This window comes from Salmonella sp. SAL04196 (genome assembly GCF_046550835.1).
In the GTDB taxonomy this organism is placed as follows: domain Bacteria; phylum Pseudomonadota; class Gammaproteobacteria; order Enterobacterales; family Enterobacteriaceae; genus Salmonella; species Salmonella enterica.
In genome coordinates, this window is sequence record NZ_JBGDXE010000001.1 from 860,674 (window position 1) to 918,344 (window position 57,671).

Sequence of the window (57,671 nt, forward strand, 5' to 3'; positions counted from 1 at the left end):
ATTCTGGTTTACACAGCATACCAACAAGAGTATATGACCATTAAAACTTTAGCCGCAGGTGCTAATGGCTATGTTTTAAAAAGCAGTAGTCAGCAAGTTCTGTTAGCGGCATTGCAAACAGTCGCAGTAAACAAGCGTTACATTGACCCGACGTTGAATCGGGAAGCTATCCTGGCTGAATTAAACGCTGACACGACCAATCATCAACTGCTTACTTTGCGCGAACGTCAGGTTCTTAAACTTATTGACGAGGGGTATACCAATCATGGGATCAGCGAAAAGCTACATATCAGTATAAAAACCGTCGAAACACACCGGATGAATATGATGAGAAAGCTACAGGTTCATAAAGTGACAGAGTTACTTAACTGCGCCCGAAGAATGAGGTTAATAGAGTATTAACCAGGGGCATCCGATGGTATTAAGCATTGGTCATATTTTGATGAGCCTTACGCCACGCAGTATTGCTCATCATCGACAAAATCCATACGGATGCCCTGGTATGCCGCACCATTTATCACTACCTTAGTCTTCATTTAATCATGATATAGTAGAATCCCCTTATTTAACGGGCTTTACCATGTCGTATTCTATCGGCGAATTTGCCAGACTATGCGGTATCAATGCCGCCACGCTAAGGGCATGGCAGCGACGCTATGGTTTATTGAAACCGCAGCGTACTGATGGCGGACATCGCTTATACAGCGATGACGATATTCGACAAGCGCTTAGCATCCTCGACTGGGTGAGAAAAGGCGTACCGATAAGCCAGGTCAAACCCTTACTGTCGCGTCCGGTCATTCGCCTGGGCGATAACTGGATAACGATCCAGGAGACGATGCTTCAACATCTCCACGAAGGGCGAATTGACGCGCTGCGGCAGTTGATTTATGACTGTGGCCGGGAATATCCCCGCGCAGAACTGGTGACCCATTTATTGCGTCCGTTGCGCAGCAAAGTGTCAGCGCATCTTCCCGCCGTGATGACGCTGCGCGAAATACTGGATGGCATCATTATTGCCTACACCTCTTTTTGCCTTGAAGGCGACAGAAAAGCGCCTGGCAACAATGCCTTTATTAGCGGATGGCATCTCTCGGATCACTGTGAAATCTGGCTGGAAGCGTTGACTCGTACCGGACAAGAGCTGCGACTCAATGTGCTTCCCTCTCCACCAGCCGTTCTGGCGCCCGAACTGTTCGCCCAGAGAAAATGGTTCCTGGTGACCACCGGAAAGCTCACTACCGGGCAGAAAAAACAGCTTGCCCAGTGGCGCAACGTGGTCGCTTCGCTGGAGGTTATCACACTATAAGCGCTGAAATAGATTTCTTCCCCTCATTCTATCTTATTGATATTTAACTACGTCAAAAAAATTCCCGCGAAAACTTAGACAAAAAAACAAAGTTGTGTAAGTTTTAAATCAGCGTGAGATAACATTTTGCGCCATTGGCGTCAGTCGTCGTACTTTCAATAAGGGGGAATCATGAATAACAAACCCGTAGTCGGCATTAGCGGATGTCTGACTGGCGCCGCGGTACGCTTTGATGGCGGACATAAGCGTATGGATTTTGTCATGAACTCTCTGGCACCGTGGGTGGACTACAAACCGATCTGCCCGGAGGTGGCGATCGGCCTGCCCGTGCCTCGCCCTGCGCTGCGTCTTATCCAGACGACCTGTGGCGACATTCGGATGCGTTATAGCCATGCCCCGCACGATGACGTTACCGAGCGAATGAATGCCTTTACCGATCGGTTTCTGCCAACAATAGGCGAACTGGCGGGGTTTATTGTGTGTGCAAAATCGCCCAGTTGCGGAATGGAGCGCGTTCGCCTGTATGATGAAAAGGGTAACAGGGGCCGCAAAGCTGGCACGGGGCTGTTTACCGCCGCGATGATGGACAAATATCCCTGGCTGCCGATAGAGGAAGATGGTCGCCTGCACGATCCGGTACTACGCGAGAATTTCATCGCACGTATCTTCGCGCTACATGAATTAAATGCGCTACGCGCGCAGGGCTTGAGTCGTCATAGTTTGCTCGCGTTTCATAGCCGATACAAACTTCAGCTTCTCGCCCACCACCAGGCCGGCTACCGCGAAATTGGCCCTTTCGTCGCGCGTCTGCATGAGTGGGACGATCTGGATGCCTTCTTTGTCCGATACAGAGAAAAACTGATGGCTATCCTGCGCCATCCCGCTTCACGTAAAAATCACACCAATGTGCTGATGCATATCCAGGGCTATTTTCACCGTGCGTTGAACAGCAGGCAACGCGCGGAATTACGCGAGGTGATTCTCGGCTACCGGGCGGGCCGACTACCTATCCTGGCACCGTTAACGCTGCTGAAGCACTATCTGGCGGAACATCCGGATGACTATCTACGCAGCCAGAATTATTTTGAGCCGTACCCTGATACATTAGGGCTGCGCTTAGCCATCACCTGATAACCCTGCGCATCGCTAACGGCGGGTAACCAGCCCGCCATAGTGACAATCGCGACAATTCAAAGGCGATTTCGTTATTGCCACCCTGATAGCGGCTATGACCGCGCCAGAGCGTTAATCACGGTTTCCATAGCCTGTTTTTCTAACGCGCTACGTTGGATGCGTTGATTCGCCAGCGCGGTTCTTAGCACGCCCGCAATAACAATATATTTAGGCTCCTGCCCCAAATCGCGCATTTCCAGCACGACCTTGCCCACCACCCGGCACATCTCGCGGTACAGCTCGTCATCTTTTGTCGGTTTTGTCATACGTTTTACTCGTCGCCAGATCAAACCAACAGAATATAACAGTCTTCTCTATTAAACAAAATTTGACGCAAATCAAAGAAATAACGCAGTTTATTATTCATGGTTCATACGTTGTTCGTATTCTGGTCTCTGGCGAGGCCATTTTTTCGAAACGCCTAATCAGTTCCGCCAGGCTACCGGCCTGCATTTTTTCCATGACTCTGGCGCGGTGCACCTCTACGGTACGCACCGCGATATTCATCGCTTCCGCAATTTCACGGTTCATAAATCCTTTTGCCACCAGGCTGGCCAGCTCACGCTCTTTCGGCGTCAACTGCTGGTAACAAAGTATAATCTCACGGCGCGCCACCGCTGCCGATGAAACCGTCAGCGCACGCTCCAGCGCCGCCTGTAGCGGTTTTACCGATACCGGTTTTTGCAGAAAATCGACGGCACCGCGTTTCATCTGCTCCACGGCCATCGGTACATCGCCATGCCCGGTAAGAAAAACAACCGCCAGGGTACTTCCGCACTGGCGCAACGCATCATGAACGCCCTGCCCATCCAGTACCGGCATTCGCATATCCAGTAATACGACTCCGACCTGATACAGACTGGCCTGCGCCAAAAAATCCGCCCCCTGCGTCCAGCATTTTACGTCATATCCCAGGCTTTCCAGTAAAAACGCGCACGCGTTAGTGACCGCCGTATCATCATCCAGTAGATGAATTGTCGCCATCCCTGCCCCCATGTTCATGTAAGAAATGTATCGTGACCACCGTTCCCGACAGACCATCCGGCGCGGTCTGGTTCCTGATGCTGATATCGCCCCGCCCATACCGCACCAGCCGCTGGCAAATCGCCAGCCCTAAGCCCATCCCCTCTTTGCGGGTGGTCATAAACGGCTGAAACGCCTGACGTAATAGCGCCTCGTCGATTCCCCCGGCGTTATCCTGTAAAACGATACTGATGCCGTTTTCAGTACGTTCAGCAACGACCCATAAATGGGTGGCGCCCGCCTGAGCCGCATTAAGAATGATATTCGCCAGCACCTGTTCCAGCAGCATTGATGGCAGCGTTACGCGCAGCGCAGCGCTAACCTCGGTATGCAGAGTCACTGTCGGAAACTGTTGCGCCATACGCAACAATTGCCAGACATGATCAATCGCCTCGCGAATGGCTATGGCCTTCCACGCTTCGGTTAGCACCGGGTTGCCCTGCGCCTGGCTAACCCAGTGACGCAGGTTACGCAGAGTATCCGCACCGCGTTGCGCCTGCTGGTCAATCTGCTCCAGCGCCGGCAGCAAGGGATGCTGTTCATCTGCAACGCGCAGTCGAATCAGGCACCCCTGGGCATAATGTCGAATCGCGGAAAGCGGCTGATTAAGCTCATGGGCAAACCCGGAGGTCATTTCACCCAACACGCTCATTTGCCGGGCGGTTTCCAGCGCCCGCTCATGCTGATGAAGGACTACGCTATTACGTTCCAGTTGCTTTCCACGTCGACGCACCAGCAGCATGACCCAAATATAATTGAGCGTGAGCAACAGGAACGCCAGAATCACGCCGCCGACCATTAGCTGGTGCTGGATTAACCAACTTTTGACATCCAGCCACAGTCGACGCTGCTGAGGGTGCTGACGAACATCGCGCAGCAACGCTTCCACCTGACTGGTGGACGCAGGCGCGCCCCAGTGAAATGGCGCGGCGGCGGGCGCGTTGAATAGCGCTCGCGTTACGCGATCCGCCAACGCATCGCTTACCGCAGGTAGCGCCGCGAACGACCAGTCAGGATATAACGGCGTACTGGTTAAGCAAGGTAGGGGCGTCGGTCGGGAAAGCAGCGCGATAAAGTCCTTTTTATTAATCAATCCTTCCTGATCCATATTTTCTAACAGGCACACTGGCACAATTGCCGCCTGCACCGCTTTTTCGCGCAGCATATAGACTAAGGCATCGCCAGGAAATCCGGTAAAACGAAGATGAAAATCGCGCTCCGGGCGTAAGCCCGCGTCGCTGAGCGCTTTATAGCCTAATAAATAGCCGCCAAACGCCTGAGCATCAATCGCGCCGACTGTCTTACCGATGAGATCATGCGCCGTGGTGATGCCGCTATCGCGCCGGGTCAAAATCACGCTGCCAATAACATTACTCACCGCTTTCCCATCGCGCGTGGAGCGCAGGGAAGCTAACCAGCGCAGCGGCGCATGGCTGTTCAGTTGGACAAATTGTGCCGGGTTGGTTATCACAAACTGCACGGTTCCCTGGTTAACGGCCTCCTGCATTTGATGCAGATCCAGCGGCTGGATGTGAAAGGTTTCGCCTGGAAGCTGTTGGCTTAATGTCTTTGCCAACGGTTGCCAGTGGCTACGCGTAGACGCCTCGCCGCGCATGGCCAAAATACCGATATTCCACGTCCCTGCCCACGCGCCATGACAAAGTAGCCCTACTGCCGCCAACACCGCCAGGCGCCTTACGGTTTTACCTCTCACCCCAATATCCCTGTCAATTATGTTGTTTTAGATCAACAACAAGCCGGGTATGTGGTTAACCACAATAGAGTGCACCCCGTCTCGATTTTTACACTGTAAATCATCAACATTTTTTATTCATTACACATGAACCAACATCGTGACAAATGTTTCATTGTTGGCAATGTGGACGGGAGTCAATATGGACAGCAGTAAACGGCAATTTCTCCAGCAGCTCGGCGTCCTGACCGCTGGCGCCTCGCTGGTTCCGCTGGCTGAAGCGAAATTTCCTTTTTCGCCGGAGCGGCATGAAGGCTCTCCCCGACACCGTTACGCCATGCTTATCGACCTGCGGCGTTGTATCGGCTGTCAGTCCTGTACCGTAAGTTGCACTATTGAAAACCAAACGCCGCAGGGCGCGTTTCGTACGACCGTGAACCAATACCAGGTCCAGCGTGAAGGTAGTCAGGAAGTCACGAATGTGCTGTTGCCGCGTCTGTGCAACCATTGCGATAACCCCCCCTGTGTGCCGGTCTGCCCGGTACAAGCCACCTTTCAGCGGGAAGACGGCATTGTGGTGGTGGATAACAAACGCTGCGTCGGCTGCGCCTATTGTGTCCAGGCGTGTCCTTACGACGCTCGATTTATCAATCATGAAACGCAAACTGCCGATAAATGCACGTTTTGCGTCCATCGTCTGGAAGCCGGGCTGTTACCCGCTTGCGTAGAGTCCTGCGTCGGCGGCGCGCGTATTATTGGCGATATCAAAGATCCCCATAGCCGCATCGCCACCATGCTTCATCAACATCGCGACGCTATCAAGGTATTAAAGCCGGAAAACGGCACGTCGCCCCATGTTTTCTACCTGGGTCTGGACGACGCCTTTGTCACCCCATTAATGGGCCGTGCGCAGCCCGCGCTTTGGCAGGAGGTCTGAATGACGCATTCACTCATCATTGAAGAAGTGCTGGCTCACCCGCAGGACATTAGCTGGCTGCCGTGGGCGGTACAATATTTCTTTTTTATTGGCATTGCCGCCTGCGCCGCACTGTTTGCCTGTTATCTTCACTGGCGGAAAAAAGACGCCGCAACAGAAGAAAATCGGGCATTACTGATTGCCATTACCTGTGCGATTACCGCACCGCTGGCGTTGACGGCGGATCTGCACCAGACCGCCCGCGTCTGGCATTTCTATGCCTGGCCGACGCCCTGGTCGTGGATGCCCTGGGGAGCGTTGTTCCTGCCGCTGTTTACCGGATTTCTCGCTCTGTGGTTCCTGGCGCAGCAGATAAAACGATTATTCAATAAAAGTTACAACGTCACTAAATGGTTGGCGTTAGCCAGCGCGCTTTGCGCGGTGGGCCTGTTGATTTATACCGGCCGCGAAGTCTCCGTTGTGCTGGCGCGCCCAATCTGGTTTAGCTACGCCTTCCCCGTGGCGATGTTTCTTAGCGCCTTACAGGCGTTCTTCGCGCTGATGATTGTCGCCGCCCGACGCGACTCGGTAAGGCTGCAAAAAATACTGTGGGGACAACTCTGGACGCTGGCGGCGCTGGGGCTGGTCGTGGCCATGTGGGTCAGCGGCGATACGCTTTCCGGCACGGCAATCCGTCAGTGGATTTCCGTCGCCCTGTCAGCCAAATATTACGCTGTCGGCTGGCTAGCGCTGTGGGTATTCACGCTGCTGTTCTGTAGCCTGGCGCTACGTCATCCGTTATCGCAGCTAAGACGCGTTCTGCTGGCTCTGAGCGCGCTGGCGCTATGTTGGCTGATGCGCTGGACATTGTTGATTCAGGTACAAACCGTCCCCAAGTTCAACGCGCAATTTAACCCTTACTCGTTACCAGGCGGAACGGATGGCTGGCTGGCTATTCTCGGCACCTTCGGCCTGTGGATAGCGCTACTGATTATTATTCGTGAAACGCTGAACGGACTCACCAGGAGATTACAACATGGCTAATTTAACCCGTCGTCAGTGGCTAAAAGTCGGTCTCGCCGTCGGTGGGATGGTCACTTTTGGTCTGAGCTACCGTGATGTGGCGAAACGCGCAATTGATGGCCTGTTAAACGGGACGTCCGGCAAGGTAACGCGCGACCGCATCTTTGGCAATGCGTTAATTCCGGAGGCGCAGGCGCAAACGCACTGGCAGCAAAATCCACAACAAACCATCGCCATGACGCAATGCTTCGGCTGTTGGACACAGTGCGGTATCCGCGCCCGGGTTAATGCCGATGGCAAAGTGATACGCATCGCCGGCAATCCCTATCACCCCTTGTCGCAGGAACACCCGATTGACTCGTCCGTCCCTTTTAGCGAAGCCATGGAGCAACTGGCGGGAGAAAGCGGTCTTGACGCCCGCTCAACCGCCTGCGCGCGCGGCGCCACGCTGCTGGAAAGCCTGTACAGTCCGCTGCGACTGCTTGAACCGATGAAACGCGTGGGTAAACGCGGCGAAGGGAAATGGCAGCGCATCAGCTTTGAGCAGCTTATTGAAGAAGTCGTGGAAGGCGGCGATCTGTTTGGTGAAGGTCATGTGGACGGACTGCGCGCGATTCATGCGCCGGATACGCCAATTGACGCAAAGCACCCCAGTTTCGGGCCCAAAACCAATCAGTTACTGGTCACGAATACCAGCGACGAAGGCCGCGATGCGTTTCTGCGTCGTTTTGCGCTAAATAGCTTCGGCAGCAAGAATTTCGGCGCGCATGGCGCCTACTGTGGACTGGCTTACCGGGCCGGCTCCGGGGCGCTGATGGGCGATCTGGATAAAAACCCGCATGTCAAACCCGACTGGGAAAACGTGGAGTTTGCGCTCTTTATGGGCACCTCCCCGGCACAGTCCGGCAATCCGTTTAAACGCCAGGCGCGTCAGTTGGCGAGCGCCCGGCTGCGTGAGAATTTTCAATACGTCGTGGTCGCCCCCGCCCTCCCCTTATCAACGGTGCTCGCCGATCCTCGCGGTCGCTGGCAACCGGTCATGCCCGGCAGCGATTCGGCGCTGGCAATGGGGATGATCCGCTGGATCATGGATAATCAACGTTATAATGCTGATTATCTGGCGATTCCCGGCGTACAAGCGATGCAGCAGGCCGGCGAGCAAAGTTGGACCAACGCCACGCACTTGGTCATTGCGGATGAACTGCCGACGCTTGCCGGACAACACCTGACGCTGCGCCATCTTACGCCCGATGGCGAAGAGACCCCTGTCGTGCTGAATACCGACGGCGAGTTGGTCGATGCGTCCACTTGCCGACAGGCACGGCTTTTCGTGACGCAATACGTTACGCTCGCCGACGGCCAACGGGTCACGGTGAAGAGCGGGTTGCAACGCCTGAAAGAGGCGGCAGAAAAGCTCTCGTTGGCGCAATACAGCGAACAGTGCGGCGTACCGGAAGCGCAAATTATCGCGCTGGCGGAAACCTTTACCAGTCACGGACGTAAAGCTGCGGTCATCAGTCACGGCGGCATGATGGCCGGCAATGGGTTTTATAACGCCTGGTCGGTCATGATGCTTAACGCGCTGATCGGCAACCTCAGCTTGTCCGGCGGCGTCTTTGTCGGCGGCGGCAAATTCAACGGCGTTAGCGACGGCCCCCGCTACAACATGAACAGTTTTGCCGGAAAAGTGAAACCGTCCGGGTTGAGTATTGCCCGTAGCAAAACCGCTTATGAAGCATCGGAAGAATACCGCGACAAAATTGCCGGCGGGCAATCCCCTTATCCAGCCAAAGCGCCGTGGTATCCCTTTGTGGCAGGCCAGCTTACCGAACTGTTGACCTCCGCGCTCGAAGGCTATCCTTATCCGCTTAAAGCCTGGATTTCCAATATGAGCAACCCGTTTTACGGTGTTCCCGGTCTACGCGCCGTGGCGGAAGAAAAGCTAAAAGACCCTCGCCGATTGCCGCTCTTTATCGCGATTGACGCCTTTATGAATGAAACGACGGCGCTGGCGGATTACATTGTGCCGGATACGCACAATTTTGAGAGCTGGGGCTTTACGGCACCCTGGGGCGGCGTAGCCAGTAAAGCCACTACCGCCCGCTGGCCGGTTGTCGCCCCCGCCACTCACCGAACGGCGGACGGGCAACCTGTCTCAATGGAAGCATTTTGTATTGCGGTAGCAAAACGGCTCCATCTGCCCGGCTTCGGCGACCGGGCGATAACCGATCCGCAGGGCAATACTTTTCCACTGAACCGGGCGGAAGATTTCTATCTGCGCGTAGCCGCTAATATCGCCTTTATGGGCAAGACGCCGGTCGCGCCGGCAAATCAGGAAGATATTTCGCTTACCGGCGTCAGCCGCATTCTGCCAGCAATTCAGCACACGCTTAAAGCTGATGAGGTCGATCGCGTGGCGTTTATCTACTCGCGTGGCGGCCGGTTTGCGCCCGAGGATAGCGGCTATACGGAGCAACGGTTAGGTAACGCGTGGAAAAAACCCTTACAGATCTGGAATGCAGATGTCGCCGCCCACCGTCACGCCATCACCGGGGAGCGTTTCAGCGGTTGCCCGGTCTGGTATCCGGCGCGTTTGTCAGATGGTCGTGCGATTGACGACCAGTTTCCCATTGGACAGTGGCCGCTGAAACTGATTTCATTTAAATCAAACACCATGTCCAGCTCAACAGCCGTCATCCCGCGCTTACACCATGTGAAGCCAGCAAACCTGGTGGCGCTGAATCCGCAAGACGGCGAACGTTATGGACTGCAACATGGCGATCGGGTACGGATCATTACGCCGGGCGGTCAGGTCGTGGCGCAAATCAGTTTGTTAAATGGCGTGATGCCAGGCGTCATCGCCATCGAACACGGATATGGTCACCGCGAGATGGGCGCAACGCAGCACTCTCTGGATGGCGTGCCTATGCCGTATGATCCACAAATCAGGGCAGGCATAAATCTTAACGATCTGGGCTTTGCCGATCCGACAAGAACCATTACCAATACCTGGCTCGACTGGGTTTCTGGCGCGGCAGTACGTCAGGGGCTGCCGGCAAAAATCGAGCGTATATAACCCCAGGGCCGGAGAGCGATATCGTCTTATTTCGTCGAGGGTAGCGACTGATAAGCGAACGCTGTCCGGCTGCATATACTCACTGAATCGTGCAAGCCCAACTATTTTACGTTCACCCCGTCATATTACATAGAAAATATATGACAACACTCACAAAACTATTTTCCCCTTCTGTAAGCAATTAATATTTAACACATTGGCTGCGCTTCTGATTATTGACATTCATTTGGGGTTACTTCCGGTTGACCGCATAATCTGTGATTGAATTCACCGCATGACAACATTGCCATAAATACAATTCAACTCACTACCCGGAGGCAATATGTTTAAAGAAGAAAGACGTCATGCCATCATTAATTTACTGATAAAGGATAATAGTGTTAGCGTCAGTAAACTTTCAGACCTTTATAAGGTTAGCCAGGAGACTATTCGTTCCGATCTACGCTATTTCCAGAAATCAGGTATGCTTCAGCGTTGCTATGGCGGAGGGATTTTAAACCGTGACGCGCTGAGTAAGCTTATCACTGAAAATAAGATTGATATCTCCAGCACTATCGCCACGCCAATCCATCAGGATGCAAAACTGCGCCGGGAAAACACAAAAAAAGCAGGCAAGGTGTGTGTTTTAGGCTCATTCAATATTGATGTTTCAGCAACCGTGCCGTGGTTTCCACAAAGCGGAGAATCCATTCTGGCCAGTCAATTTGGATTCTATCCTGGCGGTAAAGGAGCCAACCAGGCTTTAGCGGCAAACAATGCCGGCGCTGCGGCGCATTTTATTTTTAAAGTGGGCAAAGATCAGTTCAGCGCATTTGCTATGAATCATATTATTCAATCAGGCATCACCTCATACAGCGCGTATCAAACAGATAAAGCGCCCACCGGTAGCGCATTGATCTATGTCTCCGCCGTGGATGGCGATAATATTATCGCCATCTACCCTGGCGCCAATATGATGCTCACCACGCAAGAGATTAACGAGCAACACCGTTATATCGCCGAGTCTGACGTTATGCTAATGCAGCTCGAAACGAACATTGAAGCGTTGACTGAATTTATTCGCATGGGAAAACAAGAAAATAAAATGATCATGCTGAATCCTGCCCCCTATACGAAACAGGTGACGCATTTATTATCTGATATTGACATAATCACGCCGAATGAAACTGAAGCCTCTTTTTTATCCGGCGTAACCATTACTGATATTAATGATGCGAAAAAAGCCGGAAATATTATTCTGCAATCCGGGGTGAAAAAAGTCATCATTACCCTTGGCGCCCGTGGTTCTCTGCTCTGTGAGCACGCCCGCACGTTGTATATTCCTGCGTGGAGCGCCGTGGTAAAAGATGCCGCCGGGGCCGGTGACGCTTTTAATGGCGCCTTAGCCGCCGCGCTGGCGCGACAAGCAGACATGGTCGCAGCCATTCAATATGCCTCCGCTTTCGCTTCTCTGGCGGTGGAACAAGTCGGTGCGTCGAGTATGCCTCAGCACTTGCAGGTTTTACATCGAATGCGTACCCAATCTAATAAAGTCATTAACATTAATTAACAGGTGACATAATGAAAATTTTATTTATTGGCGAATCCTGGCACATTCATATGATTCACTCTAAAGGTTTTGATAGCTTTACATCGAGCAAATATGAAGAAGGCGCAGACTATTTATTATCCTGCTTACGCCAGGGTAATATCGATGTGGACTACATGCCTGCCCATATTGTGCAAACTCGTTTTCCACAAACCGCCGAAGCATTAGCCTGCTATGATGCGATCGTCATCAGTGATATCGGTAGCAATACGTTCCTGCTACAAAACAGAACGTTTTATAATATGGATATTATTCCTGATGCATTACAACTTATCGCGGATTATGTTGCTGAGGGCGGCGGTCTGTTGATGATCGGCGGGTATTTATCCTTTACGGGAATAGAAGCAAAAGCCAATTATAAAAATACGGTTCTGGCGGAGGTATTGCCGGTTGATATGCTGGATGTAGATGACCGCGTAGAACTACCGCAAGGATGTAAAGCAGTAAATACTGCGGTAGAGCATGTTATTACCCAGCCATTTAGCGAATGGCCGCCGCTGTTGGGCTATAACAAGCTTATCGCCAAAGAAAATAGTCAGGTCCTTGCTGAAATTAATGGCGATCCACTGTTAGTTATGGGTACTTACCATAAAGGGAAAGTATGTTGCTTTGCCAGTGATTGTTCGCCGCACTGGGGAAGTCCGCAGTTTCTGCAATGGGAACATTACGCCACCTTCTGGTGTAATGTTTTACACACAATAAAAAAATAATATTATCCAAGCGAATATAAATTTCGCCTGCCCTGCCACACACTGAGTCATTAAGAATATGAATGATACTTATCTCTATGGCGAAATGTTTTCTGAAAACATATTGACAAGCTATCGGATTTATGGAGACAGAAAATCATTACTCACGCCGCTCATTATCCTTCACGGCGGCCCTTCTGGCGGCTTTGATTATTTATTAAATTATCGCCGTCTGGCTGATGACGGGCGCATGGTAATATTTTACGATCAATATGGCTGCGGTCGTTCAACGCATTTTCCTCATGCCGACGCGTCTTTCTGGACTATTGCGCGTTATCTCCGTCAATTAACCCAATTAATTCATCACCTGGGTATTGGGCACGGGTATTCGATACTGGGACATTCCTGGGGCGGAATGCTTGCAGCAGAGCACGCCTGCTTACAGCCTGCCGGGCTTCGCGGGACGATACTGGCCAGTTCGCCGGCCAGTATCGCCCTGTGGCAACAGGAAGCCACACGGCTCTTTAACGCTCTGACGCCAATGTCCGATGACGATATCAAAAACGTCATTATGCCCGCCGTCATTTATCAAAACCCACCGGAACAGCTGGTCGCTTATTATGCCAGGCACGTTTATACCCTCGCGGAAGAAGCCGTTCATGTTCAGCGATCTAATGCGCAGTTCGCCGCCGACCCTACGGGTTATCACATTTTATGGGGAACCAATGAACTGGCGGCAAATGGCAAACTTGCCGACTGGGATATTACGCCCCATTTGTGCCAGATACGCTGTCCTGTTCTGGTACTGCGCGGCGAAAACGATCAGGCAACCGAGCGCGTCGTCTCTCCGCTGCTCTCTCACATTTCAGACTGCCGCGCGGTCACTATTCCCGGCAGCAGCCATAACCCACATGAAGAAAATATCGCGCCCTGCCTCGCAGCGGTAAGCGCGTTTTTACGCGATCTGGCATAAAAAGCCATTAAGGTATTTATCATGAAAAAAGTCAAAAAATTGTCTCTTACCGATTTAGTGCTTTATGGTCTGGTGTTTATGGTGCCTATCGCGCCAGTCTCTCTTTATGGCGTCGTTTATAATCTTTCGCACGGTATGGTTGCGCTGGTTTATATTATTGGCGCGATCGCGATGTTTTTTACCGCGTACAGCTACTCTACCTTATCGCAACATATCTCCTCGTCGGGTTCGGCCTATGCGTATGCTGGCGTATGCATTAATCCCGCCGTAGGGTTTCTGACCGGATGGATATTACTGTTGGATTATCTTTTGTTCCCTACGCTCGTGGCAGTGCTGGGCGGCGTCGCGGTCCACGCTATTTTACCGCAAATCCCGGTCTGGGTCTGGCCGTTGATTTATGTGGCTATTGGCACCGGAGTCAACTATCTCGGGATACAGCAAACGGCGAAATTTGATAAGTTACTGGTCTTCATTCAACTCGGTATTCTGGCGATTTTCGTTCTGCTCATTGTCCGTCTGTTGATGCTGGACAGTAGTCAGATAACGCTTTCCTTCCGGCCTTTTTTCGATTCACAGTGGTTCACCCCAGGGCTCATCGCGACGGCGATTTCGGTGGCTGCGCTGAACTTTCTCGGCTTTGACGCTATCAGTACATTAAGTGAAGAAAGCGAAGGCGGGGGACGCGCCGTCAGTAAAGCAACGCTGTTGGCGTTAGTTTTGGCGACGGTACTGTTTATTATCGTTGTGGCGTTTGCGGCGTTCGCCACCGGTAATGTCGACCGCTTCGCAGAAGGTAATGCGACGAATGAAGCATTTTTCACCATTGCCGGCAACGTTGGCGGTATCTGGCTCAAAGTGGCGTTTTCCATCATTGTGGCGTTTGTGTGCGCCGTCGGCAACATTATTACCGCGCAAACGGCGGTGTCCAGAGTGCTATTTTCAATGGGGCGCGACCGAATGTTGCCCGCCTTCCTCGCTCACGTCCATACCACGCGTAAAACGCCGGATTATGCCATTCTGTTTACCGGCGGCGTCACCCTGCTGCTCAGCTACCTGTTTTCCGGCAAGATTGAATCTATCTCCACGCTGGTGAACTTTGGCGCGCTTTTCGCTTTTTTTGTCGTGAACCTGTGTGTGTTTATTCTGTTCAATTTCCGGATGAAAGCCCAGCGGCGCATTTTCGCCCGTGTCATTTCGCCGATCATGGGGATGATCGTCATCGGCTACGTCTGTTTAAACATGAACATTCACGCTCTGATACTCGGAATTAGCTGGGCGGCGATCGGGATAGCGATTCTGTGCTATCGAAAAGCACACAACCAAAACATCGCCATCGACCTGGAAGGCAAAAAGTTGCTCGATTGACATTATGCGCAACAACACCCATTGTTGCGCAACGCCGCCCCTGTTCGGGCGGCGTCATCGCCAGCGACATCGTAAACAGCGTAATAACAAACCGTTGTGGATCTGCACAGATGTCTTTTGAAACAGGGTTTTCATTTTCCTTTTTTGTAAATTTCAGCGTATAATGCGCGCCAATTGTCTCTTGAATGGTTTCAGCGCATTGGACTGTAAAACTCAACGACTAAAATTATCCCCTTCCCGTTGGGCTGAAACGCGAGCACACATTCCTCTGCACGCTCTTTCGATGTCACCTATCCTTAGAGCGAGGCATCATCACTTTAGCAACACAGGCTTAGCTTCCGGGCCGTGCGCGCCCGAAGCCAGATTTCCATATCCTCCTCAACTTAAAGACTAAGACTGTCATGAAAAAGACGAAAATTGTTTGTACTATCGGTCCGAAAACCGAATCCGAAGAGATGTTAAGCAAAATGCTGGACGCGGGCATGAACGTGATGCGTCTGAACTTCTCTCATGGCGATTATGCAGAACACGGTCAGCGTATCCAGAACTTGCGCAACGTGATGAGCAAAACTGGTAAAAAAGCCGCTATTCTGCTTGATACTAAAGGACCAGAAATCCGCACCATTAAACTGGAAGGCGGTAACGACGTTTCGCTGAAAGCGGGTCAAACCTTCACTTTTACCACCGACAAATCCGTGGTCGGTAATAATGAAATCGTTGCCGTCACCTATGAAGGCTTCACCAGCGACCTGAGCGTTGGCAACACCGTCCTGGTTGACGATGGTCTGATCGGTATGGAAGTGACCGCCATCGAAGGCAATAAAGTAATTTGTAAGGTGCTGAACAACGGCGATCTGGGCGAGAACAAAGGCGTTAACCTGCCGGGCGTTTCTATTGCTCTGCCGGCGCTGGCTGAAAAAGACAAACAGGACCTGATCTTCGGTTGCGAACAGGGCGTTGACTTTGTTGCGGCGTCCTTTATCCGTAAACGTTCTGACGTTGTCGAAATTCGCGAGCATCTGAAAGCCCACGGCGGCGAAAACATCCAGATTATCTCTAAGATCGAAAACCAGGAAGGCCTGAACAACTTCGATGAAATTCTCGAAGCTTCCGACGGCATCATGGTTGCGCGTGGCGACCTGGGCGTAGAAATCCCGGTTGAAGAAGTGATTTTTGCGCAGAAAATGATGATCGAAAAATGTATCCGCGCACGTAAAGTCGTGATCACCGCGACTCAGATGCTGGATTCTATGATCAAAAACCCGCGTCCGACCCGCGCAGAAGCAGGCGACGTTGCGAACGCCATCCTCGACGGTACGGATGCGGTTATGCTGTCCGGCGAATCCGCAAAAGGGAAATACCCGCTGGAAGCCGTTTCTATCATGGCGACCATCTGCGAACGTACCGACCGTGTCATGAACAGCCGTCTGGACTACAACAACGACAGCCGTAAACTGCGCATTACGGAAGCGGTATGCCGCGGTGCGGTAGAAACTGCCGAAAAACTGGAAGCGCCGCTGATCGTGGTAGCGACCCAGGGCGGTAAATCCGCTCGCGCCGTGCGTAAATACTTCCCGGACGCCACCATCCTGGCATTGACCACCAATGAAGTGACCGCCCGTCAGTTAGTACTGAGCAAAGGCGTGGTATCGCAGCTGGTGAAAGAAATCAATTCTACTGATGATTTCTACCGTCTGGGCAAAGATGTCGCCCTGCAAAGCGGCCTCGCCCAGAAAGGCGACGTCGTAGTGATGGTCTCCGGCGCGCTGGTTCCAAGCGGCACCACTAACACCGCCTCTGTTCACGTACTGTAATAATTGTTGTGTGAATTAATTTGTTTAAAAAAGCGCCCTTCCGGCGCTTTTTTTATTTAATCGATAGCCACTATTAATAAAAAAATCAAATCGGATTTTACTATCTAATTGCGGATTATCTAAGAAGAATCCGATGGAAGCCCCCTGTTTTCTTTCGGTTTTTTAGGGACTTTCATGCATTTCGATGCTTCTTTGAGCGAACGATCAAAAATAAGTGCATTCCCATCAAAAAAATATTCTCAACATAAAAAAGTTTGTGTAATACTTGTAACGCTACATGGAGATTAACTCAATCTAGAGGGTATTAATAATGAATCGTACTAAACTGGTACTGGGCGCGGTAATCCTGGGTTCTACTCTGCTGGCTGGTTGCTCCAGCAACGCTAAAATCGATCAGCTGTCTTCTGACGTTCAGACTCTGAACGCTAAAGTTGACCAGCTGAGCAACGACGTGAACGCAATGCGTTCCGACGTTCAGGCTGCTAAAGACGACGCAGCTCGCGCTAACCAGCGTCTGGACAACCAGGCTACTAAATACCGTAAGTAATAGTACCTGCGTAATAAAAATGGCGCACATCGTGCGCCATTTTTTTGTCCGTCGTTTGCTGCGAAGGCTACTGCGTCGCGCGCGTTTGCCCCTCTTCCCCGACAAAACCGTTCTGAGCGGATTCGACTGCGGTCGTATTTACCGCTGGCGTCTGCCCGGCGCTCACACTGACAGGATACCCGGCTCGCCGGTATAGCGCCTTATCGACCAGGCGACTATCCACCCCTTGCGCGTTTCTGAACGCGGTAAATTCCGCAGGCAACACGTAGGGCATCGTCTGCACGTTTTGCTCTTCTTCCGGCGATAGCGGCCTGTGTACCTCTACATAACGAATGCCATTCGGCTCGACAGAGAATTTCACCGGCTGGTTAATCACTTTTACCGGCGTCCCCGTTCTGACCTGCGCAAATAACGCCTTGATGTCCGGCGCGTTCATGCGAATGCAACCGGAACTCACGCGTAGACCCACGCTATCCGGCGCGCTGGTGCCATGAATGAGATATTCCCCATTACCGTGCGCCAGACGCAGCGCATAGCGTCCCAGCGGGTTATTTGGCCCGGCAGGGATCACCGGCGGCAGCGTGATCCCCCGCTCAAGCGAACGTTGGCGTATGCCCGCCGTCGGCGTCCACGTCGGGTTGGGGATCTTTTGCCCTATCCGGGTGTCCATGACGGGAGTTTCCAGTCCCTGCAAACCGATGCCGATGGGGTACACCTGAACGCGGTTTTCTCCCGGCGGGTAATAATACAGCCGTAGCTCCGCGAGGTTGACGATAACGCCTTCCCTGGGCGCATCCGGCAATAGCATCTGCGAGGGAATGGTAATTAGCGTACCGGGCTTAGGCACCGGCGCAATCGTATTGTTCGCCTCAAGAATGAGCATCGCCGCCGTATCAAAACGCCGGGCGATAGCCTGCAGGTTTTTATCACCTTCCTGTACGGTATAGGTTTGATTCTGACCAATAAGACGGCTGCCTTCGGGCGGTAATGGATAATCAACCGCCCAGGCTGCCTGTAGCGCGCTATACGCGCCGATAATAGCTAGAGTAATGAAAGACGCACGTTTCATACCAAACCTCCTGTATTCCTGGTGATGTCCTCTGCGACGGCTGATAGCGCTTCGCTTATCAGAACAACAAAATATACGCTCTATCCACTCTGGATAAAGCGACGTCGCCGTCCGACAAAGGATTTGACATCAGGTAGAACGCTGTCTGTACAGTTTAGCTAAGAGTGGCGGCCTTAGCGCGAATTGCGCGAATCATTGCTTCCAGCCCCTGAGAACGAGAAGGCGTGAGGTGCTGCGTAAGCGCCATTTTTTCGAACCATGGCCGGACATCAAAATGCACAATATCCTGCGCCGTCATTTGGTGGTACAAAATAAATACCACCGCCATAAGGCCTTTAACGATCGCCGCGTCGCTGTCGCCCTGCAATTCGATAATGCCGTTGGCGTTTCGCCGCATCACTATCCACACCTGGCTCTGACAGCCATGAATCGTATTTTGCGGATTGCGATCCTGCGGATTTAACTCCGCCAGGCGCTGCCCCAACTCAATAATATATAAATATTTCTCTTCCCAATTAGCGCAACGCGTAAAGTTACGCAGCAATTTTTCTTTATCCGGTAGCGCAGCCATAAAACCTCACTGTTATCCCAATAAGCGGTGGATACGCGTTAATCCTGCCACCAGTCGGTCCACTTCTTCATGGGTGTTATACATCGCCAGCGAAGCCCGGCACATTGCCGGCACGCCATACCAGGCCATGAGCGGCATCGCGCAGTGATGCCCCGTTCGTACCGCGATACCGTAATTATCAAGAAAGCTGCCGACGTCGTAAGCATGGTGTTTACCCAGATTAAACGCGATGACGCCCAACCGCTGTGCCGGACCATACAGCGTGATATCAGGCACCTGCGCCAGTTGCTCCAGCGCATAGCGCATCAGCATCTGCTCATAATCGCCAATCTTATCCAGTCCCAGCGACGTCACATAGTCAATTGCCGCGCCCAGACCGATGATGCCGCCAGTATTCGGCGTTCCCGCCTCAAAACGCCAGGGCGCTTTCGCCCATGTCGTTCCCTGCGTCAGGCTGACGGTCGAGATCATCGACCCGCCCCCTTCCCACGGCGGCATTTCTTGCAGCAACGCCTCTTTAACATACAGAATGCCGATGCCGGTCGGCCCGTAAAGTTTATGGCCGGAGAAAACGTAAAAATCGCAGTCCAGCGCCTGGACGTCAACTGCATGGTGCATCACGGCCTGGGCGCCATCCACCAGCACTTTCGCCCCATGCTGGCGCGCCAGCGCAATCATGTCCGGCAGCGGGTTTTCCGTCCCCAGCACATTGGAAACGTGGGTAATGGCCAGCAGTCGGGTCCGGTCATCGAACAGCGCAGCTAAGGTCTCCAGCCGCAGCGTACCGTCAGGATGCAATGGGATCACGCGCAGTTCAGCGCCTTTGCGCTCACACAGCATCTGCCAGGGAACGATGTTAGCGTGATGCTCCATCTCGCTGATGATAATGTTATCCCCGGCGCGAATATTTTCCGTTCCCCAACTGTTGGCGACAAGGTTAATGCCCTCCGTCGTACCGCGCACGAACACCAGTTCTTCTGCGGAGCGGGCGTTAATAAACCGCGACGCCTGCTTACGCACATTCTCCATGCTTTCGGTCGCCTGTGCGCTTAACGTATGGATACCTCGATGTACCGCAGCATAGCCGTGACGGTAGAAGGCAGATTCAGCGTCAATCACCTGATTGGGTTTTTGAGCGCTGGCTGCACTGTCCAGGTAAGCCAGCGGCAGGCCGTTAACTTCACGCTGCAGTATGGGAAAATCCGCCCGTACTTTTTCTACAGGAAATGTCATACCAGGCCTCCGGGCAGTCGCTGGCCGATTCGCGCCAGCACCTGCTGTTTAAGGGCGCTATCATGGATAGCTTCCGTTAACTCTGCGGCAAACGCGTAAAGAATCATGTGCCGCGCCTCCTGCTGCCTGATGCCGCGTGATTGCAGATAAAACATCTGCTCATCGTCAATACGCCCGATCGTCGCGCCGTGGCTGCACTTCACGTCATCGGCATAGATCTCCAATTGCGGTTTGGTATCGACTTCAGCCAGTTTCCCCAACAACAGGTTATTATTGGTCATCTGGCCGTCGGTTTTAATGGCGTGTTGCGCCACGTTGATCAGGCCATTAAAGACCGCGCGTCCTTTGTCGCTGACGATGGTCTTGTGCAACTGGCGGCTGTTACAGTAACCTTTGTTATGTTCCAGCCATGTCCGCGTATCGCAGACTTCATTTTTCACCGGCATCGCCAGACTATTCAGTCGAAGCGTCGCGTTTTCACCATTCAGTTGTGAGCTGCTGTGGTGACGTAGTACTGCGGCGCCCAGCAGAAAACTGTGGCTAAACGCCGAGGCGTCTGTCGCCAGCAGAAGATCGTTATGCGCAAAGTGATAGCTGGACGCATTTTCAAACGCCAGTTTGATATGGCACAGTTGCGCATTGTCTGCAACGTTCATCGTCAGACGCGCGCCGGTAAAATGTTTTGCCGCTGTAAGGCTGACATAATGCTCAATAACCGTCGCTTCCGCGCCTTCCGCCAGCGCCAGATGGTGGCGATAATGCGCGGTATTCAGCTCGTCGCCATCCACACCCTGCGTGATATGCATTAACAGTAACGGCCTGGTCGGACGCTGATTTCGCCGTACCTGTATATACGTGACACATTGCGCCAGGCTTTCCGTCAGATGCAGAAAAACCTCGGGATGTACCGGCGCGGCAAGCGTCTGGCGTTCATCCCTGACGCTAACGTCAAATCCGCTGTTTTGCGTGCTATCACTAAGCTCTGGCATAAACCGACCGTCGACAAACACCAGCCGCACGGCATCGATTTGCAGCGCCAGCGCATCACGCTGTGCGGCGCTGATAGTCGCACACTGCTGGATAAACTGGCTATGGGTTAAGCCCTCCAGCGGCGTGTATTTCCAGTCTTCATGTTTACGCGTCGGCAATCCCAGACGTAACATCTGTTGTAAATGTTGTCTTGCCTGCTCAGTTCGACTTACTCCTTTTTCTTCAAAGAGATGCTGCCATTGCTGTAGCGCTTTACTGCTGTTCGGTAAGCCAGCCATAACCCTGCTCCTCCAGTTGTTTGACCAGAGTAAAATCGCCGGATCGGACAATTCGCCCCTGGTAGAGGACATGGACGTAATCAGGCTTGATGTAGTCCAGTATGCGCTGATAGTGGGTCACGATAATAAAAGCGCGTTTATCGTCGCGTAACGCGTTGACGCCTTCCGCCACAATTTTCAACGCATCGATATCCAGTCCGGAGTCCGACTCATCAAGGATGCACAGTTCCGGCTCCAGCACCGCCATTTGCAAAATATCATTGCGCTTTTTCTCCCCGCCGGAAAAACCGACGTTTACCGAACGGGTCAGCAAATCTTCCGGCATTTTCAGCAATGCGATCTTTTCTTCCATCAGATCCTGAAAATCAAAGCGATCCAACGACGTCTGCCCGCGGTAGGCGCGCACGGCATTCAGCGCGGTTTGCAGGAAAAACTGGTTACTGACGCCGGGGATTTCTACCGGGTACTGGAAGGCCATAAAAATCCCTTCACCCGCCCGTTCCTCCGGCGACAGATCAAGCAGATCTTTACCTTTGAACGTAACCGAGCCGCCAGTGACCTCGTAATCTTCACGTCCCGCCAGGGTGGCGGAGAGCGTGCTTTTCCCGGAACCGTTCGGCCCCATAATGGCGTGAACTTCGCCAGGGCGAATCTCCAGATTCAGGCCACGCAAAATCGCTTTTTCTTCCACACTGACCTGTAAATCTTTAATGCTTAACATGGGTTTTCCTTCATCATTAACCGACGCTGTGCTCAAGGCTAATCGCCAGCAGTTTTTGCGCTTCAACGGCAAACTCCAGCGGCAGTTCCGAGAAAACGTCTTTACAGAAACCGTTGACGATCATCGAAATAGCGTCTTCTTCGCTGATGCCGCGTTGCAGACAATAGAAAAGCTGATCTTCACCGATGCGTGATGTTGTCGCCTCGTGCTCCAGCTGCGCGCTGTTATTGCGGCATTCAACATACGGGAACGTATGCGCGCCGCAGTCCGCGCCAATCAACATGGAGTCGCATTGGGTGAAATTTCGGGCGTTGGTCGCCGTCGGCATAATTTTTACCAACCCACGGTAGCTGTTCTGGCTGTGGCCGGCGGAAATGCCTTTTGAGATAATGGTTGAGCGCGTGTTTTTACCGATATGGATCATTTTGGTACCGGTGTCAGCCTGCTGATGTCCACTGGTCAGCGCAACGGAATAGAACTCGCCGATAGAATTATCACCGCGCAGGATACAGCTCGGGTATTTCCAGGTAATCGCCGAACCGGTTTCCGACTGGGTCCACGACATCTTGCTGTTTTCCCCTTCGCACAACGCCCGCTTAGTCACAAAGTTCAGAATGCCGCCCGTGTTGTTGTCGCCCGGGAACCAGTTTTGTACGGTGGAATATTTTACTTCAGCATCTTTATGGATGATGACTTCCACTACCGCGGCGTGGAGCTGATAACTGTCGCGTACGGGCGCGGAGCAGCCTTCGATATAACTCACATAGCTGCCTTCATCCGCCACCAGAATCGTGCGCTCAAACTGACCGGTTTTCTCAGCGTTAATGCGAAAATAGGTGGATAACTCCATCGGGCAACGCACGCCTTTGGGAACATAGATAAATGTCCCATCGGAAGCGACTGCCGCATTCAGCGCGGCAAAAAAGTTATCGTTCCCCGGCACGACGGTGCCAAGATATTTCCTGACCAGGTCAGGGTGATCGTGTATCGCTTCGCCAAAAGAACAGAAAATAATGCCCTGTTCCGCCAGTTTTTCACGGTATGTGGTCGCTACGGAGACCGAGTCAAAAATCGCATCGACGGCGACCTCTTTCCCTTCGCGAACCGGAACGCCAAGTTGCTCGAAGGCGTCTTCAACCTCTTTACTCAAAAAGGTATTCGCGCCCGTTTGCTGTACGGCTCCCGGCTGGGAAACGCAGCTATCGTCGCAGTTTCCGCATGATGGCGCAGAGTAATAGCTGTAGTCCTGATAGTTCAGTTTATCGTAGTGCGCCTTCAGCCAGTGCGGTTCATCCATGTCCAGCCAGGCTCTATAGGCATTGAGACGAAATTCCAGCATCCACTCAGGTTCGTTACGCTTTGCGGAAATCGCGCGCACCACCTCTTCGCTGATGCCTTTTGCCAGTTCATCAGTGGGTAGTTGCGTGAAAAATCCTTCTTTGTAATTAAGGCGTCCGCCTGTCCAGATGCCGACCTCTTCCGTTGCTTCAGTATTACGAGACATAGTACCGCCTATACCCCAAAACTTTCGCCGCAGCCGCATTCATTCTGGGCTTTGGGGTTATGAAATTTAAATAACTGGTTCAGCCCTTCCTGTACGTAATCCACTTCTGTTCCGTCAATAAAAGGCATCGCCTGTAACGGTGCGAAAAGCTTTGCGCCTTCGGCTTCAAAAACCAGATCGTCTTTATCCGGCTCCCGAACGGTATCCAGAACATAGCCAAATCCGGCACATCCCGTCTGTTTTACGCTTAACCGCACGCCCAACATGCCCGGCTGCTTTTCTGCCAGCTCACGTATGTGCGCTGCCGCCGCTGGCGTTAGCGTCAGCCCTTGCCAGGGGAAGTCCTCCGGGTTAAACGTGTCTGAATGCAATTCCATAGAGTTACCTCGCGTTCTAAATCACCAGGATATAACAGCATGTTAGTGATAATGATTATCACTTCAACCCCTTAACCGCAGGGGCTTTCCAACAAATGGTCATATTGAGCGCCTTTTATTAAGCATAGACCCTGTCCGCCAGGTCATACGATAGACAAAAAATCACTTAACATTTTGATAATTAACGATTTATAAGATGTTAACCTTTCTGACAGGTCAAAAACGAAAAGATGTATAGAAAATGACTATTTAATTAATAGGCTGTCGACATTGCCGGGTGGCGAGGTCAGAACCCCATTTTTTGTATGGATACCTGGCGTTGCGCTCTTTATAATCCGCTGCGGTTCTATAACTCAGTTTGAGCTATAGGTTTATGTAAACTCTTTCCGGCATTTCAGGTGCTGAATGAGGCAAGAGGCTTAAAATATGGTTGTTACGCTCGCGTATATCGCACTTTTTTTGGTTTTCTCGTGGGTCATCTTAAGAATTAATCAAAAAAGCGATTCCCTGTCGAAAAGCGTTTTTATCGCTATCTTTTTAGGGGCTGTTATTGGTTTATCCCTGCATTTTATTTCAGCAAATCACACTAAAACTATTATCGAATGGTACAGCATCGTCGGCAATGGTTACGTCCACCTGTTAAAACTGGTCGCTATACCGCTAATTTTTATTTCTATTCTTTCCGCCATCAATAAACTGGAAAATAGCGCTGGCATCGGAAAAATGTCGCTGACGATCGTCGGATGCATGTTATGCCTGGTGATGATTGCCGGTTTTATCGGATTACTGACCGCTCATGTGCTGGGGCTTGACGCCAGCGCTTTTGTGCACATGCCGTCAATGTTAACTACAGAAGAAGTCAATAAGACTGCCGCGGTGTCGATTCCCCAGTTAGTGACATCGCTGATTCCGACTAATATTTTTCTTGATCTTACGGGGGCCAGAAGTGTTTCCGTTATCGGCATCGTTATCTTCACGCTAATAGCGGGGATCGCTCTGTTAAAGGTCAAAAAAGAGGCGCCGGAAGAAGGTCAGAAATTAAGCGCAGGCATTAACGCTATTCAGATCTGGGTCATGAAGATGGTACGTATCGTTATTGCATTAACGCCCTATGGCGTCATGGCATTAATGACCACCGTATTTTCATCATACCGCCTTGAACAATTCGCCAGCTTACTTGGTTTTATCGGCGCCTGTTACATCGCGATTTTCATGATGTTTATCGTGCACGCCATCTTGCTGATCCTCAGCGGTAATAATCCAGCGCGTTATTTCAGAATGGTCTGGCCCGTCTTAACCTTTGCGTTTGTTTCCCGCAGCAGCGCAGCCTCTATCCCGCTGGCCATTTCCGCCCAGGAAAAATTTGGCGTACAAAGCACCATTGCCAATATTTCCGCCTCGTTTGGCTCCAGTATGGGGCAAAATGGCTGCGCCGGGATTTATCCGGCTATTATGGTAGCGATGATTGCGCCCACCATCGGCATTGATCCGCTCTCGCTGCATTTTCTGGCCGCGATGTTGCCTGCCATTGCGCTAGGGTCTATTGGCGTAGCCGGCGTCGGCGGCGGTGGTACGTTCGCGGCGCTGATTGTCCTGTCGACGTTGAATTTTCCCGTTGCGCTGGTCGGTATTTTTATTGCCATCGAACCTATCGTTGATATGGCCCGCACGGCTCTGAACGTTAACGGATCGATGATGTCAGGTGTGCTGGCTAACCGTATTTTGCATAATCATACGGCTGACGACATGCCAGCGGTTATTGACAGACCTTAGTTTTTTACGCGCCCGGAAAAGAAAAACCCTTAAGTCTGTTCAATACAGGCTTAAGGGTTCCGGCCCCATCCGGCGCTTATCTCCGGCACTCTTAATGGCTTAGCTCTTGAAGGGGCATAAGAATAATCTCATAAAGAGAGCGCGCCTTTTTAGCACAAATGGCGATCTGTATTTTTTTTAAACAAAATCAAGAGGATTATCTATTACCTGGGGACAGGGTCTGGTGAGATTGCCTGGTAACATAGCCGGATGGCGGCTAACGCCTTATCCGGCCTACACAGACTTTATTAATGCACGCCCAACCGCCAGGCGAAATAGATCTCTTCTTTCAGTTCGGTTGCAGAGAGGGTGAGGAGATCGGCAAACTCTAACTCCAGCTGTTTTAAACGCTTCAAATACTGCGCGGGAGAAAGTTCGGTTTTATCACGGCGTAAAAATTCAATCGCCAGTTGGGTTGGGTCTAAATCAGTAGACATATCATCCTCGCTTATGTGTAAACGTGCACAGTATATCACCTTTTTCTGCGCACATTTTGACCAAAAGCAATATGCATCACACTTTTATGGTGACAACGTCACACAATCGCCGTAGTAAGACGCGAAGAACAGCACAGACGTCCCTGTTCATCAAAGATCTCTATCTGCCAGACCTGATGGCGAGCCCCGGTATGCAACGCTTTACAGACGCCCCGTACGCGCCCCTGACGCGCCGACCGTACATGGTTGGCATTCACCTCCAGCCCCACCACCTTTTGCTCCCCCTGCGTACACAGATAGCCTGCGACCGAGCCGATACTTTCCGCCAGCACCACAGACGCTCCGCCATGCAGCAAGCCGAACGGCTGTTTGGTGCGATGATCGACGGGCATTGTCGCTTCCAGCGTATCGTCCCCAATACGCTCAAAGCGGATATCAAGCAGGCCAACCATATTCCCTTCCCCCATCGCATTAAGCGCATCGAGGGTCACTTCACGTTTCCAGATCAACCTATAATCTCCAGTAATGCCTGCAACGGGTGACGCACGCCCGTACCTTCAATGCGTTTAACCTGGCTTCGGCAGGAATAGCCGGTTGCCAGGCAGCGGTTTCGCGGTAGACGTTGCATCGCCTGATGCCAGGATAGCTCATAAATTCCCAGCGAATTTTTATGATTGGTGAGTTCATGTCCATAAGTGCCCGCCATACCGCAGCAGCCTACGCTGACATTTTCCAGCTTCGCGCCAAAATGGGCAAAGATGGCGGCCCACTGCGCAGGCGCGCCGGGTAAAGCCGTGACTTCCGTACAATGACCAAAAAAGTACCACGGTTCGCCGCTCACCTCGACGGACAGTCTTGCATTTATTTCCTGCGCCAGCCATTCATTCACCAGCAACACATGAAAATCGCCGCGCTGTTCGCCCAGCGCCAGTTTGTATTCGTCGCGATAACACAGAACCAACGCCGGATCGACGCCCACCATCGGCATCCCCAACGCGGCGATCCGATTAAGGAACTCAGAGGTTTTTTTCGCCGTTTTCGCAAAGCGATTAAGAAAACCTTTAATATGCTGCGCCTTACCATTCGGCGAGAACGGTAACAATACCGGCCTCCTGCCCAGCTTTTCCGCCAGGCGGATAAAGTCCGCCACGACCCGGGCGTCGTAGTAGCTGGTAAACGGATCCTGAACCACCAGTACCGTTTTCGCTTTTTGCTCGGCGCTCATGCGCTCCAGTTGCTCAAGCGTCATATTGGCAGACGGATGGCCCACCAGTTGCTGTTGCAATGAAGGGGCAGAAAGCAGAGGTAAATCCACCATACCGATATGTTTTTTCGCCAGATTACGAACTACCGGTTGGTTAATAAAAAAGTTAAAGGTCTTTGGCGCACGCGCCATCAGCGGCGCGTAGGTCTCGACCGTCGCCACCAGATGATCGCGTACCGGACGCAGATAACGCGTATGGTAAAGCTGTAAGAAACGTGAACGAAACTCCGGAACATCGATTTTAATCGGGCACTGGGTCGTACAGGCTTTACACGCCAGACAGCCGGACATGGCCTCTTTAACTTCATGGGAAAAGTCATACTCGCCTTTGCGTTTGTGCCAACTATTCCGGGTGCGGGCAATCAGCGTGCGTAAGCTGGCGCGTTTTTCTGGCAACTCCTTTTCCAGCTTCAACGGATCGACGCCGCGATCGGCCAATAGACGGAGCCATTCCCGCACCAGCGTCGCCCGCCCTTTCGGCGAGTGGATCCGGTTAAGGCTAATTTTCATCGACGGGCACATTGGGCTTTTCGCATCGAAATTAAAGCACAGGCCGTTACCATTACACTCCATAGCGCCGCGCCAGGTCTGCCGTACCGCCAGCGGGATTTGCCGATCCCAGGTGCCGCGTTTTACCGCATCCACCTTCATCATCGGCGCCTCTATCCCCTGCGGTGGACAGATTTTACCCGGGTTAAGTCGATTATGCGGATCAAAAGCCGCTTTTATTTTGCGCAGCTCGCCATACAGGACTTCGCCGAAAAAGGCCGGGCTGTATTCCGCGCGAAAACCTTTTCCATGCTCGCCCCACAACAGCCCGCCGTATCTGGCAGTCAGTGCGACGACCTCATCGGAGATCTGTTTCATCAGCAGTTCCTGCTGCGGATCGCACATATCCAGCGCCGGACGCACATGCAGCACCCCGGCATCCACGTGGCCGAACATGCCGTAACTTAAGCCATGACCATCCAGCAGAGCGCGAAATTCGGCGATGTAATCGGCCAGATGTTCAGGCGGCACGCAGGTATCTTCCGCAAAAGGAATCGGTTTGGCTGCGCCTTTCGCATTACCCAGCAGCCCTACCGCTTTTTTACGCATCGCGTAAATACGCTCAATACCCGTCAAATCGGTACAAAGTTGCCAGCCGATCACGCCCGCTTCCGCACGCGCCATCAGGCCATCCAGCCGGTGGCACAGCGCCTCGACCTGCCCGTCAATAAGCGCTTCATCGTCACCCGCGAATTCCACGATATTCAGGCCAAGCATTTCTTTATCCGGCACATCGGTAATCAATTCGCTAACGGAGTGCCAGACAATATCTTCCCGCGCGAGGTTAAGGACTTTGGAATCGACCGTCTCGACGGATAAGGCGCGCGCATCAACCATAAAAGGGGCGCTACGCAGCGCGGAATCAAAGGAGTCGTATTTTACATTCACCAGACGGCGGACTTTGGGTATCGGGGTAATATCCAGCCGGGCTTCAGTAATAAACGCCAGCGTCCCTTCCGACCCCGTTAAGATGCGGGTAAGATCGAAGCGGGTCATGTCATCGTTAAAGACGTGGCGTAAATCGTAGCCTGTCAGGAAGCGATTGAGCTTTGGAAAGCTATCGAGGATAAGTTGACGGTTTTCCAGGCAGGACTGATAGACGGTCTGATAGATGCGGCCTGGCGTCGTCGTGTTTTCACCCAGCGTCCGGGCAAGCTCTACGGGCATCGATTGTGTGTCAAGGATATCACCCCCCAACAATACGGCCCGTATGCCTAAGACGTGATCTGACGTTTTTCCATAGACCAGCGAACCCTGACCAGAGGCATCGGTATTAATCATACCGCCAAGCGTGGCGCGATTACTGGTGGAAAGTTCCGGCGCAAAAAAATAGCCATACGGCTTTAACGCCTCATTAAGCTGATCTTTTATCACCCCCGCCTCTACCCGCACCCATCCCTCTTCAGGATTAATTTCAATAATGCGGTTCATATAGCGGGACATATCAACAATAATGCCCTGGTTTAGCGCCTGGCCATTCGTGCCAGTACCGCCGCCTCGCGGGGTAAATATCAGCGACGTAAAGCGCGGCTCCGCCGCCAGACGGGCAAGAAGCGCGACATCCGCCGTAGAACGGGGAAACACAACGGCATCGGGAAGAAGCTGGTAGATACTGTTATCGGTCGACATTGTCAGACGGTCGGCATAGCTGGTTGCCGTATCGCCCGTAAACCCTTGCTGCTCCAGCGCCTGCAAAAAATTGAGCACCAGCTGAACGACGCCGGGTGCCTGAGAAATTTGTGGAATCATTATATTGACCTTTTCCTGCGGTCTATGTTGTGAACGGTGGCGCCCAACCCGGCGAGCGCGAGCGGTCTACGCACAGGAAGGGATGCTTAATCGTTTGCGTGTTGCGTTATTTGTTGTATCACATTTTTTTCCTGTGCGCCCAACAGAATTACATGCAGAATCGGCCTGTTAAAAACCGCTGAAATTGCTCATCATTATAGGGTGTGGTTTGCATGTTCACGTCGCGCCAACGTTCTGGCGCAAAGACAAAGGTGAAAAGTATTTATGGTAAATGTTCGTCAGCCCAGGGATATTGCGCAAGTGCTGCTATCGGTGCTGTTTTTAGCCATCATGATTGTGGCCTGTTTGTGGATAGTACAGCCTTTTATTTTGGGGTTTGCATGGGCAGGTACGATTGTTATCGCGACCTGGCCCGTTTTGCTGAAATTACAAAAAATATTGTGGGGCCGCCGCTCGCTTGCCGTACTGGTCATGACGCTGCTGTTAGTGCTGCTCTTCGTTATTCCCGTCGCCTTGCTGGTGAACAGCATTGTCGACGGTAGTGGCCCGCTCATCCATGCAGTGACTGGCGGCGATATGACGCTACCCGATCTGGCATGGTTAAATAATATTCCGTTAGTTGGCGCCAAACTGTATGCCGGATGGCATAGCCTGCTGGATATGGGCGGTAGCGCTATTATGGCGAAAGTGCGGCCTTATATCGGCACAACCACGACCTGGTTTGTCGGTCAGGCGGCGCATATCGGACGCTTTATGATGCACTGCGCCCTGATGCTGTTGTTTAGCGCCCTGCTTTACTGGCGCGGCGAACAAGTGGCGATGGGAATACGCCATTTTGCCTGTCGTCTCGCGGCTAAACGCGGCGATGCGGCGGTTCTGCTGGCTGCCCAGGCGATCCGCGCCGTGGCGCTTGGCGTGGTGGTCACCGCGCTGGTACAGGCGGTACTTGGCGGCGTCGGGCTGGCGATTTCCGGCGTGCCTTACGCTACCCTGTTGACGGTAGTGATGATCCTTTCGTGTCTGGTTCAGTTGGGGCCGTTGCCAGTATTGATTCCAGCCATTATCTGGCTTTACTGGACAGGCGACACCACCTGGGGCACCGTGCTGCTGGTTTGGAGCGCCGTCGTCGGCACGCTGGATAACGTGATTCGCCCGGTACTCATCCGCATGGGTGCCGATTTACCGCTGCTTCTGATCCTTTCCGGGGTAATCGGCGGACTGATTGCATTCGGTATGATTGGTCTGTTTATTGGACCGGTGCTTCTGGCCGTGACCTGGCGTTTGTTCTCCGCATGGGTACATGAAGTTCCGGCGCCGACGAATGAACCAGAGGAGATCCTTGAAGAGCTGGATGACATCGAGGAAGCCAACAAGCAGTCATAATCCCGTCGGGCGGCATCGCCGCCCGATGCTTTAACGACGTTTATCAATTCAACGCACACCCCATTTTGATTCGCCCGTCTGTTCCCCGCCGCATCTCATTTCTGTCGCAAATCCGTTACAGTTTTTAAACTATTGAGACGAATCTGATCGACGCAAAAAGTGCTCATGCCTACTATTAGCACACGGTTATAAATCAACACATTGATTTATAAGCATGGAAATCCCCTGAGTGAAACAACGAATTGCTGTGTGTAGTCTTTGCCCGTCTCCTACGATGGGCTTTTTTTTTAACTTTTTTCGCTGCATTGTTACATAAGCCAGCTCCCGTTTCCCTTCAACACCGCGATATCTGCAACGAACAAATAATATTGCACAAAATAGTGTGATTCTGTTCAAGTCGAAACGGTGTCGGTGGTGCTATTTATAGCATCACTTTTTTCATATAAAAGCCTAAAAAATGATGAACGCGTTAGAACTACAAGCACTACGGCGTATTTTTGATATGACGATTGAAGAATGCACAATCTATATCACCCAGGATAATAATTCGGCAACCTGGCAACGATGGGAAGCTGGCGACACTCCCATCTCTCCAGAAATCATTGCCAGGTTAAAGGAAATGAAAGCCAAGAGACAGCGACGAATTAACGCCATTGTTGACAAAATAAATAACCGGATCGGCAATAATACAATGCGTTACTTCCCTGATTTATCTTCTTTTCAGTCCATTTATACAGAGGGTGATTTTATCGAGTGGAAAATTTATCAATCTGTTGCTGCCGAACTTTTCGCACATGATCTGGAGCGGCTGTGTTAGACGTAAACTTTATCGCCGCATCGTATTGATACCGGATAGAAAACCACACAATCACGACATTGACTTGTCACCCTATCCAATATGCTTCCTGCCTGTGTATACCACTGTAACGTTCAGGCGGCATCTCTGAGTCAGATAATATGAAAAATCGTTATTTCCCTACCGCTGTAGGGTTGTATTTTAATTACTTTGTACATGGCATGGGGGTTATCCTGATGAGCCTGAACATGTCATCGCTTGAACAGCAATGGCATACCAGTGCCGCAGGCGTATCTATTGTGATCTCTTCGCTTGGTATTGGCAGGCTAAGCGTTTTGTTAATCGCCGGTATGCTTTCCGATCGCTTTGGTCGCCGTCCTTTTATCATTCTGGGGACCGCCTGTTACCTGATTTTTTTCATTGGCATTCTTTATGCTCAGACGATTTTTGTCGCTTATGCCTGTGGCTTTTTAGCGGGTATGGCCAACAGTTTTTTAGATGCAGGTACCTATCCCAGTTTGATGGAAGCCTTCCCTCGCTCCCCCAGTACGGCAAATATTCTGATCAAAGCATTTGTCTCTGGCGGGCAATTCTTGTTGCCCATTATTATCAGTTTATTAGTCTGGGCTAATATGTGGTTTGGCTGGTCCTTCCTGCTTGCCGGGGCAATCATGCTTATTAATGCTCTGTTTTTATTACGCTGCCCTTTTCCACCCTATCCAGGTCGGATATTGAAACCCAAAATCTCGCAAGCGCCTGTCGCAGGCGTACATCATTGCTCCCTCATCGATCTTATCAGCTACACCCTTTATGGCTATATCTCGATGGCAACCTTTTACCTTATCAGCCAGTGGCTGGCGCAGTATGGACAGTTCGTCGCAGGAATGTCGTATACCCAATCCATCAAACTGTTAAGTATTTATACCTGCGGCTCGCTACTCTGCGTTTTTATAACCGCCCCGCTGGTCAGAAAAACAATTCGCTCTACCACATTATTGATGTTTTATACCTTTATCTCTTTTATTGCGCTTCTGACGGTCTGCCTGCATCCTCAGGCCTATGTTGTTATGATCTTCGCATTCGTCATTGGATTCTCTTCCGCCGGTGGCGTAGTACAAATCGGCCTGACGCTGATGGCGGCCCGTTTTCCACAGGAGAAAGGTAAAGCGACCGGCATTTATTACAGCGCCGGCAGTATCGCGACGTTCACTATTCCGTTGATCACAGCGCGGATTTCAGAAATGAGCATTGCACATATTATGTGGTTTGATACCGGTATCGCCGCAGCGGGATTTCTCCTCGCACTGTTCATCGGTTACCGAAGTCGGGCTGAATCACAACATCACGCTGAAGCAGCGTCAACTGCGCAATAAATGTTAGCGTGCCAACTGCAATATTATTGCCTTGCTATGCAAAATAAAACGTTAGCCATTATCACCGGGAAACAAAAAATGTAATTTTCGTGTTAATTATTATTCATTATCTTCACACTTATCAGAAAAATTGCGATGAGCATCACGAGTTATATGTATTAAACAACAAATTCGCAGCAATTTTTATATTTCCTGGCTAACAAATGAAATGCTATCAATGCAATAAACCTGGCATTTTAAACGCCATGTTATGTACATATAACGACAGTACCGAATTATAGTGTTACTGAACAATCGCTGCATGTAGTAAAGCAGTAATAAGCAGGACATTGAATCAAACCATCAGCAAGGAGCTGTGAACAAATGTCTCAGAACAAGGCTCGCAACATGCCATATTTGCTGGCTGTTATCTGCATTTATTTTAGTTACTTTCTCCACGGCATGAGTGTTATTACACTAGCCCAGAACATGACCTCCCTTGCACAGAAATTCTCCACGGATAGTGCCGGTATCGCCTATTTAATCTCTGGCATTGGTCTTGGCCGTCTGGTCAGTATTTTATTCTTTGGCGTACTGTCCGATAAATTTGGCCGTCGGGCAATAATACTACTTGGCGCCGTACTATATATGCTGTTTTTCTTCGGTATTCCCGCCAGTCCTAACCTGATGATCGCTTTCATATTAGCGGTGTGTGTCGGCGTGGCGAACTCCGCGCTGGATACCGGCGGATACCCTGCATTAATGGAGTGTTTTCCCAAAGCATCTGGCTCGGCAGTTATTCTGGTTAAAGCGATGGTCTCTTTTGGGCAAATGATTTATCCCCTTATCGTCAGCGCCTTGTTAGTCAACCATATCTGGTACGGCTACGCGGTGGTAATCCCCGGTATCCTTTTCGTCCTCATCACGTTGATGCTGTTGAAAAGCCGTTTTCCCAGCCAACTTGTCGATGCCAGTATTGCGAAAGAATTACCCCAGATGAACAGTACTCCCCTCGTCTGGCTGGAAGGCGTAGCTTCCGTTTTATTTGGCGTCGCCGCGTTCTCAACCTTCTATGTGATTGTGGTCTGGATGCCTAAATATGCGATGGCCTTCGCCGGAATGGCGGAATCCGACGCGCTGAAAACCATCTCTTATTACAGTATGGGATCGTTGGTTTGCGTGTTTATTTTTGCCGCATTGCTGAAAAAAATGGTTCGCCCCATCTGGGCCAATGTTTTCAATGCCGGGCTGGCGACACTCACCGCTGCGGCAATTTACCTGTATCCCTCTCCACTGATCTGTAATGCTGGCGCCTTCGTGATTGGTTTTTCCGCTGCTGGAGGTATTTTACAATTAGGTGTATCGGTAATGTCGGAATTTTTCCCTAAGAGTAAAGCTAAAGTCACCAGTATATATATGATGATGGGGGGCGTAGCTAACTTTATTATTCCACTGATCACCGGTTATCTCTCTACTATTGGCCTGCAATATATCATTTTGTTAGATTTTGCCTTTGCACTACTGACATTTATCACCGCCATTATTGTATTTATTCGCTATTATCGCGTATTTAAGATCCCGCAAAACGATGTCCGATTTGGCGAGCGTTATTTCCAGTAAAAATGTTAACGATGCGCAACAGGCATGCGCCCTGCTCTGCACTGTCCACTTATTAAGGAGTATAAAATGGATGTTACCGCAAAATATGAATTAATTGGTCTTATGGCGTATCCTATCCGTCATAGCTTATCGCCCGAAATGCAAAACAAAGCGTTAGAAAAAGCGGGGCTACCGTATACCTATATGGCTTTCGAAGTGGATAACACGACGTTTGCCAGCGCTATTGAAGGACTGAAAGCATTAAAAATGCGCGGTACGGGCGTCTCCATGCCAAACAAACAGCTCGCGTGTGAGTATGTCGATGAATTAACGCCAGCAGCAAAACTGGTTGGCGCTATCAACACCATTGTTAACGATGACGGCTATCTACGCGGCTACAACACGGATGGTACGGGCCATATTCGGGCAATTAAAGAAAGCGGTTTCGATATTCGGGGAAAAACCATGGTGCTGCTCGGCGCGGGAGGCGCGGCTACCGCCATTGGCGCCCAGGCAGCCATTGAAGGCATTAAGGAAATTAAACTGTTTAACCGTAAAGATGACTTTTTCGAAAAAGCGGTTGCCTTTGCGAAGCGGGTGAATGAAAACACTGATTGTGTCGTTACCGTCACCGATCTTGCCGATCAGCACGCTTTTACTGAAGCGCTTGCCAGCGCAGATATTCTGACGAACGGCACCAAAGTTGGCATGAAACCATTGGAGAACGAATCCCTGATCGGCGATGTTTCCCTGCTCCGGCCTGAATTGCTGGTCACCGAATGTGTTTATAATCCGCATATGACAAAGTTATTGCAGCAGGCGCAACAAGCTGGTTGCAAAACAATTGATGGTTACGGCATGTTGTTATGGCAAGGAGCCGAACAGTTTGAACTGTGGACAGGAAAAGCATTTCCATTGGACTATGTGAAGCAGGTGATGGGATTCACAGCCTGACCGGTAAAATTATAATTGCGACGAATGACAATGAAGGGTACCAAATGAAAACCGTAACTGTAAGAGATCTCGTGGTTGGCGAAGGCGCGCCAAAGATCATTGTGTCGCTAATGGGAAAAACCATTACCGATGTGAAATCGGAAGCACTCGCCTACCGTGAAGCGGATTTCGATATTCTGGAGTGGCGCGTTGACTATTTTGCCAACGTGACGACGACGGAAAGCGTACTTGAGGCCGCCGGCGCCATCCGGGAGATTATTACTGATAAACCCTTGCTATTTACCTTCCGCAGCGCGAAAGAAGGCGGCGAGCAGGCGCTAACCACCGGACAGTATATCGCTCTGAATCGTGCAGCGGTTGATAGCGGTCTGGTCGATATGATCGATCTTGAGCTTTTTACCGGCGACGATGAGGTGAAAGCCACCGTCGGCTATGCTCATCAACACAATGTTGCGGTGATCATGTCTAACCATGATTTTCATAAAACGCCCGCAGCGGAAGAGATTGTTCAGCGTCTGCGTAAAATGCAGGAACTGGGCGCCGATATTCCGAAGATCGCCGTCATGCCACAGACTAAAGCCGATGTCCTGACCTTACTTACCGCCACTGTAGAAATGCAGGAGCGCTATGCGGATCGTCCGATTATTACCATGTCGATGTCGAAAACCGGGGTAATATCTCGTCTTGCCGGCGAAGTGTTCGGTTCTGCAGCAACGTTTGGCGCGGTGAAAAAAGCATCTGCGCCGGGACAAATATCGGTAGCCGATCTGCGTACCGTATTAACTATATTGCACCAAGCGTAATACTTTATCGTGTGGCGGAATATTCTCTTTCTGCCACAATAAAATAAATAGTTATCTGATATGAATATGTTCCATATTCATTGAAAGCCGCTGTCTTTATTACCTTAACACGGTTATATCGATATTGCTTTCAGGGATAATAGTGGAGTAAATATGAAAATCAATAAGCCATCACGCATTAATGGCCGCGTTCCCGTGCTCTCTGCACAAGAAGCAGTAAATTATATTCCAGATGAGGCCACTTTATGTATCCTGGGCGCTGGCGGCGGTATTCTCGAAGCGACAACATTAATTACCGCACTGGCAGATAAATATCAAACAACCCAGTCACCACGAGATTTATCTATTATTAGCCCTACCGGATTAGGTGACCGCGCCGATCGCGGCATCAGCCCGCTGGCGCAGGAGGGATTGGTAAAATGGGCGCTATGCGGACATTGGGGGCAATCTCCCCGTATTTCTGAACTGGCTGAACAAAATAAAATCGCCGCCTATAACTACCCACAAGGCGTATTAACCCAGACGCTGCGCGCCAGCGCCGCACACCAGCCGGGTATTCTGAGCGATATCGGTATTGGTACCTTTGTCGACCCTCGCCAACAGGGCGGAAAATTAAACGACGTGACTAAAGAAGATCTCATTAAGCTGGTAGAGATCGATAATAAAGAATATCTCTATTATAAAGCGATAGCGCCTAATGTGGCTTTTATCCGCGCCACCACCTGCGACAGCGAAGGCTATGCATCATTTGAAGATGAGGTGATGTATCTTGATGCGCTGGTGATCGCCCAGGCCGTTCACAATAATGGCGGTATTGTAATGATGCAGGTGCAGAAAATGGTAAAAAAAGCCACGCTGCATCCAAAATCCGTGCGTATTCCCGGCTATCTGGTGGATATTGTGGTTGTCGATGCCGACCAGACGCAACTCTATGGCGGCGCGCCGGTAAACCGATTTATCTCCGGGGATTTCACTCTTGATGATAGTACCCAGCTTACCCTGCCCCTTAATCAGCGCAAGCTGGTAGCCCGACGCGCGCTGTTTGAAATGCGTAAAGGCGCGGTAGGCAATGTGGGCGTAGGCATTGCCGACGGTATTGGTCTGGTCGCTCGCGAGGAAGGCTGCGCCGATGACTTCGTGCTGACCGTAGAAACCGGCCCGGTGGGCGGTATTACCTCTCAGGGCGTGGCCTTCGGCGCCAATGTCAATACCCGCGCGATCCTCGATATGACCTCACAATTTGATTTTTATCACGGCGGTGGGCTCGATGTCTGCTATTTAAGTTTTGCCGAAGTGGATCAACACGGTAATGTCGGTGTACATAAATTCAACGGAAAAATTATGGGCACCGGCGGGTTTATCGATATTAGCGCAACGTCGCAAAAAATTATCTTCTGCGGAACTCTGACGGCCGGAAGTTTAAAAACTGAAATTACCGATGGCAAATTAAATATTCTCCAGGAAGGTCGCGTGAAAAAATTCGTCAGCGAACTGCCGGAAATTACGTTCAGTGGAAAAATTGCGCTTGAGCGTGGGTTAGACGTGCGTTACATCACTGAACGTGCGGTTTTCACTCTCAAACAAGATGGCCTGCATTTAATTGAAATTGCGCCTGGCGTCGATCTGCAGCGGGATATTCTTGACAAGATGGATTTTTCACCGGTTATCTCACCAGATTTAAAACTGATGGACACAAGATTATTTGCCGATAGCACTATGGGATTCACGCTTCCTGACGCAACACATTAAAAGGAGTACAAATATGGATTTTTCATTAACTGAAGAACAAGAACTATTACTGGCCAGTATTCGCGAGTTAATCACCAGCAATTTTCCGGAAGAGTATTTCCGTACCTGCGATCAAACGGGCACCTATCCCAGAGAATTTATGCAGGCGCTGGCGGAAAACGGTATTTCGATGCTGGGCGTCCCGGAAGAATTTGGCGGCATTCCGGCTGACTATGTAACGCAAATGCTGGCGCTGATGGAAATCTCAAAATGCGGCGCTCCGGCCTTTTTGATTACCAACGGCCAATGCATTCACAGTATGCGCCGTTTTGGTTCCGCAGAACAACTGCGTAAAACAGCAGAAAGCACTCTGGCCACCGGCGATCCAGCATATGCGCTCGCCTTAACAGAACCTGGCGCGGGATCTGATAATAATAGCGCCACAACAACCTGGACGCGTAAAAACGGTAAGGTTTATCTTAACGGCCAAAAAACGTTTATCACCGGTGCAAAAGAATATCCTTACATGCTGGTTCTGGCGCGCGATACGGAGCCAAAAGATCCTAAAAAAGCGTTCACGCTTTGGTGGGTGGACTCAAATAAACCGGGCATAAAGATTAATCCGCTGCATAAAATTGGCTGGCACATGTTGAGTACATGCGAAGTTTATCTCGATAATGTCGAGGTTGACGAAAGCGACCGGGTCGGTGAAGAAGGCATGGGTTTCCTCAATGTCATGTACAATTTTGAGATGGAGCGTTTGATTAATGCGGCGCGCAGTACAGGTTTCGCCGAATGCGCATTTGAAGATGCCGCCCGTTACGCCAACCAGCGTATCGCCTTTGGTAAACCCATCGGCCATAACCAGATGATCCAGGAAAAGCTGGCGTTAATGGCCATCAAAATCGAAAACATGCGCAATATGGTGTTGAAAGTCGCCTGGCAGGCCGATCGGGAAGAGTCACTGCGTACCAGCGCCGCGCTGGCTAAGCTGTACTGCGCACGCACAGCGATGGAAGTGATTGACGATGCGATTCAGATTATGGGTGGGCTTGGTTATACTGACGAAGCCCGTGTCTCCCGCTTCTGGCGCGATGTTCGCTGCGAACGTATCGGTGGCGGCACGGATGAAATTATGATCTATGTGGCAGGACGCCAGATTCTGAAAGACTATCAGAACAAGTAAGGATCGTACCGGAACGTCTTATTCGGCCTGGCTGCTTTACGGCATCAGGCCGAATAAATCAGATAAATTTCGCCGTCAGGTATTTGGCAGCAAATACGCCTGCTCAACCAGACTATTTTTAAATTGCTTACGATAATCGTTGGGAGAATATCCTACATGCCGCATAAACAATTTGGCAAAATGGTCCACATTTTCATATCCTACCCGCCATGAAATTTCTGCCAGTGGCGACTCAGTGTTTGTCAGCGCAAACTTGGCCTCGGTCATACGTCGTTGAATAACATAGTTGATAGGGGATATATGATATTCCTTGGCAAATTCATGGCATATATAACTGACGCTGGCGCGAAATTTTTTCGATAGCTGGTCAAGCGTGATTTTTTCACGATAATTATTATTGAGATAAACAAGCACATCCTTAATTAATACATCTTTTTTAATGTAGCCTTGTTCAGAACGATAGGCATTTTTAAAATTTTCATAATAAAGCGCGGTCAGAGTGTAAGCAAATGCATCGTATACAGAGGAAGCCAATACGTTTTTCCCCTGCGGAAGTAACACGCTTAATTCATTAAAGATACTTTTAATGACCTCTTTCCCCTGAACCACGGAAACTACCGGACAGGAATGACTCTGCAATAGTTGGTTTTCTTCCCAACCTGGAAAACAAAACCCATACAGCGCACAGGTATAGGTAGTAGCCGGCGAATTGCTGTCGGATGCTACAGCGTGTAGCCGCCCCCGCTCAACGACGACAATATCGTCCGCATGCGCGACGTAGAGTGAAGAGTCAATAATTAACCTGGCTATCCCTTTTTTGACGTAAATAAGCTCTGTTTCATTATCATGCATATGATGGCCAGACTCCCAGTTTGGATCATCGCTAATGACAAAACGTGAAAATCGAGGGGTCTTGTCCTGTTCAAAAATCGTCTCCGCGGCGGAGTCAAAACAGCGCTGATACATAATAACCTCTGTCAGGTTTAAAAAGATAACCAGAATAAAATAAAGCGAGCGTCAGTGTTGTACAACCGTGGAGATTACCAGCAAAACAAGATTATTCGTTCCGAATGCAAGATATTATGTTCTTTTGCAGACAGCTCAGATTACCTGTCGATAGCGTATTATCAGACAAAAATACATAGCCGACATATCTTTGATGTTTTCTTTTAACCTCACAGAAACAACATCGCACGTTTCATGTTAAAAAATGATGATATGCTTCGCACTTATTATTCTCACTACCGTATTTATATTTTTATGACGCCCTTTTCAGATGGTTGCTAACGATTCTCTGTTCGCAGATTTTTCGTGCAAGATTGTTGGCAAGGAAAACAGATTGACCCATCGTAAACCTCTTCAGACTGCCGCAGACTATTTTCAGTCAGATTTACGTTACTTATCCGCACGCGACTCACTGGAGATGCAATGAAAATAATAACCTGCTTTAAGTTGGTGCCTGAAGAACAGGACATTACCGTGACCCCGGAACATTCGCTCAATTTTGATCGTGCCGAGGCCAAAATCAGCCAGTTTGATTTAAATGCAATTGAGGCCGCCGCGCAGTTAGCTGGCGATGGCGACGAGATCGCCGCGCTCACCGTCGGCGGCTCTCTGTTACAAAATTCAAAAGTCCGCAAAGATGTGTTATCCCGCGGGCCGGATGCGCTTTTTATGGTTCAGGATGCGCAACTGGAGCACGCTCTGCCCAAAGAAACCGCGCTGGCGCTAGCATCCGCGGCGGAGAAAATCGGCTTTGACCTGCTGCTCTTTGGAGAGGGCTCCGGCGATATTTATGCCCAACAGGTGGGCCTGCTGACTGGCGAACTCCTGAAACTCCCCGTCATCAACGCAGTAAGCCATATTCAACGCGACGGCGACAAAATCATCGTTGAACGCACACTGGAAGAAGACGTTGAAATTATCGAGCTCACCCTGCCCGCGGTGCTTTGCGTGACCTCAGATATTAACGTTCCACGCATCCCGTCAATGAAAGCCATTCTCGGCGCCGGGAAAAAAGCCGTTACGTCGTGGCTGGCGAGCGATATCCACTGGACCCCAACCACGCCACTGGCGGAACTGGTCGCCATCTCGGTACCGCCGCAGACAGAACGCAAGCATATCATTCTCGATAACGATTCGCCGGAAGCCATTACCGCACTGGCCGACCATTTGAAAAAATCCCTGAACTAAACCCAACGGAGAAAAATTATCATGAATCATTTAGCTAACGTATGGGTATTTAGCGATAACGTAGAGCGTTATGCCGAATTAATGACCGGCGCGCGGCAGTGGGGAGAAAAAGTTTACGCCATCGTGCAAGGAAACACGGAGATCGACTACGTGAAAGCGCTTGGCGCTGATGAGATAGTCATTATTGAATCGCATACGGATTTGCAGCGCGTGGAAAACTATGCCGAAACGCTGGCCTCGTTATTAGGCGACCAAAATGGGCTACTGCTCATGGCGGCGACCAAGCGCTGTAAAGCGCTTGGCGCCCGGCTGAGCATCCAGCTTGACGCCGTGATGGTGAACGACGCGACGTCTATTGACCTCCTCGACGGGACGCTACACGCAGAGCATCGCATGTACGGCGGACTTGCTTTCGGCAAAGAGAAATTAAACAGCCCGCAGGCGATTATTACGCTGGCACCCGGCGTGCTGGAACCCGCCGCCCCTCTCCCCGGTCATACTTGCCCGCAGACCACGCTGGCATATATTGCCCCACGCCACGAGGTATTGTGCCAGCAGCGGCGCGCGAAATCGTTAAGCAGCGTCGATTTGAGCAAAGCCAAACGGGTCATCGGCGTAGGACGAGGTCTGGCGGCGCAAAGCGATCTGGATATGGTGCATAAACTGGCGGCCGTTCTCGGCGCAGAAGTGGGCTGTTCCCGCCCCATTGCGGAAGGTGAAAACTGGATGGAACGTGAGCGTTATATTGGCGTATCCGGCGTTCTGTTGAAATCCGATCTCTATCTGACGCTGGGCATTTCCGGCCAAATTCAACATATGGTGGGTGGAAACGGCGCAAAAATTATTGTCGCAATTAACAAAGATAAAAACGCGCCCATTTTCAATTATGCCGATTATGGCCTGGTGGGCGATATCTATAAGGTTGTTCCTGCCCTCATCGACCAGTTAAGCCGCTAATTCCTTTTTCAACGCACATCTCCCGTCGTCGATACGGCGGGAAAGGAGCATAAAGCATGTCGGATGATAAATTTGACGCTATTGTGGTGGGCGCAGGCGTAGCAGGAACGGTCGCCGCGTATGTGATGGCAAAAGCGGGACTGGATGTACTGGTTATTGAACGCGGAAACAGCGCGGGCAGCAAAAATATGACCGGTGGCCGGCTCTACGCTCACAGTATCGAAAGTATTATGCCGGGATTCGCAACGTCCGCCCCCATCGAACGCGTCGTTACCCGTGAAAAAATCTCCTTTTTAACCGAAGAAAGCGCCGTCACACTTGATTTTCACCGCGCGCCCCCTACTCCGCCCCTTACGTCATATACCGTACTGCGCAACAAACTGGACCCGTGGCTAATGGCGCAGGCGGAACAGGCTGGCGCGCAGTTTATCCCAGGTGTGCGGGTCGACGCTCTGGTACGTGAAGGCAATCGCGTCACTGGCGTTCAGGCCGGGGATGATATTCTGGATGCGAATATTGTGATTCTCGCGGACGGCGTGAATTCCATGCTGGGCCGTTCACTGGACATGGTGCCTGTCTCTTCTGCGCATCACTATGCCGTCGGCGTAAAAGAGTTGATTGGGCTCTCTCCGGCACTTATTGAAGAGCGCTTTAATCTGGCGTCCCATGAAGGCGCCGCCTGGTTATTCGCTGGCGCGCCCTCCAACGGGCTCATGGGCGGCGGGTTTCTTTATACCAACCGCGATTCGGTTTCTCTGGGGCTGGTATGTGGCCTGGGCGACATTGCTCACGCGACCAAAAGCGTACCGCAAATGCTGGAAGATTTTAAACAGCATCCGGCAATACGCCCTTTGATTCAGGGGGGAACGCTGCTTGAATACTCCGCTCATATGGTGCCCGAAGGCGGCATAGCAATGATGCCGGAGCTGGCAAATGACGGCGTGATGATTGTCGGCGACGCCGCCGGTCTTTGCCTGAATCTCGGTTATACCGTCCGCGGCATGGATTTAGCCATCGCGTCCGCGCAAGCGGCCGCTCAAACCGCCATTGACGCTAAAGCGCGGCAAGATTTTTCCGCCGCGAGTCTTGCCGGTTACAAACGCGCGCTGGAGAAAAACGGCGTGTTACGCGATATGCGGCATTTCCGCAAACTCCCCGGATTAATGGAAAACCCACGGCTTTTTACCGAGTACCCGCGAATGGCGGCAAACATTGTGGGCGATCTGTTCACCGTTGATGGCGGTCCAATCCCACCGTTGCGTAAAACTATCCTGTCACATGCGAAAAAAGTTGGACTGGTAAACCTATTAAAAGATGGCATAAAAGGGGCTACGGCATTATGAGTTCGGACAATAAGGTGAATGTTGACGTCAAATTGGGCGTAAATAAATTTTACGTAGATGAAGGACACCCACATATCATTTTGCGCTCCTCGCCTGACATGCAGGAGTTTAATAAATTAATAAAAGCCTGCCCTGCCGGACTCTATAAGCTGGACGATGCGGGAAATATTCATTTTGACGCCGCGGGCTGCCTGGAATGCGGGACCTGCAGGGTTCTCTGCGGCAATACTCTTCTCGAAAAATGGGAATACCCGGCGGGAACGTTCGGCGTTGAGTTTCGCTACGGCTGACGCTCTGAAACACCGGATAACGACGCTACGGCGTCTTATTCGGCTTGCCCCCGGAGATTACGTCATTTGTATTAATAGAGAACAAGTCAATGAGTGTTACATTAACGTTTGACGCCGCGCGGCGGAAAACCTATCGCGAGTCCGGCTACTGGGGCGATGCTTCACTGGGCGACTACTGGCGGCAAACCGCACGCGCCGTACCCGATAAAATCGCCGTGGTCGATAATCATGGCGCGTCCTGGACCTACGCCGCACTCGACTGCGCGGCAAGCCGCCTGGCAAACTGGTTGCTGTCTCAGGGGATTCAACCGGGCGATCGCGTGGCCTTTCAGCTTCCGGGCTGGTGTGAGTTTACCCTCATTTATCTGGCCTGCCTGAAAACGGGCGCGGTATCTGTCCCGCTGCTTCCCGCCTGGCGAGAAGCAGAGCTGGTTTGGGTGCTGAACAAATGTCAGGCTAAAATATTCTTCGCCCCCACCGTGTTCAAACAGAATCGTCCGGTCGATCTTATCCTTCCGCTACAAAATCAACTGCGCCATCTGACACATATTGTCGGCGTGGATAAACTGGCGCCTGCCACCACAGCACTTGCGCTTAGTCAAATCATCGACCGCAGCGAACCGTTGCAGTCAAACATTAACATTCACGGTGATGAACTGGCGGCAGTGCTGTTTACCTCCGGCACAGAAGGAATGCCCAAAGGGGTAATGTTGACCCACAATAATATTCTTGCCAGCGAACGGGCGTATTGCGCGCGGTTGAATTTAACCTGGCAAGATGTGTTCCTGATGCCTGCGCCACTTGGCCACGCCACCGGATTTTTACACGGCGTCACCGCGCCCTTTTTAATCGGGGCGCGTAGCGTATTGCTGGACATCTTTACCCCAGAAGCCTGCCTTACCTTATTAGCGCAGCAACGCTGTACCTGTATGTCAGGCGCGACGCCGTTTATTTACGATCTACTTTGTGCCGTTGAGCAACAGCCTGCCGACCTCTCCTCACTGCGATTCTTCTTATGCGGCGGCACGACTATTCCCAAAAAGGTTGCCCGCGACTGCCAGCAGCGCGGTATCAAATTATTGAGTATTTACGGTTCTACAGAAAGTTCTCCGCACTCGATGGTTAATCTGGGTGATTCGACTTCACGCATGATGAACACCGATGGTTATGCCGCCACCGGTGTAGAAATTAAAATCGTGGATGAAGATCGCAATACGCTTCCAGCAGGCCACGAAGGCGAAGAAGCCTCGCGCGGGCCGAACGTTTTTATGGGATACCTGGACGAGCCGGAACTTACCGCCCGCGCACTGGATAATGAGGGCTGGTATTACAGCGGCGACCTCTGCCGCATGGATGAAGACGGTTATATCAAAATTACCGGGCGCAAAAAGGATATTATTATACGTGGAGGTGAAAATATCAGCAGTCGCGAAGTCGAAGATATTTTATTACAACACCCTCGCATACACGATGCTTGCGTCGTTGCTATGCCTGATGAACGCTTAGGCGAACGTTCATGCGCGTATTTGGTCTTAAAACCGCCGCACCTTTCGCTGGCGCTGGAAGAGGTGACCGCTTTTTTCAGTCGAAAACGGGTAGCGAAGTATAAATATCCGGAACGGATCGTCATCGTAGAAAAACTGCCCAGAACCGCCTCTGGCAAAGTGCAGAAGTTTCTGTTGCGGCAGGATATTATTGAGCGGCTGCGCCAGGAGCACACCGCGGTGTAAATTGCCGGATGGCGACGTTAACGCCGCCATCCGGTATCACACTACTTCTTCAGTTCCGCCAGACTCAGCCAGGTCTGAACCACGGTGTCCGGGTTCAGCGACAGGCTGTCGATCCCCTCTTCCATCAGCCAGGCGGCAAAGTCTTCATGGTCGGACGGGCCCTGGCCGCAAATTCCAACATATTTGCCCTGTTTTTTCGCCGCGCGGATCGCCATCGACAGTAGCGCTTTCACCGCGTCGTTACGCTCGTCAAACAGTTCAGACACCACGCCGGAATCGCGATCCAGCCCCAGCGCCAGCTGCGTCATGTCGTTAGAACCAATCGAGAAGCCATCAAAATATTCGAGGAACTGTTCAGCCAGCAAGGCATTGGACGGGATCTCGCACATCATGATGATCTTCAGCCCGTTCTCGCCGCGTTTAAGCCCCTGGCACGCCAGCTCTTCGATGACCGCTTTCGCCTGGTCGACCGTCCGCACGAACGGGATCATGATTTCGACGTTGGTAAGGCCCATATCGTTGCGCACGCGTTTCACCGCTTCGCATTCCAGCGCAAAACAATCGCGGAAACTTTCTGCGACGTAACGGCCCGCGCCGCGGAAGCCCAGCATCGGGTTTTCTTCATGCGGCTCATAGCGTTCGCCGCCGACCAGGTTGGCGTATTCGTTGGACTTAAAGTCAGACAGGCGAACGATAACGCGTTTCGGGTAGAAGGCGGCGCCTAACGTCGCGATCCCTTCCGTCAGTCGACCAACGTAAAATTCACGCGGCGAGTCAAACCCTTTCATCATCTCACGAATGTCGTTTTGCAGCGCGGCATCCTGGTCGTCAAACTCCAGCAGCGCACGCGGGTGAACGCCAATCATACGGTTAATGATGAATTCCAGTCGCGCCAGACCTACGCCCTCATTCGGCAGGCAGGCAAAGTCAAATGCCCTGTCCGGGTTGCCGACGTTCATCATGACCTTCAGCGGTAGCTCTGGCATGGTATCTACGCTGGAGCTTTTTACGCTGAAATCCAGCATGTCGGCATACACATAACCGGTATCACCTTCTGCGCAGGAGACGGTTACTTTTTCGCCATCTTTCATGCGTTCGGTGGCGTCGCCGCAGCCGACTACCGCCGGAATACCCAATTCGCGGGCGATAATCGCCGCGTGACAGGTGCGCCCGCCACGGTTAGTGACAATCGCCGCCGCTTTTTTCATGATCGGTTCCCAGTCCGGGTCGGTCATATCGGTGACAAGCACATCGCCAGGCTCAATACGGTTCATTTCGCCGATATCATGAATAACTTTTACCGTACCCGCGCCGATACGATGCCCAATGGCGCGACCTTCGGCAATGATTTTCCCCTGCGCATGTAGCGTATAACGCTCCATCACCTGGCCACGGGAGCGCACGGTTTCCGGACGTGCCTGCACAATAAAGAGCTTACCGGTATGACCGTCTTTCGCCCATTCGATATCCATCGGACGACCATAGTGCTGCTCAATCTGCACCGCTTGTTTCGCCAGTTCCTGCACTTCTTCGTTGGTGAGCGAGAAAATGTCGCGCTGTTCCTGCGGCACATCCTCAATCTTCACTTGCTTGCCGTGCTCTTGGGTGGCGGCGTAAACCATGCGGATTTTTTTCGACCCCATGGTGCGGCGTACGATGGCCGGATGGCCTGCCGCCAGGGTTGGCTTATGGACATAAAATTCATCCGGGTTAACCGCCCCCTGCACCACCATTTCACCCAGTCCCCATGCCGAGGTGATAAAGACCACCTGGTCAAAACCGGATTCGGTATCGATAGAGAACATCACCCCTGACGAGGCGAGATCGGAGCGAACCATCCGCTGCACGCCAGCGGAAAGCGCTACGCCGCGATGATCATACCCCTGGTGAACGCGATAAGAGATGGCGCGATCGTTAAACAGAGAAGCAAATACGTGTTTCACTGCCACCAGAACCGCATCGAAGCCTTGAACGTTAAGAAACGTTTCCTGTTGGCCCGCAAACGAAGCATCTGGCATATCTTCCGCCGTGGCGGAGGAACGCACGGCAAAAGAGGCATTTTCATCATCCGACGAAAGCTGCGCATAGGCATCGCGGATGGCGTTTTCCAGCGCCGGCTGGAAAGGAGTGTCGATAATCCACTGGCGGATCTGCGCGCCCGCTTTCGCCAGCTGGGAGACATCATCAATATCTGTCTTATCCAGCAGCTCATAAATGCGCTGGTTTACGCCGCTTTGATCCAAAAACTGGTTAAACGCATCGGCAGTGGTTGCAAAACCATTCGGAACGGATACGCCCATGCCGGAAAGGTTAGTAATCATTTCACCCAGGGAGGCATTTTTGCCCCCAACTCTGTCTACATCATTCATGCCGAGTTGGTTATACCAAAGCACCAGCGGTGACGAGCCATTGTTGGACATCGAACAATCCTTTTGTGATAAATGAACGAGTTTAAGAAACACATAGTTGCGTATTTATCCTGGCATACTTAAACCCGCGAAAAAAACGGTGAATCGTTCAAGCAAATTTATTTTTTCATTTTTTCAGATTGTTTACGTAGTTGCGCAAACCCGCGCATAGCACGGCATTCCCTTAATCACCCCCGGTATAAACTGCGTTTCCAGGAAATGAAACACACTTTTCATTAATTATAAAAAGTGCCTGTCATTTTATAAAATAAGCGACAAGTTATACGTTTCCCGTTACTTTTAATTTATGCTTTCAGATAATTATGTTTACTCTTCAGGATGAACAGAATGGATAATGTTGTTGATCGCCATGTTTTCTATATTTCTGATGGTACCGCCATCACCGCCGAGGTCCTGGGTCACGCGGTCATGTCGCAGTTTCCGGTGACGATCAGCAGCATCACGCTGCCATTCGTGGAAAACGAAAGTCGCGCCCGCGCCGTCAAAGACCAAATTGACGCCATTTATCAGCAAACCGGCGTTCGCCCGCTGGTATTTTACTCGATTGTTTTACCTGAAATTCGCGCCATCATCTTACAGAGCGAAGGTTTCTGCCAGGATATCGTCCAGGCGCTGGTGGCGCCGCTTCAGCAGGAGATGAAACTGGATCCGACGCCGATCGCTCATCGTACTCATGGGCTTAATCCGGGTAACCTGAACAAGTATGACGCCCGTATTGCCGCTATCGATTATACCCTGGCGCATGATGATGGCATTTCATTGCGCAACCTCGATCAGGCCCAGGTCATTTTACTTGGCGTTTCGCGCTGTGGAAAAACGCCCACCAGCCTCTATCTGGCGATGCAATTCGGTATTCGTGCGGCTAACTACCCTTTCATCGCCGATGATATGGATAATTTGACGCTGCCCACATCGTTAAAACCGCTACAACATAAACTGTTCGGCCTGACAATTGACCCTGAACGCCTGGCGGCTATTCGCGAAGAACGCCGTGAAAACAGTCGCTATGCCTCGTTGCGTCAGTGCCGCATGGAAGTGGCGGAGGTCGAAGCGCTGTATCGTAAGAATCAGATCCCCTGCCTGAACAGCACCAATTATTCCGTTGAAGAGATAGCCACCAAAATTCTCGACATTATGGGGCTTAACCGCAGGATGTACTAGCAAACTAGTTTAATGGGTTGGTTTTTGTTATCATGCCGTTCTGCCTGCGAGGTGTGACACGCCTCGCACTTGAAATCAGCAGGGATTGGTTTATCGTGATGCCCATCACTTCCCGGTAGTCCTGCCGTTGAAGCAACAAATTTCTGAGACTTGTAATGAACAGAACCGACGAACTCCGTACTGCGCGTATCGACAGCCTGGTAACACCGACCGAACTCGCGCAGCGGTATCCTGTATCGTCCTCCGTCGCCAGTCACGTTACCGACTCCCGACGCCGGATAGAAAAGATTTTAAATGGTGAAGATCCACGGCTACTGGTCGTCATTGGCCCCTGTTCGATTCACGATCTGAATGCTGCTATGGAATACGCGACGCAGCTCCAGGCACAACGCCAAAAGCATCAGGCGCGTCTGGAAATCGTCATGCGCACCTATTTTGAAAAACCGCGCACCGTCGTGGGATGGAAAGGCCTGATTTCCGATCCCGACTTGAATGGAAGTTACCGCGTCAATTATGGGCTTGAACTGGCGCGTCGCTTGCTATTGCAGGTGAACGAACTGGGAGTACCGACCGCCACAGAGTTTCTTGATATGGTCACCGGCCAGTTTATTGCCGATCTGATCAGTTGGGGAGCGATTGGCGCGCGTACCACCGAAAGCCAAATCCATCGAGAAATGGCTTCTGCGCTCTCTTGTCCGGTCGGCTTTAAAAATGGTACGGATGGCAATACTCGCATTGCCGTTGACGCTATTCGCGCCTCCCGCGCCAGCCATATGTTTCTCTCGCCGGATAAAGACGGACAGATGACCATCTACCAAACGAGTGGCAACCCGTATGGGCACATCATCATGCGCGGCGGTAAAAAACCGAACTACCACGCTGAAGATATTGCCGCCGCCTGCGACACGTTGCATGAATTTGATCTGCCGGAACATCTGGTCGTCGACTTCAGCCACGGCAACTGTCAAAAACAGCATCGCCGCCAGTTGGAGGTATGTGATGATATTTGCCAGCAGATTCGCAATGGCTCCACGGCAATTGCCGGGATTATGGCAGAGAGTTTTTTACGGGAAGGCACGCAAAAAATTATCAGCGGTCAACCATTAATCTATGGTCAGTCCATTACCGATCCCTGCCTGAACTGGGAAGATACGGAAGTTCTGTTGGAAAAACTGGCCGCGGCGGTAGATAGCCGCTTTTAATAGCTCGCCCATCCTGCCGGGATGGGCGTTTCTTCGATGCGTTACCCGCCCTTTTCTCTCCCCGCGCGTATATCACTCCACAGAATTAGCACTTGCTGTTATCGCATTAATTATTGATAATAATAATCATTGTGAGTTTGATTATTAATAAATAGCATGTCGCGTATGGATAACACCGAGCTGCCTCACCCTAAGGAAATAGACAATGAAACGCTTCTCCCTGCCGCTGAACGGCGCGTCAACAGTCAGGCGCTATTAGGTCCGGACGGCAAAGTCATTATCGATCACAATGGTCAGGAGTATCTGTTGCGTAAAACTCAGGCTGGTAAGCTACTGTTAACCAAATAACGCTCCGCCAGCAGACGATGCTGCTGGCATCTGGCTAACTTGAACAACTGACCTCCAGCCGTTTTCCCCACTCCGGCGGTCGGCTGGCATAGTCATCATCTCGATCGGTAAAAGGTTGACGTAAAACTTCATGCAACCGATGCAGTTCCGCCATGTCTCCTTGTTCAGCCGCATCTATCGCGCGTTGCGCCAGCCAGTTGCGCAACACAACCGCAGGATTCACGCGTTGCATCTGCTGCTGGCGCAGCGCGTCATCCACCGCCTCTGTGCGCAATCGCGCCCGGTAGCGGTCGAACCAGGCATCGAACGCCGTGCGATCGATAAACGTATCCCGCAACGGCGAGGAAGCGCTCTGTTGCTCCGTATGGCTTAACATCCGAAATGTACGGGTATAATCACTCCCTTCGCGCGCCATCAGACTAAACAATTCATTCAGTAAAGCGTTATCGTCTTTTTGCTCGGTAAAGAAACCCAGCTTCTGGCGCATTCGCTGCCCATAGTGCGTTAACAACGCGTCCTGGTAACGATCCAGCGCTCTGTTTAACGCGTCGATCTCAATAAAAGGGGTTAGCGTCTGCGCCAGACGTTGTAAATTCCACAGCGCCACCGACGGTTGATTATCGAAGCGGTAACGTCCCTGATGATCGGAATGGTTACCAATGAAGCCGGGATCGTAGTCGTCGAGAAAACCAAAGGGGCCATAGTCGATGGTCAGCCCCAGAATCGACATATTATCCGTATTCATAACACCGTGCGAAAAACCGACGGTTTGCCACTCGGCGATGAGTCTTCCGGTACGCGCCGCCACCTCTTCAAACCACAAAGCATATTTTTCCGGGACATCCTGCCATTGCGGCCAGTAATGACGAATAGCGAAATCAGCCAGTTGCTGAACTTTTTCCGGCTCACGGCGGTAGTAGAAATGTTCGAAATGACCAAAACGCATATGACTTTGTGCCAGACGCATTAACATCGCGCCCGTTTCCTGCGTCTCTCGCTGAACCAGCGTATCGCTGGCTACGATAGATAACGCGCGCGTAGTGGGAATACCCAGATAATGCATGGCTTCGCTGGCAAGGCTTTCTCGTATGGTTGAACGCAGGACGGCGCGTCCATCCCCCATTCGCGAATAGGGTGTTAATCCGGCACCTTTCAGATGCCAGTCGAGGGTCGAGCCATCCGCCAGGAGCTGTTCGCCCAGCAAAATACCGCGTCCGTCGCCGAGTTGTCCCGCCCAGACGCCGAACTGATGCCCGCTATATACCTGCGCGACAGGTGACATACCGGGTAATAAGGTTTCGCCGCCCCAAACGCCAGCGCCATTGGTAGCGTCAAATAACGAAGCGGGAATGGCTAGCTGCTGCGCCAGTTCGTCGTTATACCAAATCAGTCGCGCATTTTTTAACGGTGTGGGTAAAAGCGCGGTATACGTTGCTGGCAGTTCATCGCGCCAACGGGCAGTAAAAGACAGGGTCATAGGGCCTCCTGTCTTCAGTGTAGACGGTTAATCACCGGTTAAACACCGGCAAACAGAAAGGTTATCGCTGAACGAGTTTAATGAGCTGGCTTACTGGCACCGGAGGCCATAGTCCGCCCTGGAATGCGCTAAACCCCAATGGCGCTGCGCGCGCAAACATCGCCTCAGTATCAATACCGGCAATCATCAGCGACTCGCAGCTGGAGGAGAGCTGGGCAACGATAGCGTGCATGAATGGTTCGAATGAGATCATTTCAGCTCGCTGCTGAATAAAATTTTTATCCAACATGACTCGTTTGAAAAGCCCATCGAAAATAGCTTTAGTCGACGCCTCGCCTGCCCCAAAATTTGCCAGCATTAATGGGAAATGCATTGCCAGATTAGCTAACGTTTCATTGTTTTTGCCCTGGTTTAACCCAGGATAATTCTCATTTATAGCTAATTCAAGAAACGGAAAGCGCGCTGCCCGGGAAAAAAGTTCGCTATCTAATAATAATAAGTCACTAATTGCAGGCGGTAAATTAAGCCATGCAATAAGTTTATGCTGAATAAAAAAGTGCTGACAGGTTTCTAACAACGCCAGTTTTTCAACAAACAGACAGTATTGCTCCTCCACCGAAAGGCGAGGCGCTACCAACTCAGTCGGCATCCGCACGGCGCCGTCTTCAGCGGCAAACGTTGCAATAATCTCTAAACCAACAAGCCGAGCGTTTTCATCCATGACGGGAAGGAAAAAGAGTTCGGAATGGTAAAGCTCATCAAGTGAAGCAATCATTACGCCAGTCCCATGGTTAGGGCGCTATTCGCCATCCAGTCACTACGGACGGAAACAGACGTAACTTCAGATACTAATTGAAGCGTCATCATTTTTCTTGTTTACCGGTAAACCGGTTCCTTTTTTTAACTTACTCTGATTATAAACCAATATCCAATGTTGTACTTTTAACAGGGCGTGAGCACGCCCGTTTTTAATAAAAGTACGTTTGTAAATGCTACGGTTATATCATTATATATGATGACAACAGATGTCATAAGTTCAACCGACGGTATGTTAAAAATAGACTATAAAATTTATATCGTCTGCGAGGTTAAATTCGCCGTGCCTGCCAGAAGTTTTTTCGCCAGTACACATTATCCAGCGATGAACGCATCACGCCACGACTGGTAGAGGCATGAATAAACTCATTATTTGTATCGTAAATACCAACATGTAAACCACTTTCGCCCGAACCGGTTTTAAAGAAAACCAAATCTCCAGGCAGCAATTCATCTTTATCGATTCTGGTGCCGATTTTTGATTGTTCACGCGTATCACGAGGCAACTGCAAATCAAACTTGTCGCGCATAGTGACTACCACAAAGCCGGAACAGTCCACGCCTCTGCGACTCATGCCGCCGTAACGGTATGGCGTACCACGCCAGGACTGCAACTGATCGTTCAGACCCGCAATGACGGTAATGGAGTCTGATAATCTGGCGTTTGGCGCCGGTGCCCGATGAGTACTGCATCCTGCCAGGAACAATGCTGTGATAACAAGAAGCCAAAAACGCATGCCGCAACAATCCTCTGTTTTTATTTTGGTATTAATTTAGCGTCGAAATTACCTGCTTTTCAAGAAACGATTTTACTTAAGTGGCCGAAATGAGCATTGGATGCCCCTCAACGTCGAGTCGTCGAAAGCGCAGACCGTAGGCTTGCGCCAGATAAGAGGGGGTGAGCACCTCTTCCCGGCGGCCGCAGGCAATGAGTTTACCGCGCTTTAGTAACCAGGCTTTATGCGCATGGCGCAGCGTGTGGTTCAGATCGTGGCTACTCATCACAATCGCGATTCCTGCCTGACACAAATGATGTAATACCCGATCCAAAGCGTTTTGTTGCGCAACATCGAGACTGTTCATCGGCTCATCAAGCAGCAATAATTGACCGACCGGATTAGCGTCGGGATGAATTTGTAGTACAACGGCAGCAAGGCGAACGCGCTGCCACTCGCCACCGGAAAGCTGATTCACGCTTCGCCCCAGTTTGTCGCCCAATCCAAGCATATCGGCTACCTCGTTAAGCTGCCCGGTTCGCGTTTTATCAGGTTGATGCAATGTCAGGTAATGCCAGACCGGCATGGCGAACGGCGGATTTTGCTGTTGCGCAAGATAAGCGCGGTGTTGGGCAAGCGTTGCCGTCGCCCATGCCTCCAGCGGCGCTCCGCCAAACCTGATGCTCCCCTCGCCTGAGGTTAACCCCGCCATACGCGCCAGCAACGTGCTTTTTCCGGCGCCGTTCGGCCCGACAAGGTGAAGGATCTCTCCTGCGTTTACTTCGCCGGAAAGCGGCCCCAGGCGGGTGCTCTCGGCGACGTCCTTTAATTGCATCAATTGAGACATTATTTTGCCAACGCGATTTTTATGCTTTCCATCACAATAGGATCTTCAGGCGTCATATCCGGCGAAAAACGCTGTACCACCTGACCATCCCGGCCTACCAAAAATTTTTCAAAATTCCACAGAATATCATCCGGATAGAGTGGCATACGCCCTTTGCTTACCATCCGTTCGTAAAAGCCGCTCTTCTCCGGCGCGACGGCCGTTGGCGCAGCGGCTATCAGTTTTTGATACAGCGGATGGCGCGCGTCGCCATTCACATCAATTTTACTGAACATCGGGAACGTGACGCCCCAGGTGCTGGCGCAATAGGTTTTAATCTCCTCTTCGCTGCCTGGCTCCTGCCCCATAAACTGGTTGCAGGGAAAACCCAACACGACAAACCCCTGATCTGCCCACGCCTTCTGGATATTTTCCAACTGTTCATATTGCGGCGTCAGACCACATCTGGAGGCGACGTTTACAATGAGCAGCACTTTTCCGGCGTATTTTTCAAGTGTAGTGACCTCTCCATCAATCGTCGTAACGTGAGTATTAAGAAGCGAGTTTTGCATGGTGTCTCCCTGATGTCGGTAGAATAGCGGGTTTCATCGTTAGCCTTTAATCATAGACTGCGAATGATGAACGCAGTTGTTTACCGATGCGCTAACGCGCGGATTTGAGCAGCAGCCAGATAAACACTGGCGCCCCCAATGTGGCGGTGACCACCCCGATAGGCAGTTCAGCCGACGCCAGCGCCAGTCGGGCGACCACATCAGCCAATAGCAGGGCGATAGCCCCGGCCAGCGCGCAGCCGGGAAGTAAAACCCGGTGATCGGTTAAACCACATAAGCGCAGGATGTGCGGAATAACCAGACCGATAAAACCAATCGCCCCCGCCATCGCCACGCTGACGCCCACCATCCAGCCGGTGGCGACGACCAACAAATTGCGCCAGAACCACAGCGGCAGGCCAAGCTGCCGCGCCGAGGTTTCCCCTAGCGCCAGCATATTCAGCGGTTGCGACTGGCAACATATCCAGATCAGTACCGGGATGAGCGCAATCATTAGCCAGCTCTGCTGCCAGTCAACGCCGCCGAATCCTCCCATCATCCAGTACATTAATTGCCGCAGATCGAAAGAGGTGGAAAAATAGATAGCCCACGTCATCAGCGCGCTACAGATAATGCCCAGCGCGACGCCCGCCAACAACAAGCGGCTGGTAGAGAGATGGCGGCGCGCAAAACGCAGCAGGATTAACGTAATAATGAGCGCGCCGGCTATAGCGCACAGTCCCAGCGCCCATCCAGGCAGTTGCCCCTGCCCCAGTAAGACGGCGGCAATAAGCCCAACACCGGCCCCATTCGAAACGCCGAGCAGGCCCGGTTCAGCAAGTGGGTTTTCAAACAGCGCCTGCATCACAGCGCCCGATAGCGCCAGCGCAGCGCCAACCAGCAATACCGCAAGCGTGCGGGGAAGACGAATTTGCCAGACAAACAGTTCTCCCCGGGCGCTTAACCAGTCACCGGGGGCAATCCACTGTTCGCCTGCGCATAAGCTCAGAAATGTAGCCAGTAGCACCAGCAGTGACAGGCTCAGAAGCCAGCGAACGTTTCGTCGCTGTTGTTGGCGGGCAAAAGTCAGCATGTTATCCATTCAGCTGAAAAGAGGTAGCGTGATTTTACGGTGGGTATCCTTTACTTGAAAGAAAAAAGGCCGCAATGCGGCCTTTTTAGTTATACGAGTCATCTTTCAGGCTAACAGATACGCTGTCATCCCGCTGATCTACTTTCGGGATGGCAGCGTATCTGCCGCAATACACCCTGATGGATGTTATGCCTGGATCTGATTACTCTTCTTTGGGCGAAGCGTTCTCGACCCGGCTCTTTAACTTCTGCCCGGGTCTGAAGGTCACCACGCGCCGTGCTGTAATAGGAATATCTTCACCCGTTTTCGGGTTACGCCCCGGACGTTGATTTTTATCACGCAGATCGAAGTTACCAAAACCAGAGAGTTTCACCTGCTCACCGTTTTCCAGAGCACGACGGATCTCTTCGAAAAACAGTTCAACCAGTTCTTTGGCATCCCGCTTGCTAAGCCCAAGCTTATCAAACAGATATTCTGACATTTCAGCTTTTGTAAGCGCCATAGGTTCAATCCCTCAATGATGCCTGGAATCGCTCTTTTAATGCCTCTACACATTTGGCGACGGTAGCGGCAATCTCCTCTTCTTCGAGTGTACGGTTGGTATCCTGAAGGATCAGGCTGATAGCGAGGCTCTTATAACCCTCCGCAACACCCTTACCGCGGTACACGTCAAATAAGTTTACGCCAACTACCTGATTTACGCCAACTTTCTTACATTCGGATAAAATATCCGCTGCGGGAACGTTTTCTGCAACAACAACCGCAATATCGCGACGGTTGGCCGGGAAGCGTGAAATCTCCCGCGCCTGCGGCACGATACGGTCTGCGAGCTTATTCCATTCCAGTTCAAACACCAGCGTACGACCATTCAGATCCAGTTTACGTTCCAGTTCAGGGTGAACAACCCCAATAAAACCAATACGTTCATCTTTCAGATAAATCGCCGCAGACTGTCCCGGATGCAGAGCCGGATTCATCTCCGCCTTAAACTGGAT

The 57,671-nt window shown here is 51.3% G+C and carries 52 protein-coding genes and 1 other RNA gene (2 of these 53 only partly in view); 30 read left to right on the plus strand and 23 right to left on the minus strand.

Going from position 1 to position 57,671, the window contains the following annotated elements; genetic code table 11:
* The 3 genes from ACLJPE_RS04415 to mlrB form a co-directional block, all read left to right on the plus strand.
* Nucleotides 1-402, plus strand: partial view of a two component system response regulator gene (locus tag ACLJPE_RS04415; protein ID WP_000666335.1) — the 3' portion only. Its footprint begins 237 nt before the window's first position; only the last 402 of its 639 coding nucleotides appear in the window; the start codon falls outside the window, past its left edge; the stop codon is at nt 400-402.
* Between the two features lie 178 nt (nt 403-580).
* On the plus strand, nt 581-1,309 hold the full coding sequence (locus tag ACLJPE_RS04420; RefSeq protein WP_023220703.1) for a MerR family transcriptional regulator: 729 nt from the start codon (nt 581-583) through the stop codon (nt 1,307-1,309).
* A gap of 171 nt (nt 1,310-1,480) precedes the next feature.
* A complete protein-coding gene (gene mlrB / locus ACLJPE_RS04425; protein WP_001060726.1) occupies nt 1,481-2,440 on the plus strand; it encodes a transcriptional regulator MlrB in 960 nt (319 codons plus the stop codon).
* A 95-nt stretch (nt 2,441-2,535) separates the two neighbouring features.
* Here mlrB and fumD read toward each other — a convergent pair whose 3' ends face one another.
* The 3 genes from fumD to ttrS form a co-directional block, all read right to left on the minus strand.
* On the minus strand, nt 2,536-2,748 hold the full coding sequence (fumD, locus tag ACLJPE_RS04430; RefSeq protein ID WP_000165779.1) for a fumarate hydratase FumD: 213 nt from the start codon (nt 2,746-2,748) through the stop codon (nt 2,536-2,538).
* Nucleotides 2,749-2,845: 97 nt separating this feature from the next.
* Nucleotides 2,846-3,466 carry a tetrathionate respiration response regulator TtrR gene (gene ttrR, locus ACLJPE_RS04435; protein ID WP_000190932.1) on the minus strand — a complete coding sequence of 207 codons (621 nt, stop codon included), beginning with the start codon at nt 3,464-3,466 and terminating at the stop codon, nt 2,846-2,848.
* Entirely contained in the window at nt 3,441-5,219 is a 1,779-nt protein-coding gene (gene ttrS, locus ACLJPE_RS04440) for a tetrathionate respiration histidine kinase TtrS (RefSeq protein ID WP_077917712.1), read from the minus strand. Before ttrS ends, ttrR begins: the two co-directional genes overlap by 26 nt.
* A 181-nt stretch (nt 5,220-5,400) precedes the next feature.
* On the opposite strand from ttrS, the gene ttrB reads away from it, so the two are divergent.
* The 9 genes from ttrB (at nt 5,401) to lpp (ending at nt 17,189) form a co-directional block, all read left to right on the plus strand.
* Complete coding sequence (gene ttrB / locus ACLJPE_RS04445; protein WP_001523928.1) at nt 5,401-6,135, plus strand: tetrathionate reductase subunit TtrB; 735 nt, start codon at nt 5,401-5,403, stop codon at nt 6,133-6,135.
* Nucleotides 6,136-7,158: a tetrathionate reductase subunit TtrC gene (ttrC, locus tag ACLJPE_RS04450; RefSeq protein ID WP_023232836.1), complete on the plus strand. Its 1,023-nt coding sequence runs from the start codon at nt 6,136-6,138 to the stop codon at nt 7,156-7,158. It abuts the gene before it with no gap.
* A complete protein-coding gene (ttrA, locus tag ACLJPE_RS04455; protein WP_023207840.1) occupies nt 7,151-10,213 on the plus strand; it encodes a tetrathionate reductase subunit TtrA in 3,063 nt (1,020 codons plus the stop codon). Before ttrC ends, ttrA begins: the two co-directional genes overlap by 8 nt.
* A gap of 322 nt (nt 10,214-10,535) precedes the next feature.
* Nucleotides 10,536-11,762, plus strand: a complete 1,227-nt coding sequence (locus ACLJPE_RS04460; RefSeq protein WP_023229600.1) for a PfkB family carbohydrate kinase — start codon at nt 10,536-10,538, stop codon at nt 11,760-11,762.
* Between the two features lie 11 nt (nt 11,763-11,773).
* Nucleotides 11,774-12,511 carry a glutamine amidotransferase gene (locus ACLJPE_RS04465; RefSeq protein WP_000697187.1) on the plus strand — a complete coding sequence of 246 codons (738 nt, stop codon included), beginning with the start codon at nt 11,774-11,776 and terminating at the stop codon, nt 12,509-12,511.
* A 58-nt stretch (nt 12,512-12,569) separates the two neighbouring features.
* Complete coding sequence (locus ACLJPE_RS04470) at nt 12,570-13,463, plus strand: proline iminopeptidase-family hydrolase (RefSeq protein WP_023251816.1); 894 nt, start codon at nt 12,570-12,572, stop codon at nt 13,461-13,463.
* 21 nt (nt 13,464-13,484) lie between these two features.
* Nucleotides 13,485-14,828, plus strand: a complete 1,344-nt coding sequence (locus ACLJPE_RS04475) for an APC family permease (protein ID WP_023232838.1) — start codon at nt 13,485-13,487, stop codon at nt 14,826-14,828.
* A gap of 401 nt (nt 14,829-15,229) precedes the next feature.
* Nucleotides 15,230-16,642 (plus strand): pyruvate kinase PykF, encoded by a 1,413-nt coding sequence (pykF, locus tag ACLJPE_RS04480; RefSeq protein ID WP_000751447.1) that lies wholly within the window; start codon nt 15,230-15,232, stop codon nt 16,640-16,642.
* A gap of 310 nt (nt 16,643-16,952) precedes the next feature.
* The gene (gene lpp / locus ACLJPE_RS04485; protein ID WP_001082307.1) at nt 16,953-17,189 is read left to right on the plus strand and encodes a murein lipoprotein Lpp; all 237 of its coding nucleotides are present in this window, start codon (nt 16,953-16,955) and stop codon (nt 17,187-17,189) included.
* A 67-nt stretch (nt 17,190-17,256) separates the two neighbouring features.
* Here lpp and ACLJPE_RS04490 read toward each other — a convergent pair whose 3' ends face one another.
* The 7 genes from ACLJPE_RS04490 to sufA all read right to left on the minus strand — a co-directional run bounded on the left by ACLJPE_RS04490 (nt 17,257) and on the right by sufA (nt 23,932).
* Nucleotides 17,257-18,258, minus strand: a complete 1,002-nt coding sequence (locus ACLJPE_RS04490; protein WP_000817051.1) for a L,D-transpeptidase family protein — start codon at nt 18,256-18,258, stop codon at nt 17,257-17,259.
* Nucleotides 18,259-18,412: 154 nt separating this feature from the next.
* The gene (gene sufE, locus ACLJPE_RS04495; protein WP_000729470.1) at nt 18,413-18,829 is read right to left on the minus strand and encodes a cysteine desulfuration protein SufE; all 417 of its coding nucleotides are present in this window, start codon (nt 18,827-18,829) and stop codon (nt 18,413-18,415) included.
* Between the two features lie 12 nt (nt 18,830-18,841).
* The gene (gene sufS, locus ACLJPE_RS04500; RefSeq protein WP_000143859.1) at nt 18,842-20,062 is read right to left on the minus strand and encodes a cysteine desulfurase SufS; all 1,221 of its coding nucleotides are present in this window, start codon (nt 20,060-20,062) and stop codon (nt 18,842-18,844) included.
* Complete coding sequence (gene sufD, locus ACLJPE_RS04505) at nt 20,059-21,330, minus strand: Fe-S cluster assembly protein SufD (protein WP_000907939.1); 1,272 nt, start codon at nt 21,328-21,330, stop codon at nt 20,059-20,061. The genes sufS and sufD overlap by 4 nt, the downstream gene beginning before the upstream one ends.
* Complete coding sequence (sufC, locus tag ACLJPE_RS04510) at nt 21,305-22,051, minus strand: Fe-S cluster assembly ATPase SufC (RefSeq protein WP_039513248.1); 747 nt, start codon at nt 22,049-22,051, stop codon at nt 21,305-21,307. Before sufC ends, sufD begins: the two co-directional genes overlap by 26 nt.
* 16 nt (nt 22,052-22,067) lie before the next feature.
* Nucleotides 22,068-23,555 carry a Fe-S cluster assembly protein SufB gene (gene sufB, locus ACLJPE_RS04515; protein ID WP_000089383.1) on the minus strand — a complete coding sequence of 496 codons (1,488 nt, stop codon included), beginning with the start codon at nt 23,553-23,555 and terminating at the stop codon, nt 22,068-22,070.
* A gap of 8 nt (nt 23,556-23,563) precedes the next feature.
* Complete coding sequence (sufA, locus tag ACLJPE_RS04520; RefSeq protein WP_000418970.1) at nt 23,564-23,932, minus strand: Fe-S cluster assembly scaffold SufA; 369 nt, start codon at nt 23,930-23,932, stop codon at nt 23,564-23,566.
* A gap of 426 nt (nt 23,933-24,358) precedes the next feature.
* Here sufA and ACLJPE_RS04525 point away from each other — a divergent pair, with 426 nt between their 5' ends.
* A complete protein-coding gene (locus ACLJPE_RS04525) occupies nt 24,359-25,705 on the plus strand; it encodes an L-cystine transporter (RefSeq protein ID WP_023225708.1) in 1,347 nt (448 codons plus the stop codon).
* Nucleotides 25,706-25,992: 287 nt separating this feature from the next.
* Here ACLJPE_RS04525 and ACLJPE_RS04530 read toward each other — a convergent pair whose 3' ends face one another.
* The 3 genes from ACLJPE_RS04530 to ACLJPE_RS04540 all read right to left on the minus strand — a co-directional run bounded on the left by ACLJPE_RS04530 (nt 25,993) and on the right by ACLJPE_RS04540 (nt 29,743).
* Nucleotides 25,993-26,181, minus strand: coding sequence for a YdiH family protein (locus ACLJPE_RS04530; RefSeq protein WP_001537749.1), 189 nt, complete (start codon nt 26,179-26,181; stop codon nt 25,993-25,995).
* 98 nt (nt 26,182-26,279) lie between these two features.
* Nucleotides 26,280-26,690: a 1,4-dihydroxy-2-naphthoyl-CoA hydrolase gene (menI, locus tag ACLJPE_RS04535; RefSeq protein WP_000637930.1), complete on the minus strand. Its 411-nt coding sequence runs from the start codon at nt 26,688-26,690 to the stop codon at nt 26,280-26,282.
* On the minus strand, nt 26,687-29,743 hold the full coding sequence (locus ACLJPE_RS04540; RefSeq protein WP_023225707.1) for an FAD-binding and (Fe-S)-binding domain-containing protein: 3,057 nt from the start codon (nt 29,741-29,743) through the stop codon (nt 26,687-26,689). The genes menI and ACLJPE_RS04540 overlap by 4 nt, the downstream gene beginning before the upstream one ends.
* A gap of 264 nt (nt 29,744-30,007) precedes the next feature.
* Here ACLJPE_RS04540 and ydiK point away from each other — a divergent pair, with 264 nt between their 5' ends.
* From ydiK to ACLJPE_RS04585, 9 genes are all read left to right on the plus strand, one after another.
* Nucleotides 30,008-31,126, plus strand: a complete 1,119-nt coding sequence (gene ydiK / locus ACLJPE_RS04545; RefSeq protein ID WP_000248615.1) for an AI-2E family transporter YdiK — start codon at nt 30,008-30,010, stop codon at nt 31,124-31,126.
* Nucleotides 31,127-31,308: 182 nt separating this feature from the next.
* Nucleotides 31,309-31,416: antisense sRNA RprA (gene rprA, locus ACLJPE_RS04550), an RNA gene on the plus strand.
* Nucleotides 31,417-31,583: 167 nt separating this feature from the next.
* A complete protein-coding gene (locus ACLJPE_RS04555) occupies nt 31,584-31,943 on the plus strand; it encodes a YdiL family protein (protein WP_000980454.1) in 360 nt (119 codons plus the stop codon).
* Between the two features lie 140 nt (nt 31,944-32,083).
* Nucleotides 32,084-33,295: an MFS transporter gene (locus ACLJPE_RS04560; RefSeq protein WP_000797666.1), complete on the plus strand. Its 1,212-nt coding sequence runs from the start codon at nt 32,084-32,086 to the stop codon at nt 33,293-33,295.
* A 363-nt stretch (nt 33,296-33,658) separates the two neighbouring features.
* Nucleotides 33,659-34,894, plus strand: coding sequence for an MFS transporter (locus tag ACLJPE_RS04565; protein ID WP_000081209.1), 1,236 nt, complete (start codon nt 33,659-33,661; stop codon nt 34,892-34,894).
* A 66-nt stretch (nt 34,895-34,960) separates the two neighbouring features.
* Nucleotides 34,961-35,827, plus strand: coding sequence for a quinate/shikimate dehydrogenase (gene ydiB, locus ACLJPE_RS04570; protein ID WP_000383488.1), 867 nt, complete (start codon nt 34,961-34,963; stop codon nt 35,825-35,827).
* Nucleotides 35,828-35,871: 44 nt separating this feature from the next.
* Nucleotides 35,872-36,630, plus strand: a complete 759-nt coding sequence (gene aroD, locus ACLJPE_RS04575; protein ID WP_001527848.1) for a type I 3-dehydroquinate dehydratase — start codon at nt 35,872-35,874, stop codon at nt 36,628-36,630.
* 153 nt (nt 36,631-36,783) lie between these two features.
* Entirely contained in the window at nt 36,784-38,379 is a 1,596-nt protein-coding gene (locus ACLJPE_RS04580; protein ID WP_001527696.1) for an acyl CoA:acetate/3-ketoacid CoA transferase, read from the plus strand.
* Between the two features lie 13 nt (nt 38,380-38,392).
* On the plus strand, nt 38,393-39,544 hold the full coding sequence (locus ACLJPE_RS04585) for an acyl-CoA dehydrogenase (protein ID WP_000347824.1): 1,152 nt from the start codon (nt 38,393-38,395) through the stop codon (nt 39,542-39,544).
* 75 nt (nt 39,545-39,619) lie between these two features.
* Here ACLJPE_RS04585 and ACLJPE_RS04590 read toward each other — a convergent pair whose 3' ends face one another.
* A complete protein-coding gene (locus ACLJPE_RS04590; protein ID WP_023232942.1) occupies nt 39,620-40,510 on the minus strand; it encodes an AraC family transcriptional regulator in 891 nt (296 codons plus the stop codon).
* 462 nt (nt 40,511-40,972) lie between these two features.
* Here ACLJPE_RS04590 and ACLJPE_RS04595 point away from each other — a divergent pair, with 462 nt between their 5' ends.
* The 5 genes from ACLJPE_RS04595 to fadK all read left to right on the plus strand — a co-directional run bounded on the left by ACLJPE_RS04595 (nt 40,973) and on the right by fadK (nt 46,057).
* Nucleotides 40,973-41,737, plus strand: coding sequence for an electron transfer flavoprotein (locus ACLJPE_RS04595; protein ID WP_000692095.1), 765 nt, complete (start codon nt 40,973-40,975; stop codon nt 41,735-41,737).
* A gap of 21 nt (nt 41,738-41,758) precedes the next feature.
* On the plus strand, nt 41,759-42,694 hold the full coding sequence (locus tag ACLJPE_RS04600) for an electron transfer flavoprotein subunit alpha (RefSeq protein ID WP_015405973.1): 936 nt from the start codon (nt 41,759-41,761) through the stop codon (nt 42,692-42,694).
* 56 nt (nt 42,695-42,750) lie between these two features.
* Nucleotides 42,751-44,037: an FAD-dependent oxidoreductase gene (locus tag ACLJPE_RS04605; RefSeq protein ID WP_001278564.1), complete on the plus strand. Its 1,287-nt coding sequence runs from the start codon at nt 42,751-42,753 to the stop codon at nt 44,035-44,037.
* Nucleotides 44,034-44,327, plus strand: coding sequence for a ferredoxin family protein (locus ACLJPE_RS04610; protein ID WP_023225706.1), 294 nt, complete (start codon nt 44,034-44,036; stop codon nt 44,325-44,327). The genes ACLJPE_RS04605 and ACLJPE_RS04610 overlap by 4 nt, the downstream gene beginning before the upstream one ends.
* 89 nt (nt 44,328-44,416) lie before the next feature.
* Nucleotides 44,417-46,057 (plus strand): medium-chain fatty-acid--CoA ligase, encoded by a 1,641-nt coding sequence (gene fadK / locus ACLJPE_RS04615; RefSeq protein ID WP_000117494.1) that lies wholly within the window; start codon nt 44,417-44,419, stop codon nt 46,055-46,057.
* A 41-nt stretch (nt 46,058-46,098) separates the two neighbouring features.
* Here the strand turns inward: fadK and ppsA are convergent, their stop codons facing one another.
* Nucleotides 46,099-48,477: a phosphoenolpyruvate synthase gene (gene ppsA, locus ACLJPE_RS04620; protein ID WP_039513240.1), complete on the minus strand. Its 2,379-nt coding sequence runs from the start codon at nt 48,475-48,477 to the stop codon at nt 46,099-46,101.
* A gap of 336 nt (nt 48,478-48,813) precedes the next feature.
* On the opposite strand from ppsA, the gene ppsR reads away from it, so the two are divergent.
* From ppsR to hemP, 3 genes are all read left to right on the plus strand, one after another.
* Nucleotides 48,814-49,647, plus strand: a complete 834-nt coding sequence (gene ppsR, locus ACLJPE_RS04625; protein WP_000370992.1) for a posphoenolpyruvate synthetase regulatory kinase/phosphorylase PpsR — start codon at nt 48,814-48,816, stop codon at nt 49,645-49,647.
* A 155-nt stretch (nt 49,648-49,802) separates the two neighbouring features.
* A complete protein-coding gene (gene aroH, locus ACLJPE_RS04630) occupies nt 49,803-50,849 on the plus strand; it encodes a 3-deoxy-7-phosphoheptulonate synthase AroH (RefSeq protein WP_001082196.1) in 1,047 nt (348 codons plus the stop codon).
* A 156-nt stretch (nt 50,850-51,005) separates the two neighbouring features.
* Nucleotides 51,006-51,197 (plus strand): hemin uptake protein HemP, encoded by a 192-nt coding sequence (hemP, locus tag ACLJPE_RS04635; RefSeq protein ID WP_000089115.1) that lies wholly within the window; start codon nt 51,006-51,008, stop codon nt 51,195-51,197.
* 34 nt (nt 51,198-51,231) lie between these two features.
* Here hemP and selO read toward each other — a convergent pair whose 3' ends face one another.
* The 8 genes from selO to pheT all read right to left on the minus strand — a co-directional run.
* The gene (selO, locus tag ACLJPE_RS04640) at nt 51,232-52,674 is read right to left on the minus strand and encodes a protein adenylyltransferase SelO (protein WP_023232946.1); all 1,443 of its coding nucleotides are present in this window, start codon (nt 52,672-52,674) and stop codon (nt 51,232-51,234) included.
* Between the two features lie 61 nt (nt 52,675-52,735).
* A complete protein-coding gene (gene ydiV / locus ACLJPE_RS04645) occupies nt 52,736-53,449 on the minus strand; it encodes an anti-FlhDC factor YdiV (RefSeq protein WP_000562007.1) in 714 nt (237 codons plus the stop codon).
* Nucleotides 53,450-53,762: 313 nt separating this feature from the next.
* Nucleotides 53,763-54,227 carry a C40 family peptidase gene (locus tag ACLJPE_RS04650; RefSeq protein WP_001213256.1) on the minus strand — a complete coding sequence of 155 codons (465 nt, stop codon included), beginning with the start codon at nt 54,225-54,227 and terminating at the stop codon, nt 53,763-53,765.
* A 76-nt stretch (nt 54,228-54,303) separates the two neighbouring features.
* On the minus strand, nt 54,304-55,053 hold the full coding sequence (gene btuD, locus ACLJPE_RS04655) for a vitamin B12 ABC transporter ATP-binding protein BtuD (RefSeq protein ID WP_023232947.1): 750 nt from the start codon (nt 55,051-55,053) through the stop codon (nt 54,304-54,306).
* A complete protein-coding gene (locus ACLJPE_RS04660; RefSeq protein ID WP_023232948.1) occupies nt 55,053-55,604 on the minus strand; it encodes a glutathione peroxidase in 552 nt (183 codons plus the stop codon). The genes btuD and ACLJPE_RS04660 overlap by 1 nt, the downstream gene beginning before the upstream one ends.
* Before the next feature lie 91 nt (nt 55,605-55,695).
* Nucleotides 55,696-56,676, minus strand: a complete 981-nt coding sequence (btuC, locus tag ACLJPE_RS04665; protein WP_000954977.1) for a vitamin B12 ABC transporter permease BtuC — start codon at nt 56,674-56,676, stop codon at nt 55,696-55,698.
* 202 nt (nt 56,677-56,878) lie between these two features.
* Nucleotides 56,879-57,178 carry an integration host factor subunit alpha gene (ihfA, locus tag ACLJPE_RS04670; protein WP_001229266.1) on the minus strand — a complete coding sequence of 100 codons (300 nt, stop codon included), beginning with the start codon at nt 57,176-57,178 and terminating at the stop codon, nt 56,879-56,881.
* A gap of 4 nt (nt 57,179-57,182) precedes the next feature.
* Nucleotides 57,183-57,671, minus strand: partial view of a phenylalanine--tRNA ligase subunit beta gene (gene pheT, locus ACLJPE_RS04675; RefSeq protein WP_039513237.1) — the end only. The gene runs 1,899 nt beyond the window's last position; the window shows 489 of its 2,388 coding nt (coding positions 1,900-2,388); the start codon falls outside the window, past its right edge; its stop codon occupies nt 57,183-57,185.

What these genes read in the sequence shown, in the direction of transcription:
- btuC (WP_000954977.1), bottom strand. Translation starts at nt 56,676, where the DNA reads ATGCTGACTTTTGCCCGCCAACAACAGCGACGAAACGTTCGCTGGCTT.
- fumD (WP_000165779.1), bottom strand. Translation starts at nt 2,748, where the DNA reads ATGACAAAACCGACAAAAGATGACGAGCTGTACCGCGAGATGTGCCGG.
- aroH (WP_001082196.1), top strand. Translation starts at nt 49,803, where the DNA reads ATGAACAGAACCGACGAACTCCGTACTGCGCGTATCGACAGCCTGGTA.
- ACLJPE_RS04555 (WP_000980454.1), top strand. Translation starts at nt 31,584, where the DNA reads ATGATGAACGCGTTAGAACTACAAGCACTACGGCGTATTTTTGATATG.
- sufE (WP_000729470.1), bottom strand. Translation starts at nt 18,829, where the DNA reads ATGGCTGCGCTACCGGATAAAGAAAAATTGCTGCGTAACTTTACGCGT.
- ACLJPE_RS04660 (WP_023232948.1), bottom strand. Translation starts at nt 55,604, where the DNA reads ATGCAAAACTCGCTTCTTAATACTCACGTTACGACGATTGATGGAGAG.
- ACLJPE_RS04560 (WP_000797666.1), top strand. Translation starts at nt 32,084, where the DNA reads ATGAAAAATCGTTATTTCCCTACCGCTGTAGGGTTGTATTTTAATTAC.
- ppsR (WP_000370992.1), top strand. Translation starts at nt 48,814, where the DNA reads ATGGATAATGTTGTTGATCGCCATGTTTTCTATATTTCTGATGGTACC.
- ACLJPE_RS04530 (WP_001537749.1), bottom strand. Translation starts at nt 26,181, where the DNA reads ATGTCTACTGATTTAGACCCAACCCAACTGGCGATTGAATTTTTACGC.
- ACLJPE_RS04600 (WP_015405973.1), top strand. Translation starts at nt 41,759, where the DNA reads ATGAATCATTTAGCTAACGTATGGGTATTTAGCGATAACGTAGAGCGT.
- pykF (WP_000751447.1), top strand. Translation starts at nt 15,230, where the DNA reads ATGAAAAAGACGAAAATTGTTTGTACTATCGGTCCGAAAACCGAATCC.
- ACLJPE_RS04650 (WP_001213256.1), bottom strand. Translation starts at nt 54,227, where the DNA reads ATGCGTTTTTGGCTTCTTGTTATCACAGCATTGTTCCTGGCAGGATGC.
- ydiB (WP_000383488.1), top strand. Translation starts at nt 34,961, where the DNA reads ATGGATGTTACCGCAAAATATGAATTAATTGGTCTTATGGCGTATCCT.
- ACLJPE_RS04540 (WP_023225707.1), bottom strand. Translation starts at nt 29,743, where the DNA reads ATGATTCCACAAATTTCTCAGGCACCCGGCGTCGTTCAGCTGGTGCTC.
- aroD (WP_001527848.1), top strand. Translation starts at nt 35,872, where the DNA reads ATGAAAACCGTAACTGTAAGAGATCTCGTGGTTGGCGAAGGCGCGCCA.
- ACLJPE_RS04595 (WP_000692095.1), top strand. Translation starts at nt 40,973, where the DNA reads ATGAAAATAATAACCTGCTTTAAGTTGGTGCCTGAAGAACAGGACATT.
- ACLJPE_RS04610 (WP_023225706.1), top strand. Translation starts at nt 44,034, where the DNA reads ATGAGTTCGGACAATAAGGTGAATGTTGACGTCAAATTGGGCGTAAAT.
- btuD (WP_023232947.1), bottom strand. Translation starts at nt 55,053, where the DNA reads ATGTCTCAATTGATGCAATTAAAGGACGTCGCCGAGAGCACCCGCCTG.
- ACLJPE_RS04490 (WP_000817051.1), bottom strand. Translation starts at nt 18,258, where the DNA reads ATGAAACGTGCGTCTTTCATTACTCTAGCTATTATCGGCGCGTATAGC.
- hemP (WP_000089115.1), top strand. Translation starts at nt 51,006, where the DNA reads ATGTCGCGTATGGATAACACCGAGCTGCCTCACCCTAAGGAAATAGAC.
- ACLJPE_RS04420 (WP_023220703.1), top strand. Translation starts at nt 581, where the DNA reads ATGTCGTATTCTATCGGCGAATTTGCCAGACTATGCGGTATCAATGCC.
- sufS (WP_000143859.1), bottom strand. Translation starts at nt 20,062, where the DNA reads ATGACATTTCCTGTAGAAAAAGTACGGGCGGATTTTCCCATACTGCAG.
- ACLJPE_RS04465 (WP_000697187.1), top strand. Translation starts at nt 11,774, where the DNA reads ATGAAAATTTTATTTATTGGCGAATCCTGGCACATTCATATGATTCAC.
- sufB (WP_000089383.1), bottom strand. Translation starts at nt 23,555, where the DNA reads ATGTCTCGTAATACTGAAGCAACGGAAGAGGTCGGCATCTGGACAGGC.
- ydiV (WP_000562007.1), bottom strand. Translation starts at nt 53,449, where the DNA reads ATGATTGCTTCACTTGATGAGCTTTACCATTCCGAACTCTTTTTCCTT.
- sufC (WP_039513248.1), bottom strand. Translation starts at nt 22,051, where the DNA reads ATGTTAAGCATTAAAGATTTACAGGTCAGTGTGGAAGAAAAAGCGATT.
- ttrR (WP_000190932.1), bottom strand. Translation starts at nt 3,466, where the DNA reads ATGGCGACAATTCATCTACTGGATGATGATACGGCGGTCACTAACGCG.
- lpp (WP_001082307.1), top strand. Translation starts at nt 16,953, where the DNA reads ATGAATCGTACTAAACTGGTACTGGGCGCGGTAATCCTGGGTTCTACT.
- sufA (WP_000418970.1), bottom strand. Translation starts at nt 23,932, where the DNA reads ATGGAATTGCATTCAGACACGTTTAACCCGGAGGACTTCCCCTGGCAA.
- ttrA (WP_023207840.1), top strand. Translation starts at nt 7,151, where the DNA reads ATGGCTAATTTAACCCGTCGTCAGTGGCTAAAAGTCGGTCTCGCCGTC.
- ACLJPE_RS04525 (WP_023225708.1), top strand. Translation starts at nt 24,359, where the DNA reads ATGGTTGTTACGCTCGCGTATATCGCACTTTTTTTGGTTTTCTCGTGG.
- ppsA (WP_039513240.1), bottom strand. Translation starts at nt 48,477, where the DNA reads ATGTCCAACAATGGCTCGTCACCGCTGGTGCTTTGGTATAACCAACTC.
- ACLJPE_RS04580 (WP_001527696.1), top strand. Translation starts at nt 36,784, where the DNA reads ATGAAAATCAATAAGCCATCACGCATTAATGGCCGCGTTCCCGTGCTC.
- mlrB (WP_001060726.1), top strand. Translation starts at nt 1,481, where the DNA reads ATGAATAACAAACCCGTAGTCGGCATTAGCGGATGTCTGACTGGCGCC.
- fadK (WP_000117494.1), top strand. Translation starts at nt 44,417, where the DNA reads ATGAGTGTTACATTAACGTTTGACGCCGCGCGGCGGAAAACCTATCGC.
- ACLJPE_RS04605 (WP_001278564.1), top strand. Translation starts at nt 42,751, where the DNA reads ATGTCGGATGATAAATTTGACGCTATTGTGGTGGGCGCAGGCGTAGCA.
- ACLJPE_RS04590 (WP_023232942.1), bottom strand. Translation starts at nt 40,510, where the DNA reads ATGTATCAGCGCTGTTTTGACTCCGCCGCGGAGACGATTTTTGAACAG.
- ACLJPE_RS04470 (WP_023251816.1), top strand. Translation starts at nt 12,570, where the DNA reads ATGAATGATACTTATCTCTATGGCGAAATGTTTTCTGAAAACATATTG.
- ACLJPE_RS04565 (WP_000081209.1), top strand. Translation starts at nt 33,659, where the DNA reads ATGTCTCAGAACAAGGCTCGCAACATGCCATATTTGCTGGCTGTTATC.
- ttrB (WP_001523928.1), top strand. Translation starts at nt 5,401, where the DNA reads ATGGACAGCAGTAAACGGCAATTTCTCCAGCAGCTCGGCGTCCTGACC.
- ihfA (WP_001229266.1), bottom strand. Translation starts at nt 57,178, where the DNA reads ATGGCGCTTACAAAAGCTGAAATGTCAGAATATCTGTTTGATAAGCTT.
- sufD (WP_000907939.1), bottom strand. Translation starts at nt 21,330, where the DNA reads ATGGCTGGCTTACCGAACAGCAGTAAAGCGCTACAGCAATGGCAGCAT.
- ydiK (WP_000248615.1), top strand. Translation starts at nt 30,008, where the DNA reads ATGGTAAATGTTCGTCAGCCCAGGGATATTGCGCAAGTGCTGCTATCG.
- ACLJPE_RS04475 (WP_023232838.1), top strand. Translation starts at nt 13,485, where the DNA reads ATGAAAAAAGTCAAAAAATTGTCTCTTACCGATTTAGTGCTTTATGGT.
- selO (WP_023232946.1), bottom strand. Translation starts at nt 52,674, where the DNA reads ATGACCCTGTCTTTTACTGCCCGTTGGCGCGATGAACTGCCAGCAACG.
- ttrC (WP_023232836.1), top strand. Translation starts at nt 6,136, where the DNA reads ATGACGCATTCACTCATCATTGAAGAAGTGCTGGCTCACCCGCAGGAC.
- ACLJPE_RS04585 (WP_000347824.1), top strand. Translation starts at nt 38,393, where the DNA reads ATGGATTTTTCATTAACTGAAGAACAAGAACTATTACTGGCCAGTATT.
- ACLJPE_RS04460 (WP_023229600.1), top strand. Translation starts at nt 10,536, where the DNA reads ATGTTTAAAGAAGAAAGACGTCATGCCATCATTAATTTACTGATAAAG.